Below are 56151 nucleotides of genomic sequence, written 5' to 3' on the forward strand. Positions count from 1 at the left end.
ACCGAAGAGGTCCCCGTGACCGACGTCACCCCTGAGGACGACCAGGTGGGCACCACCGTGGATGACCAGGTCGACGAGCAGGCGGCCACCGCTGCCGAGGGCACCGTCTACGGCGAGGGCTCCTACTCCGGCGCCGAGCCGCCGGAAGGCTTCACCATCAAGGGCAACGAACGCTCCAAGAAGTACCATGTGCCGGAGTCGGGTGGCTACGAACGCACGATCGCCGACGTGTGGTTCAACTCCGAGGAGGCGGCCCAGGCGGCCGGCTTCTCCAAGGCGCAACGCTGACCCTCAGCGCACTGAGCCGAATGTGATCCACCAGCGGGACCCGGACGAATCGTCCGGGTCCCGCTGTCGTGTCCGGAGCATCAGCAAGGTTTTCGACACCACCGTCACATGAAACGCTTCCCCGGATGGGCATTACCAGGTGAGAGGACATTCCCATCCAGCCAGGAGTCGACATGTGCACCCATCCCCCGCCACCCTCTGCGCACGACTGGCACCAGGCCGCCGGGCACCCCGTGCCGGTAGTGCCCGCCTGGCCCTTCCGCGCCTACCTGCTGCACGTGGCCGAGGCAGTCGACCTGCCCTGGCGGGCGGTGGCCCTGAGCGCCGGCCTTGATGCGCGGACGGCCGCGGCCATCCTGGGCAGCCGACCCGGGGGCGGGCTGCTCACCTCCAGCCAGGCGGCGGCCGTGGTGGCGCTCGACGCGAACAGGTTGCGCTGGCGTGCAGGTCTCGACGTCGATGCCCACCATGCCCGCACCATGGCGCAGGCCCTGCGCGGGGCCGGCTTCGGGCTGCCCACGATCGCCGCGTTCCTCCGTCTGTCCCGACCCGAGACCTCGGCCCTGCTCGACGGATCCGTGACCCGATGCAGCCAACGCACCGAACTGCTGGCCAGTGCGGCGCTGCAGGCCCGCCGGATTGCCTGCCCCGGCAGCGCGTCGGCGCCCGCGACGCGCCGGACCGGACTGCGCGCCGTGGCCTGAGGTGGGTCCCCCAGTCCCTAGGGTGGCAGGCGTGGAGACATCACCATGGGCACTGCTGCTGTGGCCGGGGCTGGGCACCGGTCTGGCGGCTGCCGTGCTGGCGCTCGCGGTCGCCCGCTTCGTGGTGCCCCGCCTGCCGGAGCCCGCACCCGACCCGGATGACGACTACGTCAAACCGCTCTACCGCGACCTGCTGCATCCGCGGGCCATCGTCCCCAGCGTGGTGCTCGGTTTCCTTGCCGGGCTGGTGGCGCCGCTGGCCGGGCCGATGGTCGGGGCCGCGGTGGCGCTGGCCGGGGCGGGGGCCGCCCTGGCCGTCGTGGATGCGTACACCACCTATCTGCCGCGACGGCTGCACCTGCTCACGTCGGCGCTGGTCGTCGCTGCAGCGGTGCTGGGGGTGGCCCTCAGTGAACCCGCCGTCGGCTGGCTCCCCCTCGGACTGGGGGCAGCCTTCGGGGTGGTCGCCAGCCGCACCCTGTTCTGGGTGGTCTGGCGCGTCGGTGACGGATTCGGCTACGGCGACGTCCGGCTGGCTGGTCTGGTCGGTGGTGTCGCCGGGGCGCTGGGCGTGCAGATGTGGTGGCAGTCGTTGCTCGCCTCGGCGGTCATCGGTGCGGTCGCCGGCCTCGGGGTGCACCTGTGGCGGCGTCGTCACCCCTCACCGCTGGGCTCGGCCTTCCCCTACGGCCCGGCCCTGTGGGCCGGTCCGTTCGTGGCGCTGCTGGTGGTCTAGTTCAGGCGACGGCGTTCTGGCTGAGCGGAACCCACGTGTCGAGCAGACGCTGGGCAGCCCCGGAGTCGATGCCGTCCTCGGCGCGGCGCAACGCCGCCCGCAGCTGCTCGTCGAAGCCACCTGCCAGGTCGGGGCCGTCGAAGGCGACCAGCGCCGCGGCGGCGTTCAGCACCACGATGTCACGCACCGGCCCGGTCTGGCCGGCAAAGACGTCACGCACGACCTGCGCATTGTGCGCGGGCGGGCCACCGACCAGGTCGGCCGCCTGGGCAGCCTGCAGACCGAGGGTGCTCGGGTCGAGGGTGGTGGTCACCACCTGCCCGTCGGCGAACAACCACACCGAGGAGGTGGTGGTGGTGGTCAACTCGTCCAGACCGTCGGCCCCGTGGAAGACCAGCCCACGGGAGTCGCGGCGGGCCAGCACCCCGGCCATCAACTCGGCCATCCGGGCGTTGGCCACCCCGATCGCCTGCGCCCGCGGACGCGCCGGGTTCGACAGGGGGCCCAGGAAGTTGAACGTGGTCTGCACACCCAGTTCCTTGCGGGCGGTGGCGGCGTAGCGCAGCGAGGAGTGGAATCGTGGCGCGAACAGGAAGGTCATGCCCACGGTCTGGAGGATCTCGGCGTGCTTGTCCAGCGGCACGTCCAGGGCGACGCCCAAGGCCTCCAGGCAGTCGGCGGTGCCGCACATTGACGAGGCCGCCCGGTTGCCGTGCTTGATGACCTTGGCACCGGCAGCAGCGGCCACCATCGAGGCCATGGTCGACACGTTGACCGTGTTGGCGCGGTCGCCCCCGGAGCCGACCACGTCGACTGCCTCACGGTCGAGTTCCAGCGGCACGGCACGAGCGAGCATGGCGTCGGCCATGCCGCCGATCTCGTCGATGGTCTCGCCCTTGGCGCGCAGCGCGACGGCCAGTCCGGCGATCTGCACCGGGGTGGCATCACCCGACAGCACCTGGTCCATCGCCCAGCGTGCCGTCTCCTGGTTGAGGTGGCGGCCCTGGATGAGTCCGGTCAGCAGGTCGGGCCAGGTGGAAGCAGAGACGAGGTCGACCACCTCAGGCATGGGTCACCGGGGCGTCAAAGGTCGCCACCTCGTCGACGTCGCGGCGACGGTGCTTGCGCACCATTTCGGCGAAGATGCCCGGCAGGGTCAGGGGGTCGACCGGCAGCCCGGTGACGGCCTCGGCCCGCGACCAGGCCGCCAGCCACGCGTCATCCTGGCGGGCCACCAGCAGCAGCACCGGCGGGCAGTCGGCAAGTTCGTCATGCAACTGGTAGCCCAGACCCATGCCGCCGGTCGGGGTGGCCTCACCGTCGAGGATCAGGGCGTCGAACTTCTCGTTGTCGAGGATGCGGATCACCGCGGGGCCGGTGGCCACGTCGACGGTCTCGATCGGGGGCAGGTCCGCGGCCACCGTTCGTCCCAGCGCCGTGCGGATCTGGAGACGGGTGTTGCGGTCATCGGAGTAAACCATGACCTTCAGCGGCTGCTCAGCGCTCATCAGTGATCGTCCTTCGCGTGGTTCTCGTGCCATTGCGTCGCGGCAGCGGCATCCTCCCGGCCCACTGTAGTGGTGGCGGCATCGGTATCGTAACGCCCGGCACCGGCCGGGCGTTGCGCCCTGGCCTCCAGTTCCTCCTGCCGGTCCAGCGCCCGGTCGATGCGTTTGGCCTCCTTCTGGGAGTCCTTGAACCAGTTGATGCCCAGGGCGGTGAGCACCGTCAACATGGTCAGGTCACCGGTGGCCCACAGGATTCCGCCGGCCCACGCCTGGTCACGCATGGGGCTCAGTCCCCAGTCCCGGTCAAAGGCCAGGTACCAGTCCTCGGCGATCAGCCGGGTGGCCCCCATGATGGTCACCCCGATGAAGGCGTGGCCCGGCATCGCCAGCAGCACCAGGAAGAAGCGCAGCGGGTAGGGCAGCTTGTTGGGCAGCGGGTCGACGCCCATGATCGGGACGAAGAAGGTCACTCCGGCGTAGACCATCCAGATGTGCAGCGCGTCGTGCATCCAGTCATTGCGCATCGTCATGGTGTACAGGTCGCTCATGTACAGCGCGAAGGGGTAGCCGATCATCACGGCGGTGGTCAGCGGCGGGAAGAGCAGCACCTTGGCAACCCACGAGTGGAGCACCGCCAGCAACCAGCCCCGGGGACGCTTCGGCAATGCCCGCAGGGCCAGGGTGACCGGTGCGGCCTGGGCAATGTGCACGCCGACCACCATGGTCAACACCATGTGCTGGACCATGTGCACCCAGAACAACACGTTGTCGTAGACGCCGAGGAAGCTGAAGGTGGCCACACCGATCCAGGTCATGCCCGCCACCCAGGACACCGTGCGGTAGACGGGCCAACTGTCGCCGCGTCGACGCAGCCGCAGCACCCCCCACAGGTACAGCGCCACCGAGACCAGGATCGGGACCAGCGCGCCGAGTTGCACGTCCCAGGTGGTCAGGTAGCCCCACCCGCCGAGCGCCGGGATGGCATCGTCGGGGGTGGCATGCAGCGGCAGAAGGTCCATGGGCCGAATTATGGCACCCCGTCCCCAGCGGCCCCCCGCCCTGCCCTAACGTCAGGTGGGGACAAGTGCGAGGCCACAAGCTGGACACAAACTGGGGTCTGACATGACCTAACGCAGATTTGTGGGCATAATCAGCGGCGTGGCTACTCAACAGACGACTCGCACCATCGCGGTGCCCAGCGGCGCGCTGCATCCCATCGCTTCAGCGCGCCTCAACAAGCCCGTCGGACGACCGGACATGGTCCCGGTGGGCACGTGGGTGTGGCTCGCGTCCGAACTCATGTTCTTCGCGGCGCTGTTCGCCGCGTTCTTCATGATCCGCGAGAACACTTACAGCATCGCTGCTGCTGACGGCAGCACCGCGCTGTGGGTCAGCGAGAAGGCCCACCTGGCCACCACCTTCGCCGCCATCAACACCCTGGTGCTGATCCTGAGCTCGGTCACCTGCCAGTTCGGTGTCCACGCCGCCGAGCATGGCCACGTCAAGCGTCGCGGCGGGCTGGCCAACCTGGCCAAGTGGGGCATGCGCGAGTGGTACATCCTCAGCTTCCTGCTGGGCTCGTTCTTCATCGCCGGCCAGGTCTACGAGTACGCCACCCTCGCCAGCGAGGGCTTCACCCCGCAGGCAAACGTGTACTGGTCGCTGTTCTTCCTGGCCACCGGCTTCCACGGCCTGCACGTGCTGGGCGGCCTGATCGCCTTCCTGTACGCGCTGGGGCGCACCTACCTGGCCAGGACCTACACCCACGAGCAGACCGTCACGGCGATGGTCGTCTCGTACTACTGGCACTTCGTCGACGTCGTGTGGATCATCCTGTTCGCGGCCATCTACCTCCTGCCCTGACCCGAAAGGAAGACCATGCGATTCCTCTCCAAGCGGCGCCGCCACCCCGCCGCCAAGCCCCTGGCGCTGGTGCTCGCCCTGTTCGTGATGGGCGCCCTGTACTCCGCCCTGCTGCCGGCCGCGCAGTCGAATGCCGACGACACCACCGCCAAGTCGCAGATCGCCCAGGGCAAGGACCTGTTCGAGCTGAACTGCTCGTCGTGCCACGGCCTCAACGGCGAGGGCACCCCTGAGGCGCCGACCCTGATCGGCGTCGGTGCCGCCAGCGTCGACTTCCAGATGGAGACCGGCCGGATGCCGATGGCGCGCCCCGAGGCGCAGGCACCGGCGAAGAAGACCCTGTACAGCGCCGAGGAGATCTCGGCGATCGCGGCCTACGTGGCCAGCCTGGCCCCCGGCCCGGCCATTCCCAGCGAGGACCAGTACAGCGACACCGGCCTGACCGCTGCCGAACTGGCCCGCGGCGGTGAACTGTTCCGCACGAACTGCTCGGCCTGCCACAACTTCGAGGGCCGCGGCGGTGCGCTGCCGAACGGCAAGTACGCACCGGCGCTGACCGAGACCACGGACAAGCACATCCACGAGGCGATCCGCACCGGACCCCAGCAGATGCCCGTCTTCTCCAGCAGCGTGCTGACCGACCAGGACGTCACCCAGATCGTGGGTTACCTCAACAGCCTGCACGCCTCACCCAACGGCGGCTTCGACATGGGCGGTCTTGGCCCGGTCGGTGAGGGCCTGTGGGGCTGGGTACTGGGACTGGGTTCGCTGGTCCTGATCGCTGTTTGGCTTGCCAAGAAGGGAGCTCGTGCACGATGAGCGACAATTCCACCTCACCGCAGGGCACCCACGTCCACCAGGGGCCGCTGGCCCCCGAGGACTACGTCGGCGCCGAACTGGCGACCCGGGCACCGGTCGCCAACCCGGGGCTCGAGGAGCACATCCCGCGTTACACCGACGTCAACAAGGCCGCCGGTGACCGCGCCTACCGCCAGGTGCTGACCATGCTCGGCCTGGTGCCGCTGCTGGCCATCGCCTTCGTGGTGATCTACTTCGCGGTCGACCGCGAGACGATCTTCACGTTCGGTCCGGTGCAGGCCTTCGCCCAGCACCTGGGTCTCGGCCTGACCGGTGGTCTGGCGGCTCTGCTGATTGGTCTGGCCTGCATCCACTGGGCCAAGCAGTTGATGGCTGACCACGAGGTCGCCGAGGACCGCCACCCGATCGCCTCGCCCGACGAGGACAAGAAGGCGCTCGCCGCACAGTTCCAGGCCGGCGCCGAGGAGTCGGGCCTTGGTCGACGCAAGCTGATCGGTGGTGCCCTGGCGGGTGCCATCGGCATGGCGGTGGTCCCGGTCGTCGTGGTCCTGGCCGACATGGGTCCCCATCCCGGTCCCGGTCTGCGTGCCGCCACCATCGAGGAGACCCTGTGGGCCGAGGGCGTGCGCCTGGTCAACGACGTCAACAAGCTGCCGCTGCGCCCCGAGGGCATCGAGATCGGCCAACTGGTCAACGGCCAGCCCGAGAACCTGTTCGACCTGCACGGGACGAAGTTCCAGCAGGAGAAGGCCAAGTCGAGCATCGTGGTCGTCCGAATGGAGCCCGACCGCATCAAGATCCCCGAGTCCCGCAAGGACTGGCACGTCGGTGGGATCCTCTGCTACTCGAAGATCTGCACGCACGTGGGGTGCCCCATCAGCCTGTGGGAGCGCACCACCCACCACCTGCTGTGCCCCTGCCACCAGTCGACCTTCGACCTCGGCAACTCCGGTGTCGTGGTCTTCGGGCCGGCGGCACGTTCACTGCCCCAGTTGCCCATCAAGGTCGACTCCGAAGGCTTCCTGGTCGCCCAGGCTGACTTCAACGTCCCCGTCGGCCCGAGCTACTTCGAGCGTGACTCGCGCAATGACTACAAGGACGGTGACAACTGATGGCCAAGCCAACGTCAGTCGCTGAGACTCCCTCCCCGGCGATCACGCCCGGGAAACCCACCAAGCCCAGCCCCGCCAAGGCTGCCGCCGGACCCCTCAATTGGGCCGACGAGCGCCTCGGCCTGGCATCGATCGGCAAGGCCGGCCTGCGCAAGGTCTTTCCTGACCACTGGTCGTTCCTGCTGGGCGAGGTCGCGCTGTACTCGTTCATCGTCCTGCTGCTGACCGGTGTCTTCCTGACCATCTGGTTCAAGCCGTCAATGGCCGAGATCGAGTACCAGGGCACCTACCAGTTGATGCAGGGACTGCAGATGTCGGAGGCCTTCGCCTCGACCCTGGACCTGTCCTTTGACATCCGCGGTGGCCTGCTGGTGCGCCAGATCCACCACTGGGGCGCCATCCTGTTCATGGCCTCCATCACTGCCCACATGCTGCGCGTATTCTTCACCGGCGCCTTCCGCAAGCCTCGCGAGATCAACTGGCTGATCGGTGTCGGCCTGTTCGCCCTGGGCACCATCGAGGGCTTCGCCGGCTACTCCCTGCCCGACGACCTGCTCTCCGGAACGGGTCTGCGCTTCGTCGACGGCCTGATCCGATCGATCCCGCTGATCGGCACCTGGGCCGAGTTCTTCGTCTTCGGCGGGGAGTTCCCCGGCGAACTGATCGTGGCCCGGCTGTACATGGTGCACATTCTGCTGGTGCCGGCGATCCTGCTCGGCCTGATCGCGGCGCACCTGGCCCTGATCGTGTTCCACAAGCACTCCCAGTACCCGGGCCCGGGTCGCACCGAGCAGAACGTGGTCGGCTACCCGCTGTTCCCGGTCTACATGGCCAAGGCCGGCGGCTTCTTCTTCGTCGTCTTCGGGGTGCTGGTGCTGATGGGTGGTCTGATGCAGATCAACCCGGTGTGGAAGTACGGCCCCTACAACCCGGCACAGGTGACGGCGGGCTCGCAGCCTGACTGGTACATGGGCTGGCTGGAGGGCGCGATCCGCATCGTCCCGCCCATGGAGTCCCACCTGTGGGGCACCACCTGGACGTGGTCGGTGTTCCTGCCGGGGGTGGGCCTGATGGGTCTGCTGTTCACCGGTCTGGGCGCGTGGCCGTTCATCGAGAAGTGGCTGACGGGCGACAACCGTGAGCACCACATTCTCGACCTGCCGCACCAGGCCCCGACCCGCACCGCCTTCGGGGTGTCGATGATGACCGTCTACGCCATGTTCTGGATCGGTGGTGGCAATGACATCATCGCGACCCAGTTCCACATGAGCCTCAACGGCATTACCTACTTCCTGCGGGTGGCGGTGTTCGTGGCCCCGGTGCTGGCGTTCATCATCACCAAGCGCATCTGCCTGAACATGCAGCGTCGTGACCGCGAACGGGTGCTGCATGGTGGCGAGACCGCGATCATCCGACGCGACGCCGAGGGCGGCTACACCGAGCCGCACGAGCCGCTCTCGCACGATGAGGTCTGGACCCTCACCCAGCACGAGGCCCCCGAGGTGCTGGTGGCCGATGACGGGGTCAACGCTGCCGGTGTGAAGACCGGCAAGAAGGTCTCCAAGCTGCGTGCCGCTGCCTCACGTTGGTACCACGGCTACCAGATTCCGCGGCTGACCCGCGCCGAGATCGAGGACGCCAAGCACCACCACGACGACCAGGACGACCACGCCGAGGTGCCGGGCGACGACCGCATCGAGACCAGGCAACTGGACTCGACCCACTGAGGTTCGGCAACAGCACAGTGACAACGGGCGGTTCCCTTCGGGGGGCCGCCCGTTGTCATGTCCCCCCTGACCGGTGGCCACCGGTCAGGCCCGGACCACTCCCCCGGCGGCCTCGAAGTCGCTGGCCAGTCGGGCCAGGTCGGCGCGGTGGTCGGTAATGCGGCAGCCGCGGCCATGGGCGGCCACCGTGATGCCCTCGACAGCCCACTGCTGCCGGGCCTGGTCCAGCACGGTGAGCTCACCGGCGTGGTTGGTCACCCGCCACCAGTTCGTCTGGTGGCCGTACCGGGCCAGGATCCGGCCGACCTGCCGGGGCCCGATGCCGACCAGGGCTGCCACGTCGCCGTAGCTGACCACCCGTCCCGGTGGCACCTGGTCGACGGCCAACAGCACCTGGGCGACCAGGCCCTGGTCAGTCGTGGACGGCGTCACGGCCGCGCTGGACGATCAGCGGGTCGGGCTCACGGACCACCGTGTCGTCCCGGCCCTCGTAGTCGAACTGGTTGAGGAAGAAGCGCATGGCGTTGAGCCGTCCACGTTTCTTGTCGTTGGAGCGGACCAGGGTCCAGGGTGCGTGGTCGGTGTCGGTGCCCAGGATCATGGCCTGCTTCGCCTCGGTGTAGGCATCCCAGCGGTCCAGGGACTCCAGGTCCATCGGGGACAGCTTCCAGCGCCGGACCGGGTCGATCTGGCGGATGGCGAAGCGGGTGCGCTGCTCGCGCTGGGTCACCGAGAACCAGAACTTGGTGAGGTAGATGCCCGACTCCACCAGCATCCGTTCGAACTCCGGCACCTGGCGCATGAACGTCGAGTACTCGTCCTGGCTGCAGAATCCCATCACCCGCTCGACCCCGGCCCGGTTGTACCAGGACCGGTCGAACAGCACCATCTCGCCGGCGGTGGGCAGATGGCGCACGTAGCGCTGGAAGTACCACTGGCCGGCTTCGTGTTCGGTGGGCCTGGTCAGGGCAACGGTGCGCGCGGCGCGCGGGTTCAGGTGCTCGGTGAAGCGCTTGATGGTGCCACCCTTGCCGGCGGCGTCGCGTCCCTCGAAGACGATCAGGTGCTTCTTGCCGTGGTCCTGGCCCCAGTACTGCAGCTTGAGGAGTTCGACCTGCAGCTTGTACTTCTGCTCCTCGTACTCGTCGCGGTCCATCAACTGCTCGTAGGGGTAGTCCTCACGCCAGGTCTCCACCGCGCGTCCCTGCGGGTCGACCAGGGCTGGGTCGGTGCCCTCGGGATCGCCGACGGTGTAGCCGGCGTTGACCAGGCGGTCGATGAACTCGCGCAGGTTCACCTTGTCCTCGTGGACGTCCTCCAACCGCTCGTTGATCTTGTCCAGGTCCATCAGTCGTCACCTCCTCTGCCCACCCCACCCTAGTCATCGAGTCGTCGGCAGGGACGCCAGCGGGGTGAACAGTTCTCAACATTTCCGCCGGGGTGAGACAATCATGCACGTGAAGTTCCTTGGTGCGATCCCTGACTATGACCTGACCTACAACGACGTCTTCATGGCACCCAACCGCTCGTCGGTCGGGTCCCGTGGCAACGTCGACCTGACCAGCACCGATGGGCTGGGCACGCCGCTGCCGCTGGTGGTGGCCAACATGACGGCCATCTCGGGGCGCCGGATGGCCGAGACCATCGCCCGCCGCGGCGGCGTCGCCATCCTGCCGCAGGACATCCCCACCGATTTCGTGGCCGAGTCCATCGCGCGGGTCAAGCGGGCACACACCGTCTTCGACACCGCGATCACGCTGGCCCCGACCACGACGATTGGCGAGGCGATGTCGCTGCTGCACAAGCGGGCCCACGGGGTCGCCATCGTGACCGACGACCGTGCCCCCATCGGCATGGTCTCGGCCGCCGAGTTCGACAATGCCGACCGCTTCGCCCAGGTGCAGGACGTCATGTCGACCGACCTGACCATCGTCGGCCCGGGGGCGACCCCCGAGGACGTCTTCGCCACCCTGGCGGCGCAGCACCAGAAGGTGGCGCTGGCGGTGGGCAGCGACGGCAAGCTGGTCGGCCTGATGACCTCCAAGGGGGCCCTGCGCGCTGCCCTGTACGCCCCAGCCCTTGATCCGCAGGGGCGGCTGATGGTCGGCACCGCGGTCGGCATCAACGGCGACGTGGCCGGGCGGGCGCGGACCCTGCTGGAGGCCGGTTCGGACGTCCTGGTGATGGACACCGCCCACGGCCACCAGCAGAAGATGATCGACGCGCTGCAGGCCGTGCGCACCGTCCGTGACGAGTTCGAGGCCGACACCGGACGCCGGGTGCTGCTGGTGGCCGGGAACGTGGTCACCGCCGCCGGCACCCGGGACCTGGTCGAGGCTGGTGCCGACATCGTCAAGGTCGGCGTCGGGCCCGGCGCCATGTGCACCACCCGGATGCAGACCGGCGTCGGACGTCCCCAGTTCAGCGCCGTGCTGGAGTGCGCCACGGCCGCCCGCGAGCTGGGCAGGTCCGTCTGGGCCGACGGTGGCGTCAAGCATCCCCGCGACGTGGCCCTGGCGCTGGCAGCCGGCGCCGGCAGCGTGATGATCGGTTCCTGGTTCGCCGGAACTCACGAGTCGACCGGTGACATGCAGGTCGACCACAACGGGCGCCGGTACAAGGAGTCCTTCGGCATGGCCAGCGCCCGCGCCGTGCGTGCCCGCACCGCCAACCAGACCGCCTTCGAGCGTGCCCGTGCCGCCTTGTTCGAGGAGGGCATCTCGAGTTCGCGGATGTACCTCGACCCGGCGCGTCCCGGCGTGGAGGACCTGGTCGACTTCATCACCTCGGGACTGCGCTCGTCGTGCACCTATGCCGGCGCCGCCAGCCTCGCCGAGTTCGCCGAGCTGGCCCTGGTGGGCGTCCAGAGCTCCGCCGGCTACGAGGAGGGGCGTCCGGTCGCAGTCAGCTGGTGAGGACGCGACAACGGCCCCGGTGGAAACCGGGGCCGTTGTCGTCAGTGGACCAGTGCGGGACGTGCTCAGTGGGCGTAGTCGCCGCGGTAGAACTCGAAGACCCACCCGGACAGGGACCACAGCCCCATGCCGATACCGGCCAGGGTCAGCCACCAGCCCAGCGCCGGGCCGAGCGCGATGACGGTCATGGTCAGCGCCACCCACAGCGGCCAGATGCTCTTGGGCGGGAAGAACCCGAGGTCGCCGGCGCCCTGGTAGATCTCACCGTCGGCGTCGTCCGAGACGATCGTCCCGGACTCCTTGGCGGCGATCAGCGTGTAGGTCATGATGATCAGCGACATCACGCCCGACAGCAGCAGGGCGGTGACGCCCACGGGCTCGCGGGTCATGACGAAGTAGACCGCGTCGACGACGAAGAAGTAGATCGCCAGTGCCAGGAAGATCTTGGCTGAAGTCCTCATCGGGTGAGCTCCTTCTCGTGCTCGTCGGCGTAGCGCTGCAGGACGTCGTCCTCGATCTCGTACTCGGCGTTGGCCAGTTCGGGATGCTTGGCGTCAAAGGCCGGGTAGGGCGAACGAATGCGCGGCAGCTTGGTGAAGTTGTGTCGCGGCGGCGGGGACGAGGTCGCCCACTCCAGCGAGCGTCCCCAACCCCAGGGATCGTCGACGCCCACCAGGGGGCTCTTGCGCGAGATCCACACGTTCCAGAAGAACGGCAGGAAACTGATGCCCAGCAGGAACGCGCCGAACGTCGAGATCTGGTTGAGCAGGGTGAAACCCTCCCAGGCGCCGTAGTCGGCGATGCGTCGCTGCATGCCCTCCACGCCCAGCCAGTGCTGGACGAGGAAGGTCAGGTGGAAGCCGAAGAACAGGGTGAAGAAGTGGATCTTGCCCCAGGTCTCGTTCAGCATCCGCCCGGTGATCTTCGGCCACCAGAAGTACAGGCCGGCGAACATGGCGAACACGACCGTGCCGAAGACCACGTAGTGGAAGTGGGCAACCACGAAGTAGGTGTCGGAGACGTTGAAGTCCAGCGGCGGCGAGGCCAGGATGACGCCGGTCAGGCCACCGAACAGGAAGGTGACCAGGAAGCCGATGGCCCACAGCATGGCGGCGGTGAAGCTGATGGACCCGCCCCACATCGTGCCGATCCAGTTGAAGAACTTCACCCCGGTGGGCACCGCGATCAGGAAGGTCATGAACGAGAAGAACGGCAGCGACACCGCACCGGTGACGAACATGTGGTGGGCCCAGACCGACACCGACAGGGCGCCGATGGCCAGGGTGGCCATCACCAGGCCGACGTAGCCGAAGACCGGCTTGCGGCTGAACACGGCCAGCACCTCGGTGATGATGCCGAAGAACGGCAGCGCGATGATGTACACCTCGGGGTGGCCGAAGAACCAGAACAGGTGCTGCCACAGGATCGGACCACCGTGGGCGGGGTCGAGGATGTGGGTCCCCAGCATCCGGTCAGCGCCCAGCACCATCAGACCGGCCGCCAGGACCGGGAAGACCAGCAGCACCAGGATCGAGGTGACCATGATGTTCCAGCTGAAGATCGGCATCCGGAACATGGTCATGCCCGGCGCGCGCATGGTGACGATGGTGGTCAGGAAGTTGACGGCGCCCAGGATGGACGACCAGCCCATGATGTAGAGACCCATGATCCACAGGTCTCCACCGACACCGGGCGAGTGGATCGCGTCCGACAGCGGGGCGTAGGCGAACCAGCCGAAGCTGGCGGCGCCACCGGGGCTCAGGAATCCGGCGCAGGCCGCCAGCGAACCGAACAGGTACAGCCAGTAGGCCAGCATGTTCAACCGCGGGAAGGCCATGTCGGGGGCACCCAGCTGCAGCGGCAGGATCGCATTGGCGAACCCGGCGAACAGGGGGGTGGCGAACATCAGCAGCATGATCGTGCCATGCATGGTGAACAGCTGGTTGAACACTTCCTGGTGCATGTACTGCATGCCGGGGGCAGCCAACTCCAGGCGGATGCCCAGCGCGAGCAGGCCGCCGAAGCAGAAGAAGGCGATCGTGGTGATGAAGTACAAGTGGCCGATGCGCTTGTGGTCGGTGGTGGTCAGGTACAGCATCACCAGCGACCCGATGCTGCGGGCCTTGGCATCGGTGCGCGTCTCTTCGCGCAGGTCGGTACGGGCAACGGTGGTCACTTGTGGGGCTCCTTCGCAGGCTGGGTGGCGAGGGAGGTGGCGGAGACCTGGGCCTTCTTCTCACCGGTCTGGCCGTTGGCGGCCAGTTCCTTGAGCTTGGCCAGGTACTCCTGCTCGGTCACCACGTGCACCTTGAAAATCATGTGTGCGTGGTAGGTGCCACACAGCTCCGCACACTTGCCGTCGTAGGTGCCGAGCTTGGTCGGCGTGAGGTCGAACGAGTTCGGGTGGCCGGGAATGACGTCCATCTTGAAGTAGAAGGCCGGAACCCAGAACGAGTGGATGACGTCGGCCGACGCCAGGTTGAAGCGCACCGTCTTGTCCACCGGCAGGTACAGGTCGGGGATGTAGGACATGGTGCCGACCTGGTGGACGACGTTGCCGACGGCGGCGTTGTCCTGCTCCATGTAGTTGAACGTCCACGACCACTTCTGGCCCACCACGTTGATGGTGTGGTCAATGGGCGCCTCACGGTCGAGCACCTCGTTCTGCGCCCTGACCGTGAAGAAGAACAGCACGGTGACGATCAGCAGCGGCACCAACGTGTACAGCAGCTCCATGGGCAGGTTGTACTTGGTCTGCCGCGGCACCGGGTTGCCCCGGCGGCGGCGGTAGCGAACAGCTGCGTACAGGATCAGGGCCAGGGTCAGGCCGCCGATCACGAAGCTGGCGATCCACGCACCCATCCACAGGTTGCCCATGGCAGGGGCCCGGTCGCTGGCCGGTTCCAACAGGCCAAGTCGTGCACCCTGACCGCTGCATCCACTGAGGATCAGCAGCGACCCGGCGGCAACCGTCGCCACCGTCCCGCGGCGGAATCGTGATCGATCCAAGCTCACGTCGTCGTCCCCTTCGTACTCATGCCATACCACTCCACCCTCGAGCGATGTCTACCCGGGTAGCGTAACGCAAAAGCGCCACCCCGTCGGCCACGGCCGAACTTGGGATGGCGCTGTTGACAAGCGGCTCCGCAGCTGGGAAACCGCCCGCGCGGGCGATCAGTGGAAGGAGTCGCCGCAGGCGCAGGAGTTCTGCGCATTGGGGTTGTCGATGGTGAAGCCCTGCTTCTCGATCGTGTCGACGAAGTCGATGGTTGCACCCGACAGGTAGGGGGCGCTCATCCGGTCGGTGACGACGTTGACGCCGTCAAAGGTGTTCACGAGGTCGCCGTCCAGCGAGCGGTCATCGAAGTAGAGCTGGTAGCGCAGGCCGGAGCAACCGCCGGGCTGCACGGCGATGCGCAGGGCCAGGTCGTCCAGGCTGCCCTCGGAGGTCAGCAGGGCCTTGACCTTGGACGCAGCTCCGTCGGTCAGAGCAATCCCGTCGAGAGTCGGTTCGGCAGTGGTGGTCATGGTGTCCCTTTCCCAAAATGCTCGTGGAGCAATGTGCAGCACCGAATCGCTTCAGCGCAGTGGCAATGATTCTACGCTGACCGACTGGAACAACGAAGTCCGTGCCGAGAATCGTGTCGGGTCGGGGCCCCTGTTCGCCGAGGGCAGACCGGTGCGCAGGCTCACCAGGTCCACGAGTTTGCGACCGGACGCACCGCCGCCAGCAGTTCCTCAGCCCCCACCGGGGTCGGGTCGGTGACGTCGCTGCGCACCGAGTAGGCAGCCTCGATGCCGATCGACCGCAGTTCCCGCGCCGAGATGAAGTTGTGTTCAGCGACCACCACCACCGGCCGCAGGGCGGCGCTCGCCGCGGCCAGCACGGTGAACAGCACGTCACCGCCCATGGTGCCGAAGTCCAACTGAGCGCCGCCGGTGACGACCAGGTCGGCCTGGTTGATGGTGTCGGTCAGCTTCGCCAGGTCGCGGCCGTAGGCAGCGCCGGTGGTGACCACCCCGCCCAACGCCCGGACCGCGAAACCGATGCCGCCGGCCGCGCCGGCCCCGGCGCTGATCGAGGTCCGCTTCTGGTCGAGGGCCGCGGCCAGGTCGACCAGCGCCTGGTCGGTCGACAGCAGGGTCGTCGGGTCCAGTCCGATGGCGTGTCCGCGCACCGAGGTCAGTCCGCGCAGCCCGACCAGGTGCCTGCCCTCCTCGCCGGCAGGCACGACCAGGTCAAGGGCGACGCCGTCCAGCCAGTCGACGACCGGTGCCAGGTCGGCGCTGGTGATGCCGGCCAGGGCGGCGACGCCGCAGGTGAGGTCACGGTCGGCGCGTGCGCCCAGGGCCGACAGGAAACCCGCTCCCCCGTCGTGGCAGGGCCGGTCGCCGAGTTCGAGGACGATCCGGCTGACCGGTCCACGGCGGCGGGCGGCGGTGACCACCTCGCGGACGAGGTGTCCCACCTCGACCGAACTGGCCACCGGATCAATGCCGTCGCCGGCGGGGACGTGCTCGGGACGGATGGCGAGCAGCGTGCCGTCCTCGGTGTCGGCCTCGACGACGCTGGCGATGCCGTGCTCGGTGGCGATCAGGTCGTCAGGGGCGGCCAACAGATCGGCCAGGGCTTGTTGGAATCCCGCCAGGGCATTGCCCAGCGGTACGACGGCGACCTGCGCACGGTGTTCCGCCCAGGCAGTGGCCATTGCGGCGCCTGCCTGGGCGGAGCTGAGTGCGGGGAAGCGGTCGGTGGCGACCACGACTCTCATCAGACCGGGATCAATCCTTCATCCGAACCGAGGTCGTCGAGGAACTTGGCGACATCTTCCAGGGTGGCCGTGGTGTCGGGGATGATCAGGTCGGAGTCGGTCAGCACGTCGTCGGGCACGGCCGAACCGAGTTCCTTGATGTGCGCCACCAGACCTTCGAGGGCTTCGGTGAGGGCGTCCTGGTCATTGTCCCGGAGCGCCTGTTCCACCTTCGCATCGGAGCTCTGCAGGTCGTCGAGCTGTTCGGGCTCGACGGTCCACTGGCCCTCCCCCAGGATGCGAATGATCATGCCCGCTCCTCTGGGTCGCCACCCTCGACGTGGTCGTGGCCGTGGCCGTGGGACGGGGTGGGGGCGGCGCCACGGTCCTGCACTGCGTGGGGCTGGTACTGCGGGGCGTCACCCTGCTCGTCGGGCTGGTAGTTCGGGTTGGCATGCTGGCCCTCACGAGGCTGGTAGCCCGGGTTGGCGTGATCCTCGCCCGTGCCGAATTCCTGGGGTGCGTCGTTGGGGCTGATTCCGGGGGTCTGGTCGTGCTGGCTCATGATGATGCTCCCTTAGTTGTTCTGAGGGCTCGCGCCCTCGCTCTGCGGCTGGAAATCGGTGGGTGCGGCAGGAGGTGCCTGCGGCGCCTGCATATCGGGTGCCTGGGACTGCTGAGGCGTCTGGGACTGCTCTGGCGCCTGGTACTGCTGGGGCGCCTGGTACTGCTGCTGACCGTTGCCGGCGGGCAGTGCCCCCTGCGTGGGGGCCGCACCCGAGCCGAGCGCCATCTGGTTCTTCAACGCGCTCAGTTCGTCCTCCACCTGCGAGGTGGACGCCAGCGCGTCGAGCTCCCGGGTGATGTCGTCCTTGTAGAGGCCGGTGGGATCCTCCAGGGCACCGGAGGCGAGCAGTTCGTCAACCGCTGATGCCCGGGCCTGCAACTGCATGGTCTTGTCCTCGGCGCGCTGGATGGCCATGCCGACGTCGCCCATCTCTTCGCTCATGCCCGAGAACGCCTCGTTGATGCGCGTCTGGGCCTCTGCTGCCGAGTAGGTCGCCTTGATCGTCTCCTTGCGGGTGCGGAAGGCGTCGACCTTGGCCTGCAGGCGGGTGCTGGCGCGGACCAGCTTCTCCTCCTCGCCCTGCAACTGGGCATGCTGGGCCTGCAGGTCGGACAGCTGCTGCTGCAGACCGGACTTGCGGGTCAGCGCCTCGCGGGCGAGATCCTCGCGGCCCTGCTGCAGGGCGCGCTGGGCAGACGTGTTGAGCTTCTCGACCTCGCCGTTGAGCTGGTTGGCCTGCAATTCGACGCGCTTGCGGCTGGTGGCCACGTCGGCCACTCCACGACGCACCTTCTGCAGCAGCTCGAGCTGGCGCTGGTAGGAGTAGTCAAGGGTCTCGCGAGGGTCTTCCATCTTGTCCAGGGCCTTGTCGGCCTTGGCACGGAAGACAGTCGAGATGCGGGAAAATATTCCGGCCATGAGAGTCTGCGTGTCCTTCCAGTGGTTGCCGAACGTGTTGGCACGGCGGCTGTACTGCACCACCCTATGCGCACGAGGGTGCTTGTGTAAGGGAAGTCAGGGACGAATCGGGTGCTGCCCTCGTCCGGGGGTGGCGGCGTTCAGTCCCCGGGGGGAGATCACCTAGACTGGGGGCCTACCCTGGGCACCGTCGGCCACCGCGGTGAGCAACTCCAGCATCGTTTCCAGCACCTGACACAGAGGACACCACCGTGGGACTCCTGCGCCCGTACGAACAGCGCAACGCGAAGACCGGCCAGGCAGGCGAGACCGAGCCCGTCGTGGTCGAGACCGACCCCACCGACGGGGCCGGCCCGAGGGGCCCGCGTCGCAAGGACCGGCCCACCCCCACCCGCGCGGAGGCCGAGAAGGCGCGAATGGAGCGGCTGCATCCGAACCTCACCAAGAAGGAACTCAAGGCCGCCGAGCGTCGAGCCCGGCAGACCGCCCGCCAGGACAGCTGGACCGCGCAGCAGAACACCCCCGAGAAGGTGCTGATGCGCGACTACGTCGACGCCCGCTGGACGGTCACCGAGTTCCTGCTGCCGACCATGCTGGTGCTGGTCGCGGTGAGCTTCGCCTTTGCCCGCAGCGCGACGGTGCAGACCGTCATCATGGGCGTGATGCTCTTCCTGCTGATCAGCTGGGTCGGCAACGTGTGGTGGGCGTGGCGCGGCTACAAGGCCGAGGCCGCCCGACGCATCAAGAACCCCTTCTTCCGTGGGGTGCTGATGGAGATGAACTCCCGGATGATGTCCATTCGTCGCTTCCGCAACCCCGGCCCGCGGATCAAGCGCGGCGAGTCCTACTGATGTCCTGGTACTGGGACGCCGAGTTGGTCGCCGGTGCCGAACTGCGCGCCGACGACCTGACCGGTGCCGGTATGGGCCGCCGCTTCGACGACCAGGGCTCGGCCGAGGCCTGGCTGACCGAGAGCTACCTGGAACTGACTGACCTCGGGATCGACCAGGTCAGCCTGTATGAGGAGGATCGGCTCGTCTACGGGCCGATGTCGCTGCAGCCGGAGTGATTCTTCCGACACCTTTTCCCTGAGAACGCCTGTGGACAGCTGTGGACAACCGGCGACATTCGCTGTCATTCCCGCGTGTCGCACTCCCCCGGGCCCGCCAATGGGCTGTGGACAGGGATTGGACAGACCACGGTCACACCTGCTAGCCGCAGGACCCGTCAGTGGGTGTTGAGCAGGCGCTCCTCGTCGACCGACGCCTGGCCGCGGGGGGTACCGCTGCGGCGGTAGAGGAACCCACCGAACCCGGCGATCACGAGCCCGCTGACCACCACGACCGGACGCTGCGCCAGCGCCGCCTGCTTGCGCTGCTCGTAGGTCTGGGTCTCGGCGGTGTGCAGCTGGGTGTAGGTGGACTTGTGGCAGACGTCACCGGGGCGCATCTCGACCCCGCGGCAGGTCTCGGCACCCCGGCCCTGGACGAATGCCCCGTAGAGCACCACCAGCACACCGAGCACGACCAGCGCCAGGTTGAGCCAGCGCTGCCAGGTGGCTCCGATAAGTCGCATGGCACCGAGATTACCCGGATTCGGCGTCTCTCTGCCGCCGCGACCAGCGGTCGTAGGCCTGCTCGGCGGTCGGCAGCGTCTCGAAGATGAAGCCGTCGCCGACCAGGTCGATGATGCCGGCGGCCTGCAACTGGTCGCGCAGGTCCTGCTTGACCCGGGCCAGGGCCAGCACCACCCCGCGTCCGGCCAGGTCCCGGTGCAGCCGCTCCAACGCCTCGACGGCGGTGAGGTCGACGTCAATGTTGGCCTCAGCGTTGATCAACAGCCACCGGGCCGGGGTGGGCGCGGTGTCGACGGCGTCCAGGGCGCCGGCGACGAAGTTGTCGGCATTGGCGAAGAACAGCGGGGCGTCGTAGCGGTAGACGACCAGCCCCGGCACCTGCACCGCCCCGGGGTAGTCATCGATGTCGTGCATGCCGGGCACCCCCGGGGCGCGCCCCAGGATGCCGTCGTGGGGCCGGGCCAGTCGCCGCAGCAGGTCGAGGATGGACAGTCCGACGGCGACGGCAATGCCCTGCAGCACGCCCAGGCCCATCACCGCCAACGCGGTCAGCACGGCGAGCGCCAGTTCGCTGCGCCGGAATCCGGCAATGCGGCGCCAGTCGGCCAGGTCGACCAGCCGGATGGCGGCGTAGATCACCACGGCCCCCAGCGCGGCGTCGGGGAACGTGGCCAGCACCGGGCCGCCAAGGAACATCACGACCACGATGAGTGCGGCCGCTACCAGAGAGTGCAGCTGGGTCCTGGCGCCGGCAGCGTCGGCGACCGCCACCCTGGAACCGCTGCAGCTGACCGGCATCCCCGCGCTCAGCCCCGAGGCCAGGTTGATGGCGCCCAGGGCCAGGAACTCCTGCTGGGGATCGGTGCGCTGTCTGCGTCTGGCGGCAAAGGATCGTCCGACCAGCACCATGTCGGAGTAGCCGACCAGGGTGATGCCGACCGCCGCGATCGCCAACTCCCCCAGGTCGAGCCCTGCCATGTTGGGCAGGCCCGGCGTCGGCAGCCCGCGGGGCACCTGACCGACCAGGGCGACACCCCGACCCCCCAGGTCGAACAGCCAGGACGCGAGCGCGGCGAGCCCCACGAAGACGAGCGGACCGGGCCATCGCGGGGCTACCCGCCTCAGCACGAGCAGCAACACCAGTCCGGCGCCCCCGACGATCAGCGTCGGCGGGTGCGCCGTGTTCAGACCGGTGAGGAACTGGGCCGTTTCGCCGAAGGGGGTGGCGGCATTGATGCTGATGCCGCTGACTGAATCCAGTTGGCTGGTGACCATCACCACCGCGATGCCGGTCATGAAGCCGACCAGCACCGGCTTGGACAACAGGTCGGCCAGGAATCCGAGCCGGGCCAGCCAGCCCAGGACGGCAACCAGCCCGACAGTGATCGCCAAGGCCGCGGCGACGTCGGCGACCCGGTCGGCGCCGAGCCCGCCGGCCAGGGCGGCGATGGCTGCCCCGGTCATCAGGGCGGTGGTCGACTCGGGCCCGACCGAGAGTTGCCGCGAGGAACCCAGCACCGTGTAGACCAGCAGCGGCGCCAGCGTGGCCCACAGCCCCACGACCGGGTCGAGCCCGGCCAGGGTGGCGTAGGCCATCACCTGTGGGACGAGGTAGGCCGCGACCGTGGCGCCACCGATCACGTCACCGCGCAGCCAGGCGCGGTCGTAGTGACGCAGCACCTGGACCCCCGGCAGCAGACGGTGCCAGCGCGCAGCGTCCGGCGCCGCTACAGCAGGCGGCAGGCTCACCATGCGGCCATGCTAGGCCCGACCCCACGGGGCGACGCCGCCACCACCGAAAACACGAAGTTATCCACAGATTTCCCAAACGGTGTTTCGATTGGCCCTCTGAGTCCATAGCCTTCGGGAGGTGACCGAAAACCATGACGGCGCACCTCATCCCATTCGGGTCCCCGGCGCAACGATGCGCGGACGACGCAGCCCGCGGCTGATGATCGTCGGGGTGCTGTGTGCCGTGCTGGGCGCGCTGGCCGTGACCGCCGCCTTCGACCAGGCCAATGACACCCACGCCGTCGTCGCCGTCGCGCGGTCGGTCCCCCGCGGGGTGGTGGTGGGACCCGACGACCTGACCACCGTCACGATCGGAGCGGTGCCGGGGGTCAGCACCATTCCTGCCGACCAACTCCAGGCGCTGGTCGGCCAGACCGCACTGGTCGACCTGCCGCAGGGCTCTCTGGTCGGCGCGGGCTGGATCGGCGCGCCGGTGATGCAGCCGGGGACCTCCCACCTGGGCCTCAAGTTGGCCTCCGGACGGCTGCCCTCGACGGCGATGCCACCGGGCACGAAGGTGAGGCTGGTGGCGGTGAGCAGTGCGGCCGAGGGGGCAGCCGGGACGACGGGCGCCACCACCGGTCAGACGTTTGAGGCCACCGTGATCAGCGTGCCGCGAGAACTGCCCGACGGGGCCAGCTGGGTGCTCGACGTCAGCGTGGCCACCGCGGAGTCGGCCGCCATCGCCGAACTGGCGGCTTCGGGACGTCTCGTGCTGACGAGGACGTCGTGATGGCCGTCGTGGTGATGTGCGCGGTCAGTGGCGCTCCGGGCACGACGACCACGGCACTGGGCCTGGCGCTGCAGTGGCCGCGCCCGGTGCTGCTGGCCGACTGCGACCGCGACGCTCCGCAGGCGATCACCGGGGGCTACCTCGGCGGCCAGGCCGACGGTCGCGGCCTGACCAGCCTGATGCAGGCCTCGCGCCACCCCTTGAGCAGCAGGGGTGTGTTGCTCGAGCACACCCAACGGTTGGACGTGGAGGGACGACGACTGCTGCTGCCCGGTTTCCGGCAGCCCTCGGCGTCCAGTCTGTTCTCGGGATGGGGCCAGTTGGCCGAGGACTTTCGCGAGGCGCACCACCGGGGCATGGACGTCCTGGTCGACGCTGGCCGGGTTGGACCGGCCGGGATTGAGCAGGAGTTGTTGCGCCGCGCTGACCAGGTGCTGGTGGCGACTCGCTCCTCGCTGCGGTCGCTGGTGGGCCTGTCGGCGCACCTGCCGGCTGTGCTCGACCAGGTCGAAACTGCCAGTGCGGCCTGCGAGGTCGCCCTGGCGGTGATCGGTCCGGGTCGGCCGTACTCGCCCGCCGAGATCAGCGCCCAGTTCGGTGTTCCGGTGGCGCTGGCCATCGAATGGTCGCCCGAGCACGCCGAGGTCCTCAGCGACGCTGCCGACCCACCTCGGCGGTTCGTGGGCGGCGCCTACGTCGCCTCCCTGGTCAAAGGTGCCCACGGCCTGCAGGGGCGACTGGCCGCACGGCTGGCCCAGCGCGACGCGTCGGTCCTGACGAGGAATGTCCCATGAAGCGAGCCGAGCAGGTCGCAGGTGGCCGGCCCAGCACCCACGAGGCGCTGGACCGGGTGCTGCAGCGACTCAACGCGAGCCAGCCGCTGCCGTCATCGCCCGTCACTCCCCCGTCGCGTCGGGGTGCCACGATCGCCGACGCCCGCCCGGCGCGGATGGTGGGGCCGGGCGTGGACTGGGCGGAGGTGGTCGTCCTGCGCCGCCGGGCCGCCGAGCAGATGACGGAGGCGTTCACGGCGTGGGAGGCCGAGCACAAGCGCACCCTCGGCCCCGAGGACCGGCGCATGCTGGGGCGCAGTGTGATCAGTCAGGTCGTCCGCGCCCGGGGTGAGGAACTCGCCGCCAGCGCAGCGGCGCTGTGGAGTCCCGACGACGAGGCCGACTACCGGGTGGCCGTCGACTCGGCCATCTTCGGCTACGGACGCATGCAGCCCGTCTTCGAGATCGCCGACGCCGAGAACATCGAGATCCACGGCTGGGACTCGGTGGTGGTCCAGCACACCGATGGTCGCCGCTCCGAACACCCCCCGGTGGCCGACAGCGACGAGGAGCTCGTCGAGGCCGTCCGCTTCCTGGGTGAGACCGCCCAGCCGGCGCGTCCCTTCGACGACGCCCACCCGATGATGACCATTGCGCTGGGCACCCGTTTCCGCCTGCACGCCATCGGGTTCGGGCTCAGCTTCCGCCCCTCGGTGATCATCCGCCAACACCTGCACACCGACGTCACCCTGGCGTCGCTGGCGGCCGGTGGACTGATGCCGCTGGAGTTGGCCCGGATTCTTCGGGCGGGAGTGCTGGCACAGAAGTCCACCGTCGTCAGCGGCGACCAGGGTGCCGGCAAGACGACCTTGCTCAGGGCGCTGATCGACGCCATTCCCAGGACCGAACGCTTCGGCACCCTGGAGACCGACTACGAATTGTTGACCCATCTGCAGCCGCACCGGCGCAACATGTTGGCGCTCCAGGCGCGGGTTGGTCTGGGTGAGCAGGCGGCCGGTCATTCGCTCGGGGCCTGGTCGGTGGCCGACCTGATTCCCGAGGCGCTGCGCCAGAACCTGACCCGTCTGGTGGTGGGTGAGGTGCGCGGCGAAGAGGCCGGTGCCCTGTTCCAGGCGATGCAGTCGGGCGCCGGGTCCTTGTCGACGACGCACTCGCACTCGGCGGTCTCCACCATCGACCGGTTGGCGTCGCGGGTGGCCCAGGGCGGGGTGATCAGCGTCGACGAGGCCTACCGGCAGATTGCCCACAACCTGCACTTCCTGGTTCACGTGAAGCTGGTCGACGACACGTGGCGCGGCGGCACCCGCAGCCGGTTCATCAGCGAGGTACGCACGCTCACCGGTGGCCTCGAGAACGGACGACCCACCACGCACCTGCTGTATCGGGCGGGCTCGGCAGGCCAGCCAGAAGTGCTGCATCCCGAACCCGCCCTGTTGGACGAACTCGCACCCTTCCTGCAGGAGCAGCGATGAGCAGCCCCGTGGTGGTGCTCGCCGGGAGCTTCCTCACCGTCCTGGGACTGTTCCTGCTGGTCAGGGGGGTGGTTCCCGACCCGGGGCGCGTCCAGCCCACGCAGGGTTCCCGTCCGCTGGCGAGCAGCCTGATACGGCGGCGTTGGCGTCTGCTGTCCCGACGCTGGCGGCTGCTGGTCGTCGGTGCTGCCGCAGCCGGTCTGCTCACCTTCGCGCTCACCGGGTGGGTGGTGATGCTGGTGGCGGTCCCGGCGGCGGTGCTCGGTCTGCCTTGGCTGTTGGCGGCGCCGAAGAACCGCGAACTGGTGCTGCTGCAGGCACTCGACCAGTGGGTGCGGCTGCTCAACTCCTCAATTCTCACCGGCAAGTCCGTGGCCGACGCGATTCGGGCCACCCGGCGGCAGAGTCCCGAGGTGCTGCACCCGTCGATCCAGTTGGCCGTCAGCCGCATGGACGGCCGCTGGACGACCGCGGACGCGCTGCGGGCGCTGGCCGACGAGCATGATGCCCCCGAGGTGGACGCAGTGGTGGCGGCGTTGATGCTGGCCTCCCAACGCGGCGGCACCGGCACCAGCGACACCCTGATGGGCATCGCCGAGGCGACCCAGGAACGTCTGCGTGCCCTGCGGGAGATCGAGTCCGAACGGGCCAAGCCGCGCATCGTGGTGCGGCAGATCACCCTGATCACCCTGGCGGTGATGGGCGCGGCCTTGGTATTGGGAGGGCAGTACTTCGACCCGTACGGCACCGCCACCGGGCAGCTCATCCTGGCGCTGCTGCTGGCCACCTATGTGGGAGCGCTGGTGGTGCTGCGACACCGGACCCTGCCCAAACGGCGGGACCGCATCCTCACCGGTGGCTGGTCATGAACGACCTGGTGGTGGGCCTGCTCGGCACGCTGCGCTGGTGGTCGCTGCTGCCCTTGCTCGGTGGTGCCCTGCTCGCCGCCGGTCTGTGGACCGTCGCCATCGGGGCCTCCCGCCGCCCCGTCCGGTTGGCCGACGTCCTTGGCAGCGTCACCCCCACGAATCCCCGCCTGCTGGTGGAGTCCGGCAGCGCCGACGACGGTCTGCTCGACCGGGTGGGGTTGCGGCTGTGGTCGGCAATTCCGGTGGCCGAACGGACGGCAGCGACCCTGCAGATGCAGCGACGCACCGGCGCCGACTTCATGGCCGAGAAGCTGGTGATGGCGCTGATCGGTGCCCTCGCACCCGGGCTGGTATCCCTGCTGGCCTGGTTGCTGGACCTGCCGATCGGGCCGGGGTCGGCGGCCTGGGTGGCGGTCGGCACCGTCGCCGGGTGGTTCCTGCCTGACCTGCTGTTGTGGCGCGCCAGCGGACGACTGCACGCTGCCGCCGGTGAGGCGGTGTTCACCTACATCGACCTGGTGACCTTGGAACGTCTCGCGAACCAGTCCTCAACCGTGGCCCTCACCCGCGCCGCATCCCTGTCGGACAACATCCTGTTCCGGGAGCTGCGTCAGGCACTCGAGCGGGCGCGTCTCGAGCAGCGCCCTGCCTGGCAGGGTCTTGAGGAGGTCGCCGACCGGTTGGACCTGCAGCCACTGCGTGACGTGGCCGACGTGATGAGGCTGGACGAACAGGGCGCCGCCCTCGGTGGGGCGCTGCGAGCCCGTGTCCGTGAACTGCGGGACAGCCACCTGATGAGCCAGAAGATCGAGGCGCAGCAGGTCAGCGAGTCGCTGACGATCTGGATGGTGATCCCAGCGCTGGTCTTCGGGTTGATCCTGCTCACACCGCCCCTGCTCCGGATGCTGTCCGGCTGAGACCCACCCACCGCAACCAAGGGAGACAACGATGCACGTGTTGAACATCATCTACGGCCTGCTAGCCAGCGCCGTGCTGGCCCCGGCGCCCCGCCGTGAACGGGGTCTGTCCCAGTCGACCGAGAACGCGATCCTGCTGGCCGGAGCTGTCGCCGTGGCCGGCATCGTCATCGCCGTCGTCACCGCCTACGTCCAGTCCAAGCTGCCACGCTGACCATGCTGGTCGGACGCCTGCCACTGCCCCCCTCAGCCCGGTCCGAGCGCGGGCTGAGCCAGTCGGTGCAGTGGGCCCTGCTGGCGCCGCTGATCGTGCTGATGATCAGCGGCATCGTGCAGGCGGCGGCCATCCTCCAGGCGCAGCAGGTGGCGAGGTCGGCGGCCATGGCCGGTGCCGAGGCCGAGGCCTGGTATCAGGCGCCGGCGGGCTCCGGGGGCGCCGTGGCGCAGCGGGCGGCCGTCGGTTCGGGGCTTCGTGACGTGACGGTCAGCGTGACTCGCTCGTCGGGCGTGGCCACTGTGACCGTCACCGGGTCAGCCGACCTGTTCCTCGACTTCGGTCAGGGACGGGTCAGCCGGACCGCGGTGATGCCCTTGGAGGTGCCATGACCGCCGGGCGGCGCGTCGTCCGTGGCCTCAGCCCCGCCCTCGAGGCGGTCCTGGTCATCCCCCTCATCGTGTTGCTGCTGGGGGTGATGACGGCCGGTTTCCGGCTCTGGCAGGGACGCACCGACATGGCACACATCGCCGGCGCTGCCGCCCGCGCCGCCAGCCAAGCCCGATCCACCGCTGAGGCGCGCCACCGCATCACCACCGTCGTGACGTCGAACCCGCTGCCCTGCGAGGACCCGGTCACCACCTCGAACCTGGCCGACTTCGCCAACCCCGTCGGCGTCCCGGGCCAGGTGAGCGTCACCATCACCTGCCGCGTCGGTCTCGCCGAGCTGCTGGTCCCCGGTCTGCCCGGCTCGCGACAGGTCAGCGGCAGCGGCAGTGCGCCACTGGACCCCTACCGGAAGAGAAACCCATGAGTCGCCTGCTGAAGGGACTGGTCGCGCTGCTCGCCCTGGCGGCTCTGTGTCTGGGCGCACCAGCGCTGCTGGTGGCGTTGGGCACACTCGACTTCTCCGGTCTGGCCACCCCGGGGTCCCCCGACGACGGTTCGCTGCTGGTGAGCATGGTCACCGCGGCCGGATGGGCCGCCTGGCTGTCCATCGTGGTGGAGGTGGCCACCGACCTGGCGTCAGGTCTCTCGCGGGGACGGTTCGGGTGGCGACCGACCACCGGCGCCTGGATTCGTCCGCTCACCTCGGCCCTGGTCGCCGCCGTCCTGGCGACGTCCTTGGCCAGGACCGGCTCCCCCGAGCCGGACGCCACCACGGTGCCGGTGTCGTCCGCCGCCGTGATGAACCCCCAGACGTCGCGAGCGGACACCCTGCCGGCCACGCCACCGACCCGGGTCCACGTCGTCCAGCCCGGCGAGGACTGGTGGGCGATCGCGGCGCAGGTACTCGGTGACGGCGCCCAGTGGCGCACCATCGCCGAGCAGAACCCCCGACTGGCCGGCGACATCCTGACTCCTGGCATGGACGTGCTCGTGCCCGCGGCACCCGCGGCGCACGAGGCACCGCCCCCGACGCCTGCTCGGGAGAGCACCGCCGGGTTCCGGCTCGTCACGGTCGTCGCCGGCGACTCCCTGTGGACGCTGGCACAGCGGTGGCTCGGCGACGGGCACCGCTGGCCCGAGATCGCCGCGGCGAACCCCGAGCTGATCGGTGATCCCGACCAGATCGAGATCGGCTGGGTGCTGAAGATTCCCTCGCCGGCGACCCGGACGGTGACCGCTGACCAAGCCCCCGGCCGGCCCGTCGGTGAACTTCCCGAGCCCGCTGCCGCGGACACCCGGCGCTCGGAACCCGCCTCGACCCCCGCCACACCGCCTGCGGTCAGCCAGCCGGACACGCCCGACGGCGCCACCACCACCGACCCGGTGCGGCTGGTCGCCGGTGGCATCACCGCGGCGCTGGCCGCCGGCATCGGGGCCGGGCTGGCCCTGCGGCGCCGTCAGCAGCTGGCATCCCGCGCACTGGGCCGACGAGTCGCCCATCCCGGGCCCGACGCGACCCGTTTTGCCACGGCCCTGGGACGTCTGTCGACGCAGGCGCAACCGCTGTGCCCGACGCCCACCAGCGTGCTGGTCGGTGAACATGAGGGGCGCAGCGTCCTGGTCGACCTGGGGGCCCAGCAGCTCACCGCAGTGGTGGCCGAGCCCGGGCTGGCGGTCGACCTGATCGGCGGCATGACCACCTCACTGGTGTGCGCTGACTGGTCGGCCGACGTGCTGGTCACCGTGGTGAGTGAACCGCTGGCCTGGGCGGCGGCCTTCGACCATCCGGCACTCACGGTGGTGGCGTCGGCGGACGAGGCGATCAGCAGCTGGGCAGCCACCGCCCGACGACGCCACGAGCACAGCTCCGCCGACGACGACAGCCCGTCCGAGGTTTACCTGTTCTGCGAGGAATTGCCGTCGAGCCAGCTGCGCCAGTTGGCGTCGACCGGTCACCCCAAGATGCACGCCGTGGTGGCCCAGCAGACGGCGGCCGCCGCGGAGACGTTGACCGTCACCGCGCAGGACGGCACCGTCTGGTCCAGCGGTCAACACTTCGTCCCCCAACTGTTGGGCGAGCCGGCCCGCCGGGCGCTGGTCGAGTTGCACGAGACCACCGACCCCTCGGCCACAGCCCCGGCACCGTGGTGGTTCGAGCCACCCGATCGGGTGGACCCGCCGACCCCGCTGATCAGCCTCGAAAGACCCGTCCTGCCCCCATCGACCCCGCACCACGACAACGAAGGAGTGAGGGTGACCGAGGCGCCGCACCTGTTGCTGCTGGGCCCCATCCATCTGGTCGGTGCGCGGGGGCCGGCACCCGCCCGGGCAGCCAAGCAGCTGATCGAGTACTGCGCCTGGATCCACGAGAACCCGGGCCGCTCCTCACCCCAGATGACCGCCTCGCTGCTGATCGCTGAGTCCACCCGCCGCTCAAACATGAGCCGCCTCCGGGCCTGGCTGGGGACCTCCCCCGACGGTGAGCCCTACCTGCCGGAGGCCTACACGGGGCGCATTGCGTTGCACCCGGCGGTCAGCAGCGACTGGGAGATGTTGCGCTTGAAGCTGGCCGGCGGGGTGAACCGGGCACCGAGCCAGGCGCTGGTCGACGGGTTGACCCTGGTCCGGGGCGCCCCCCTGGCCGATGCGGCACCCGGGCAGTGGCACTGGGCCGAGGAACTGCGCAGCGACATGATCTCGACGATCCGCGACATGGCCGTCGTGCTGGGACGCCGCGCCCTGCAGATCAGCGACCTGGACACGGCCCGGTGGGCGGTGCACCGGGGACTGCAGGCCGCCCCCGACGACGAACTGCTGATGGGGGTCAAGATCCGCTGCGAGCACCTGGCCGGCAACCGCCGCGAGGTCGAACGGATGGTGCTGCAGGTGACCCGGCAGGCCCGGCTGGTCGGCTCAGACCTGCACGAAGAGACGGTGGCGCTGCTGCAGGAGGTGATGGAGGGCCGCACCCGCAGCCAGCGGGCGTGACCCGCGGGGGGTCACTCCACCGATTGTTCGCAGTGGTCGCACCACCGGGTCGAGTACGGCACCTGCACGAAGCAGTTGGGGCACACCGGGGGACGCACTTCCTCGATTTCTGGCACCACGGCGACCGGGGCGGCGGCCGTCCATTGCGTGCTGGGCAGGTGCGCATTGCAGTAGTTCATCCACTGCCGACGGCCGGTCTTCTGGTGCCAGATGGCCGTCAGTTCCTCGGCAGGAACGAGCGCGGACTTCTTGCCGCACCGCGAGCAGTAGTGCATGGCATGTCGGCTGACCTGGCTGAAGGGGTACGGGGTCTCAACGTCGAGTTCGGCGGCAGTAGGCAATGTTCGAGAGTCACGCGGGCCAGGTTCCATAGTCCCCACGGTAGACCTGTGCGGCGGGCTGCCGAACCACTCTGCCCGCCTCGCCACGTGGACGTGCGCCCCGCTGCCCCATCCGGGCTGGCGCGACGCACGTCCTGTCCGTCCCCCCGGCTCACCGGGGAGGAGGTCATTTCTTCTTCGGCGTGGGCACCGCCTCGGCGCTTGGAGCGAGGTCGAAGCGTTGCCAAACCCGGTGGCTGGCCAGCAGGGTGGCCAGCTCCGCCACCGCCGTGGCCGCATCGGCGACCACCACCCCGGCAGCGTCGGCCGGCACCACAGCCGCGCTGAGCGCCGCAGCCGCCTCGTCGACGACGGCGATCGCCTTGCAGTGGCGGAACATCTCGGCGAGCATCTTCGCCACCCGCGGGTCCACCGGCTGCCCGTCGGTGGCCTGCCCGGCCTTCGCGTCAAAGGTGGGCACCGCATCCGGGGCCGGCACCGGGGCATCCAGCACCAGCACCGCATCGAACTCGATCGAGGCGGCCGTCAGGAAGGTCCGGTCGACCACGACACCGTCGACCTTGCCGCCCGCGGGTGCCGTCACGAACGGCAGCATCCCGGCAGCCATGACGGCGTCCCTGGCGGCGGTGATCTGCGCACCAGGGGTGTCGGCGTCGACCACCAGCGCCACCTTGCGCCCGGTGACCGGCCACGTCTGGCCCAGTTGCGAGAGCGCCGGGCTGGGCTGGAGGTCGCCGGCCGGCGGAGTCGTCGGCGCTGGCGCCGGCAGGCCCAGCCCGCGGGCGACGTCGGCGCACAGCTGGGCGTCGATGTTGGCCAAGCACTGCAGCTGGCGCAGCTTCACCGATTCCTCGTAGCACTTGCCCAGCTCAAAGGTGTAGGCACGGGTCAGGTGCTGGCGCTCCACCTCGGTCAGTGACGTCACGAACAGCGTCGCCTGGCTGTAGTGGTCCTCGAAGCTGGCCGGCCGGTCCCGGGTCTTGGTCGAGGCCGGCAGCGGCTGGGGCACGTCGATGAAGGCCGCATCCCCCTCGCCCGCCTCGGCCGGGTTGCCGCCGTCCAACGAGTTGGGCCGATACGGCGCCACCCCGCCATGGACGGCATGCTGGTGGAAACCGTCGCGGAACATGTCATTGACCGGGCACTGCGGCCGGTTGATCGGGATCTGGCTGAAGTTCGGGCCACCCAGGCGGGTGATCTGGGTGTCGATGTAGCTGAACAGCCGCGCCTGCAGCAGCGGGTCGTTGGTGACGTCGATGCCGGGCACCAGGTGCGCCGGGTTGAACATCACCTGCTCGGTCTCGGCGAAGAAGTTGATGGGCCGCCGGTTCAGCGTCATGGTGCCGACCACCTGCACCGGGCACAACTCCTCGGGCACGATCTTGGTGGGGTCGAGCAGGTCGATGCCCTGGTAGGTCTCCTCCTCGGTGTCGGGCATCACCTGCACCGCCAGGTCCCACATCGGGTAGGCGCCGGCGTCGATCGCGTCGTACAGGTCGCGGCGGTGGTAGTCCGGGTCGTTGCCGGCACTCAACTGGGTCTCCTCCCACACCTGGGAGTGGACGCCCTGGTGCGGCTTCCAGTGGAACTTCACCAGGCTGGTCTCACCGGCGTCATTGATCATCCGGAAGGTGTGGACCCCGAAGCCCTCCATCATCCGGTACGACAGCGGCACCCCGCGGTCCGACATCACCCAGGCGACGTGGTGCTGCGCCTCGGTGTGCAGCGAGACGAAGTCCCAGAAGGTGTCGTGGGCGCTCTGCGCCTGCGGAATCTCCCGGTCGGGTTCGGGCTTGACGGCGTGCACGATGTCGGGGAACTTGATGCCCTCCTGGATGAAGAAGACGGGCATGTTGTTGGCGACCAGGTCGTAGTTGCCCTCGGAGGTGTAGAACTTCGTGGCGAACCCGCGGGTGTCGCGCACCGTGTCCGAGGAGCCGCGGAAGCCCTGCACCGTGGAGAAGCGGACGAAGACCGGGGTCTCGACGCCCTTCTTGAGGAACGCCGCCTGGCAGATCTTCGAGGCCTTGCCGTTGGCGACGAACACGCCGTGGGCGCCGGTGCCGCGGGCATGCACCACCCGCTCGGGGATGCGTTCGTGGTCGAAGTGGGTGATCTTCTCGCGCAGGTGGTGGTCCTGCAGCAGGATGGGGCCCCGCGGCCCGGCCTTCAACGCCCGGTCGGTGGTCCGCAGCCTGGCACCTGTCGAGGTGGTCAGGAACTCCCCCTGCTGGGCCTTGGCCTCGGGTGGCAAGCCGGTCTCGGCGCCGGTGGGGGTGACCGTGGCCGGTCCCTGCTGGGACGGCTTCGGCGGCGGCGGCCCCACCGGGGCGGTGGGTTCGTCCACGCTGGGTGAGTCGACCCCGGGGCCGGGTGGAGGGGTCAACAGGTCGGGTTCAGTCGTCTTCTCAGGGGGCATGGCGGGGCTCCTCGTCGTCGGGCGATCCCCGAGGACCGTGCCCCGAGGTCGACTGGTGTGACGAAAATAGGGCAGAACGGCGCCGCCCCACCCGCTTCGGCGGACCAGCACACCCACAGGGGGGAGCCACGCCGCCGCCAGCGACTGTGACCGAGGTCACTAATAATCAACCCGAAACCCGAAAACACAGGAGCGTGCTTGCTAGCGTGCCCGCAAGGTGCCGACAAGCCCTGGTCGGACACCCTGGACCGGGCCGATCTGCTTCCGCGCGGGCTCCTCCCCTCCCCCTCTGACGGCAGGGCCGAGTGACAGGTGACCTCATGTCCCAGTACACCGAATCCGCGACCCCCACCGGCACCCCTGAGCGACCGTCCAAGATCATCATTTCGAAGGGATGGGTCCAGGGCGTCGCCCTGGTCCTGATCTTCGGCTTCCTGGTGATGGGCATCCTGGCCTACCGCACCTACACCGACTCGATGCCGCAACCCATCCGGGTGGTCGGCGAGGACGGCACCGTCGTCTACACCACCGACGACATCACCAACGGACAGGAGATCTTCCTGCGCCGGGGCCTGCAGCAGTACGGCTCGATCATGGGCCACGGCGGCTACCTCGGCCCCGACTACACCGCCGAGTACCTGCGGCTGTCCACCGAGTTCGTCACCGAGCAGCTGCGTAGCTCCGGTGCCGCCGACCCGCAGGCCGCGACCGTCGAGATGATGCGCACCAACCGGTACAACGAGACCTCGGGGGTGCTGACCCTGACCCCCGAGCAGGTGGCCGCCTTCGAGCACCTGCGGCAGCACTACGCCACCGTCTTCGGTGAGCCGACCACCAAGCACGGGCTGGTCCCGAACATGATCACCGACCCCGAAGAAATCCACGACGTCACCGCGTTCTTCGCGTGGACCGCGTGGGCCGCGGCGGCCGAACGTCCCGGCCACGACTACTCCTACACCAACAACTGGCCGCCGGAGAGCCGGGTCGCCAACACCCCCACCGCCGACATCCTGGTCTGGTCGGGCATGTCTTTGGTGGCGCTGCTGGCCGGTCTTGGTGCCCTGTTCGCGCTGTACGGACGCTGGAGCCGCAAGATCGGCTGGCACGGCAGCGAGGCACCGTCGTTGAGGTTCCTGCAGCCCGGGGACGTGAAGATCACCCCGTCGCAGAAGGTCACGGCCTGGTTCTTCCTGGTGGTGGCCGTGCTGTTCCTGCTGCAGGCCACCCTGGGGGCGGCCATCGAGCACTACCGGGCCGACCTGAGCAGCTTCTTCGGACTCGACCTGGCCCGGATCCTGCCGTTCAACCTGGCCCGCACCTGGCACGTCCAGTTGTCGCTGCTGTGGACAGCGGCCTCGTTCCTGGCCGCCGGCATCTTCCTGGCCCCGATCATCTCGGGACGAGAACCCCGCCGGCAGTCGTGGCTGGCCATCGGTCTGCTGGCGGCGCTGGCACTGGTGGTGGCCGGCACCCTGACCGGCACCGCGTTGAGCACCTTCGGCGTGGAATGGGCCGCCGGCTCCCCCTTCTTCGACCAGCAGTGGGAATACCTCGACCTGCCGCGGGTGTGGCAGGCGCTGCTGGTGATCGGACTGTTCCTGTGGATCGCCATCGTCTTCCGCGCAATCCGCTCCCGGTTGAAGACCGAGAGCAAGTTCAACATGCCGTGGCTGTTCTTCTACTCCGGTCTGGCCATCCCCGGCTTCTACGCCGTCGGCCTGCTGGCCGGCACCTCCTCACACCTGACCGTCGCCGAGTTCTGGCGGTTCTGGGTGGTGCACCTGTGGGTCGAGGACTTCCTGGAACTGTTCACCACCGTGATGGTCGCCTACATCTTCGTGATGCTGGGCGTGGTCCGCCGCAAGATCGCCATCCAGCTCATCTTCCTCGACGTCATCCTGTACTCCGCCGGCGGCGTGCTGGGCACCATGCACCACCTGTACTTCTCCGGCACCCCGGTCGAGCACATGGCGCTGGGTGCCTTCTTCTCCGCCCTCGAAGTGATCCCGCTGACCTTTCTGACGGTCGAGGCGTGGACCTTCCTGCAGCTGGGGGCCCGTCAGGAGTCGCGCAGCAGCGCCCCGTTCCCGCACCGGTGGGCGGTGATGTTCCTGGTCTCGGTCGGGTTCTGGAACTTCGTCGGCGCCGGCGTCTTCGGGTTCCTGATCAACCTGCCGGTCGTCTCCTACTTCCAGATCGGCACCGCGCTGACCGCCAACCACGCCCACGGCGCCATGATGGGCGTCTACGGGATGCTGGCGGTGGGGCTGGCCCTGTTCGCGCTGCGCTACATCATTGCCCGTGACCGCTGGCCCGACCGGCTCGCGAAGATCTCGTTCTGGTCGCTCAACATCGGTCTGGCCTGGATGGTGTTTGCCACCCTGCTGCCGCTCGGCGTCCTGCAGTTGTGGACCTCGGTCAACGACGGCTACTACGAGGCCCGCACGCTGGGCTACATCTCCCAGCCCGGCAACGCCATCCTGGAATGGCTGCGGATGCCCGGCGACGTGGTCTTCCTGATCGGCGGCATCCTGCCGTTCCTGTGGATCACCTGGTTGGGGGTGCGCCACGGCATCAAGGCCACCACCCACACGATGGAACCCGAGACCCTGTTCGTCGAGGAACACCCCCAGGCACGCCACGACCGCACCGGCGTCGGCGCGTCCCTGGAGGACTGAGCCATGGGCGACATGGACTCGGTCTCGATGACCACCTGGTTCGCGCTCGGCTACGCCCTGGTGCTGCTGGTCGTCGCCTACGGCATCGACACCATGTCGAGGCGGGCCGCGACCAACGTCGAGGAGCAGCGCCGCGGCGGTTTCGTCTACCACGCCGACCACGACGCCTGGGTGTGCCCGCAGGACCAGTGGCTGTGGCCGCAGTCCTTCGACCCGGACAACAGGGTGATGCGCTACCGGGGCAAGCCGTCGGTCTGCAACGCGTGTCCGGTCCACGACACCTGCACCACCTCCGACAGCGGACGGGAGGTGCAGCGCCAGGTCGACCCGTGGCCGGCCTCCGAGTCGGCCCGGTTCCACCGGGGCATCGCCTGCACCGTGGTGGTGCTGGCCGTGATGTGGCCGCTGGCCGCCGCCTTCGCGGCCAGCTCGGCGCTCGAGGTGGTGCTGGTGCTGGGCGGGGCGGTGCTGGTCCTGCTCGGCTCGGTGCCATTGTGGACGCACCTGGTCCGCAGCCCCGTCGACCCGGACGGCGTCCTGTTCCGGCAGGCCGACGACAACGAGGCCGACCGACTGGCGGCGGCGACCCAGTTGCGGTCGCGTCGCACCTCCTACCGGTCCGACCGGCTCGCCGTCGACCTCGTCCTGCAGCAGGCTCCGCACCGGACGACGGCCGAACAACCCACTGCGGAGCCGGTCAGGGGGTCCCGATGGAGGTCGTAGTCGTCGTCGCGGTCGTGGTGGTGGTGCTGGTGGCACTGCTGGTCTCGTCCCTGCGCATCATCCGCGAGTACGAACGTGCCGTCATCTTCCGGCTGGGGCGCCTCCGGGGGCCGCTGGGGCCGGGGGTGATCCTGCGGATACCAGGCCTGGACTCCCTGGTGCGTACCGACCTGCGGGTGATCACGTTGACGATCCCCCCGCAGGAGGTGATCACCCGCGACAACGTCACCGCCCGGGTGAACGCAGTGGTGCTGTTCAAGGTGGTCGACCCGGTGCGTTCGGTGATGGCGGTGGAGAACCATGCCGTGGCAACCTCGCAGATCTCGCAGACCACCCTGCGGTCGGTGGTCGGACGTGCCGACCTGGACACCCTGCTGGCGCACCGCTCCGACCTCAACGAAGACCTGCGCACCTCCATCGCCGCCCAGACCGCCCCGTGGGGCGTCGAGGTCGAGGTCGTCGAGATCAAGGACGTCGAGATCCCCGAGCTGATGCAGCGGGCAATGGCCCGCGAGGCCGAGGCCGAACGGGAACGGCGCGCCAAGGTGATCAGCGCCCACGGCGAACTGCAGGCAGCCGGGGAACTGCGCGACGCCGCCGCGATCCTGGCCCAGGCTCCCGGCTCGTTGCAGTTGCGCTACCTGCAGACCCTGCTGGAACTGGGCGCCGACCAGAATTCGACGGTGGTCTTCCCGCTGCCCATGGACATCGTGGCGCCCCTGCTGGCTGCCGCCGACAGCTTCATCCCATCGAAAGGTCTGAACAATGACGTCGCACGACACTGACACCGTGGCGACGGGTCCGTCACCACGGCCCGGACGCGGGATCGAACTGGAACCCCTCGCCCCCGGGGCGTGGACCCTGATCGTGGGCGTCTGCATCGCGGTGCTGGCACCCCTGTTCGGCTTCCTGATCGGGACCACCTTCGGACCAGGGGACGGCGAGGCGGTGCTGACCCCGATCTACCTCGGCCTGTTCCTGGGCGTGGTGGTCGGGGGGCTCGGGGTGCTGGTGGCCCTGTGGGGCGGGTGGCGCATCTTCCATCGCCGCCGCGACGACCGGATCGAGCAGTGGGAGGCGGCCGGGGACCTCGACAGCCCCGGGACCTAGACAGCTCAGTCCGCCGGGTGAGGCCCGGGCGTCCGCGTCGACCCCCGTTGCCCCACGGGCATAAGGTGATCTGCGGCAACCTCCTCACCTAAGGACTCACATGGGCTGGACTGAAGCGATCATCCTCGGCATCCTGCAGGGACTCACCGAGTTCCTGCCGATCTCCTCGAGCGCACACCTGCTGATCGCCGGCCAACTCTTCTTCGACGGCGACGCCGGTTCGGCGTTCACCGCCGTCACCCAGCTGGGGACCGAGACAGCCGTGGTGCTCTACTTCGCCAAGGACATCGCCCGCATCATCCGCCAGTGGTGCCTGTCGCTGGTCGGCAAGGTCGACCGGTCCGACCCCGACGCCAGGATGGGCTGGCTGATCATTCTGGGTTCCATCCCGATCGGTGTGCTGGGCCTGCTGCTGCAGGACTACATCGACCACACCTTCCGCAACCTGTGGATCACCGTCGCCATGCTGGCCGGGGTGGGGCTGCTGATCGGACTGGCCGACAGGCTGGCCCGGAACGAGAAGTCCCTCGACCAGCTCACCGTCAAGGACGGCATCCTGTTCGGCCTGGCCCAGGCGGCTGCCCTGATTCCCGGCGTCTCCCGCAGCGGCGGCACCATCGCTGCCGGTCTGGCCATGGGCTACAAGCGTGAGGCTGCCGCCCGGTACGCCTTCCTGCTGGCCATTCCCGCGGTGTTCATGTCGGGCCTGTACAAGCTCAAGGATGTGCCCGGCGACCCGCGCCTGTCCTGGGGGCCGCTGATCGTGGCCACCCTGATCGCCTTCGGCATTGGCCTGGCCGTCATTCATTGGCTGCTGAAGTACGTCAGCACCCATACGTTCAAGCCGTTCGTGGTCTACCGGCTGGTGCTGGCGGCCGTGCTGGCCGTCCTGCTGTTGACCGGCGCCCTGGACGCCGTGCCGCCGCTGAACTGAGGCGCCCCCGCCCCTTGACGTGACGGTCTGGATTGGCCGACCATACTGTGATGGCCGACCATACGAAATCACCGGACTATGACATGCCGGAGTCGCTGGAGCTCAGCACCCCCGAGCAGTACCGGGCGCTGTTCGAGCAGACCCGCACCGACATCGTGACCCTGCTGCTGGAGCGCGCCGCCACCACCTCGGAGCTCGCCCAGGCGCTGGGCAAGCCGAAGGGCACGATCGGGCACCACCTCAAGGTGCTCGCCGAGGCAGGCCTGGTGCACGTGGTGCGCACCGAACGCGTCCGGGCGCTGGAGGCGAAGTACTACGGACGCACCGCCCGCACCTTCTACTACCACCGCGTCGAGGATGCCCGTGGCGCCGAGCAGCGGATGCTCAGCCGCGCCTTGAACGAGGTCGCGTCCGTCCCCCCCGACGGCGACCATGTGCTGGGCGCCGGGCACCGGTATGCCCGCATCCCGGCCGAACGCGCCGAGCAGTGGCACCGGCGGATGGCCGACCTGCTGATCGAGTTCGGTGTCGAACCACGGGCCGGTGAAACCACCTACGGCCTGGTCTTCGCCATCTACCCCACCGACCGTCCCGCCATGGGCGGCGATCCGGACGAACCGGGGCCGCAATGACCCGGGCCGCCACGCACCGGACCCGTCCGGGGATGGGTGCCAACTACTGGCGGCTGTTCTCCTCCTCGACCCTGGCCAACCTCGGCGACGGGCTGATGGTGGTCGCCGTGATCTGGCTCGCGTCCTCGCTGACCCGTGACCCGACCACGATCGCGCTGATCGGTCTGGCCTCCCGGCTGCCGTGGCTGGTCTTCTCGCTGCCGGCCGGGGTGCTGGCCGACCGCTACGACCGTCGACTGCTGGTCGGGGCCATGGACGTGCTGCGCTGCCTGCTGATCGCCGGCTTCACGGTGTTGCTGTGGGCCAACCAGGACGTCCTTCCCACCCCGGAGCAACTCGCGGCCGGTGCGCCACCGCCCGCCGCGGCCACACCCTTGTTGTGGGCCCTGGCCGGTCTGGTACTGCTGCTGGGCTTCGCTGAGGTGGTCCGCGACAACACCGCCCAGACCCTGATGCCCGCCGTCGTCGACAAGGCGCTGCTGGAACGCGCCAACAGCCGCATGTGGGGGGCCGAGATGACGATGAACCAGTTCATCGGTCCGCCTCTGTCGGGGGTGCTGGTCGCTGTCGCCGTGGCCATTCCGTTCGGCATCAATGCCGCACTGCTGGGGTTCTGCGCGGTGATGGTGTTCTCGCTGCGGGGCAGTTTCAGCTCCCACAATGGTGCCGACAAGCGCATCAACTGGCGCCACGAGATCGGCGAGGGCCTGGCCTGGTTGTGGCGGCATCCGCTGCTGCGCGCCCTGGCGATCTCGCTGGGCATGATGAACATGGCCAGTTCGCTGTCGGGGGTCGTCTTCATCCTCTTCGCCCAGGAGGTGCTGGGGCTGTTCGAGGGCTGGAAGTACGGCCTGCTGATCAGCGGTGCCGCCGTCGGCTCGGTGCTGGCCACGCTGTTCGCCGACCGCATCGCCGCCCGTGTCGGTGGCGCTCGCGCCCTGGTCGCCACGATCATCGTCATGGGGGTCACCCTGGCGGTGACTGGACTGGTCTCCCACGCGGCACTGGTGTGGCTGGCGCAGGTGCTGTCGGGGATGGCGGTGCTGGTGTGGAATGTGATCACCGTGTCGCTGCGGCAGCGGATCATCCCCAACCACCTGCTGGGCCGGGTGAACTCGGCCTTCCGCTTCTTCGGCTGGGGCACCATCTCGATCGGACTGCTGCTGGGCGGCCTGCTGGTCAGCGCACTGGAACCGGGCCTGGGCCGTGAATGGGCACTGCGCTCCTCGTTCCTGGTGGCCGGTGCCCTCTACGGGCTGGTGCTGTTCTATGCCAGGCCGCGGCTGACCCAGTCACGCCTCACCGCGGCGGCCGCCGACGCCGAGTGACCAAGCAACTGAGTGACCAGGCGTCTCGGCACCCCCTAGGCTGGTGGCCCCAACCCCTTCCGTGGAGGTCACCGATGCCCACCCGCGCCCCCGGCACTCCCCTGCCGACCAACTCCCAGGCCCTGGTGTCCGCGGCCAACGAGCGCGTCCAGACCATGGACCAGGACAGCGCCCGGGCGCTGCTGGACGACCCCGGCTGGCTCTTCGTCGACATCCGCGACCCGCGCGAACTGGCCAAGCTGGGCACCATCCCGGGAGCGTTCCGGGCGCCGCGGGGCATGCTCGAGTTCTGGGTCGACCCCGAGAGCCCCTACTACAAGCCGGCACTGGACGACGGCCGGCGACTGCTGCTGTTCTGCGGCTCCGGCTGGCGTTCGGCGCTGTCGGCGGCCGCCCTGCAGCAGATGGGACGCGACGACGTCGCCCACCTCGAGGGGGGTTTCAGCGCCTGGAGCGCCGGCGGCGCCCCGGTGGAGCAGGTCGACACCCGCTGAGGATCAGCACCGTGGTCGAATTCGTCCACCCGGCCGCAGCGTACGGTGGTAGCACCAACCCCCAGCGTGCCAGGAGTGCGAAGAGCGTTGAACGCCACCGGAAATGAACCCGACGCCGTCGACAGCCGCCACGACACCTCCCCGGACGCCCCGGGCACGGACGCCCCGGGCACGGGCGCCCCGGGCACGGACTGGACCCAACACGATGCCTCGCAGGTCCTCCACCGCTTCCGGACCGACCCCGAGGTGGGTCTGACCAGCGCGGAGGTGACCACCCGACGCCAGCGCCATGGCAGCAACGAACTCGTCAGCGCCGGCCCGGAGCCGGGCTGGAAGAAGTTGCTGCGACAGTTCGCCGACCCGCTGATCTACCTGCTGCTCGCCGCCATCGTCATCTCGGTGGTGGCGTGGCTGGCCGAGGGCAGCCATGGTGTCCCGGTCGACGCCATCGTCATCCTGGCCATCGTGGTGGCCAACGCGATCCTCGGCTACGTGCAGGAGTCCAGGGCCGCCGACGCGGTCGCCGCACTGCAGAAGATGGCCTCGGTCACCGCGACCGTCGTCCGTGACGGGCAGACGCAGCGGGTGCCGGCCGCCGACCTGGTGCCCGGTGACGTCCTGCTGCTCAGCGAGGGCGACTCCGTCGGCGCCGACGGGCGGCTGTTGACCTCTTCGTCCCTGCAGATCGCCGAGGCGGCGCTGACCGGGGAGTCGTCCGCGGTCACCAAGTCGCCGACCACCCTCGCCGAGAGGGTGCCGCTGGGCGACCGCAGGAACATGGTGTTCAAGGGCACCGCCGTCACCCAGGGGGTCGGCCGGGTGGTCGTCACCGGCACCGGCATGGACACCGAGATGGGCCACATCGCCACACTGCTGGCCGACACCGAGCAGGAGCCCACCCCGCTCAGCAAGGAAATCGACGCCATCGGCAAGACCCTGGGCATCGCCGTGGTCGTGATCGCGCTGGTCGTCATGGTCGCCATCGCGCTGACCAGCGGCATCAGCTCGGTGCAGGGCGCCGTCGACGTGTTGCTGGTTGGCGTCTCACTGGCCGTGGCGGCTGTCCCCGAAGGGCTGCCAGCCATCCTGTCGGTGGTCCTGTCGATCGGGGTGCAGGCCATGAGCAAGCGCAATGCGATCGTCAAGAACCTCAGTTCGGTCGAGACCCTGGGCTCGGCGTCGGTGATCGCCTCGGACAAGACCGGCACCCTGACCCGCAATGAGATGACCATGGTCAAGGTGCGTTCCCGCTCGGGCGAGTCGCGGGTCACCGGTGTCGGCTACGCCCCGGACGGTGCCGTCATCCTGGACGACACCCCGCTGCTGGACACCGACCCCGAACTTGACCTGCGCGAAGAGGACATCGTGGTGCTCTCGGGCGGCACGCTCGCCTCTGATGCCGAGATCCGCCAGGACGAGGAGGGAAACTGGCAGGTCATCGGTGACCCCACCGAGGCCGCATTCGTGGTCGCCGAACAGAAGGCCGGCCTCGCCGAACGACGCCGCGAGCGCTTCCACCGCATTGGCGAGGTGCCGTTCACCAGCGAACGCAAGATGATGTCGGTGGTCGTCGCCGACCACGAGCATCCCACCGCCTCACGGCCCGACGGACACCCGGTGCTGGTCGCCAAGGGCGCCCCCGACGTGCTGCTCGGCAAGTGCACCCGCTACCGCGAGGGTCTCGAGGTGCACCCGCTGACCGCCGAGAATGTCCAGGCCGTGCACGACGACGTCTCGTCCATGTCGTCCCAGGCCCTGCGCACTTTGGCGGTGGCCTACCGTGACCTCAGCGCCGGTGAGTTCGAGCAGTACCTGCGCCCCGACGGCACCTTTGACTCCGAGGCGGGCCTCGAACTCGAGCGCGACCTGATCTTCGTCGGCACCGTCGGCATCATCGACCCGCCCCGCACCGAGGCCGCCGACGCCATCGCCGAGGCGCATCGGGCCGGCATCCGGGTGATCATGATCACCGGTGACCACCCCGACACCGCCCTGCGCATCGCCCAGGACCTTGGCCTGGCCGCCGACGGGGACCGCAGCCTCTCCGGTGCCCAACTCGACGAACTCAGCGCCGAGCAGTTGCGTGAGGACGTCAAAGAGGTCTCCGTCTACGCCCGGGTGGCCCCCGAGCACAAGCTGCGGATCATCCAGGCCTTCCAGGACAACGGCCAGATCATCTCGATGACCGGTGACGGCGTCAACGACGCCCCGGCCCTGAAGAAGGCCGACATCGGTGTGGCGATGGGCATCACCGGCACCGAGGTCTCCAAGGAGGCCGCGTCGATGATCCTGACCGACGACAATTTCGGCACCATCGTGGCGGCCGTACGCCAGGGCCGGGTGATCTTCGGCAACATCCGCAAGTTCCTGCGCTACCTGCTCTCGTCGAACATGGGCGAGGTCTTCACGATGTTCTTCGGGGTCGTCTTCGCCGGGGCCCTGGGCCTGACCGGGCACGGCGAGGCGATGGTGGTGCCGTTGCTGGCCACCCAGATCCTGTGGATCAACCTGATCACCGACTCCGCCCCCGCGCTGGCCATGGGCGTCGACCCCGAGACCGACGACGTGATGGCCGACAAGCCGCGCAAGGCCACCGAACGAGTGGTCAACGCCCAGATGTGGTCGGGCATCGTCCAGATCGGTCTGGTGATGGCCATCGTCACGCTGGCGGCCCTCGAGCTGTACCTGCCGCGCGGGTTGCTCGCCGGCTCAGAGTCGGTGGAAACGGCCCGCACCGCAGCCTTCACCACCCTGGTCTTCGCCCAAATGTTCAACGCGTTGAATTCGCGTTCGGAACACACCTCGGCCTTCCACAAGATGTTCACCAACACGTGGCTGTGGTTGGCGATCGCCTTCGGCGCCCTCACCCAGGTGCTGGTCGTCCACGTGCCCTTCCTGCAGGATGCCTTCGACACCACCGCCCTCACCGTCGGGCAGTGGCTGACCTGCCTGGGGCTCGCCTCGGTGGTGCTGTGGTACGACGAGGTGCGCAAGCTGGCCATTCGCGCCCGGACGAAGCGCTCCCGGGAAAGGGCCTGACGGGGGCGGGGCTGGCCCGGTGGTCATCCGTTCGAATTATGTGGAGTTGGTCTCAGGAGGCCACGAACATTTGGCATGATAGGGCGCGTGCAATATTACCTAGCCCGCAAGTCGCCCTGGAAGGCGATCGCGTGGGTGGCCGTGGGCGTGGCCTGCTGCATTTTCTTTGGCGGCGAGCTCTATTCCCTGCTGGCCGCCAACGGGATCGCCCGGTGGCTGGCTGCGGCGGCGTCCATCGTCGTGGGGCTTGGCGTGCTGGTACTGACCGCCTGGCTGGGCAGCGACATGGTGACCAAGCTGGAACTCGACAGTGAGCGCCTGCGGGTCAGCAAGCCATTTTCTCGTTCCCGCGTGCATTCGCTGCGCGACCACCGTTTCACGATCATTCATTCCGACGTCGAGAACCCCAATGAGGTGCTGTTGCACGCTGAGGGTCCCGGCGGACAGTCGCGCTACGTCCTGAAGTTCGGCCAGCCGACCAACGCAGAATTCGTCGATCGTCTCGTCGCCAGCCGCAGCGTCGTCGACGACCATTCGGGCCTGCGCCGCTCCTGACCCTGGATTGAGGACGCACCGCTCCTAGGTGGCGCAATCGCCCGGCGCGGGGCGTCAAGAGTCGCCGTACTCGGGGGCGGCTATCGAGGGGGTCAACGTCTTCCCGGCCGAGGGGCGCTGGGACAGTGGGGTGGCATGCATGAGCCCCTCACCGTCGCGCTCGCCGATGGCTACCCGCTGGTGTCGCACGGACTGCGCCGGATGCTGTCGCCCTACCGGTTCAGGGTACGCGTGGTGGAGTTGGCCACCGACTCGTCCGCAGCGCAGCCGGTTGACCTCGTTCTGTATGACCCCGTCGGTCCCGGGAGGGGCGCGGAGAGGGTCCGGGCCCTGGTGCGGCACCCGTCAGTGAAGTCCCTGGTGTTGTACACCTGGACCCCCGAGTCGCCGGTGGTGGCCGAGGGACTGCAGGCCGGCGCGGTGTGGATGCTGTCCAAGGCGCTGGGGGCAGCGGCGCTGGTGGAAACCCTGGAGAAAATCCATGCCGGTGAACGACCGGCCGCGCGATCCAGCGCGGGGCTCATCGAGGGCGCGGATCCAGCAGCTGCGAATGTCGCCGGCTTCGGGCACCTGACCGGCCGCGAGGTGGACGTCCTGACGCTGATCACCCGAGGACTGACCAATACGGAGATCGCTGCCGAGCTGTACCTCACCCCCAACTCGGTGAAGTCCTACATCCGCAACGCCTACCGCAAGATCGGGGTGGCTCGTCGGTCCCAAGCCGTCGCCTGGGGCATCACCCACCGTTTGGGTGAGGACATCCGACCCTGATCCTGGTCGCCACCATGATCATTACCTCGACGACGGCGAGGTCGCCAGGGTCGCGGCGACGACCCTGACGGGCTCAGAGCGTCGCCAGATTGCGGTTGGTCAGTCCGCCGCCGTAATGCCTGCGCACGCCGACCTTGCGCTCCAGATCGTGGATGACGGCCTCGGCAAAATTCTCCCCGTACAGTTTCTGTGAGATCCCCAGGCCGCCCGGTGAAAAGACATTCACCTCCATCAACTTGTCGCCCACGATGTCCAGTCCCACCAGGAACATGCCGTCGGCCACCAGTTTCGGTCGCACGATTTCGGCGATCTCCAGCATCTTGTCGGTGACCTGCTCGGGCACGACCTGACCACCGGCCGACACGTTGGAGCGCATGTCCTGGGAGTCATTGCGACGACGGAACGCGGCATATTTTCCGTTGACCTGGAGCGGCACACCGTTCATCAGCCACAGCCGCACGTCACCGTGGGCAGCCTCGGGCAGGTACTCCTGGGCCACGACGTAGCCATCGCGGGCGATGGCCTCGATGATCTGGTTCAAGTTGGGTGATTCCTCGGAATTGACCAGGAACACGCCTGACCCGCCCGAGCCCTGCAGCGGCTTGAGCACCGCCTTGCCACCCAGTTCGCCGACAAAGGCCTGGAGGCGGTCGAGGTCGCGAGAGATCAGGGTCTGCGGCCGCACTGCCTCGGGGAAGTGCTGGAAGTAGGCCTTGGAAAGGGCGTGGGCCAGGCTGCTCGGGTCATTGACGACCAGCACGCCCGCCTTGGCCATCAGGTGTCCGAAGGCGACGCCGGCATTGTTGGCCCACGGCTGGTCGGCGGCGTCCACCGCCGGGTCGCTGCGCAGCATGACGACGTCGAACTCGCCAATGTCGATGACCTTGTCGCGTTCGGGCACCTGGACGTCCTTGAGGAAGCGTTCCAACGAGCGGTAGCTCTTCTCACCGGCGGTGCGCCCGTGGGCCGCCAGGCGTCCGTCGGCCTCGTAGATGAAGTCACCGATGCCAATCAGGTAGGCTTGGTGGCCCATGGTGTGCGCCTGCATCGCGAGGCGGGTAGTGCTGTAGCCGGCCTGCTCGGTGGCCACGTCGTTGACGACGAATCCGATCTTCATCAATTGCCTTCCTGGAAAATGTGGATGAGTGAGTCTGCGGCTGCTGCGCGCTCGATGCGCGTCCGGGCCTGGGGGTCGGACAGGTAGTGGGGACACACCCTCGGCTCGTTCAGCACCCCTCGGTGCCACAAGTCCTCGACCAGTGGCAGGTCGCTGAGGCTGAACTTGCCCAGCCACAGCAGGTCGAGGGTGCCGCCGTTGCCCACGTGGTTGAGCAGGTCGATGAGGCCACGCAGGTAGACCGCGTCCTTGGTGAGTCCCCCCGAACGGAAGGCCCGCATGGTGGTCGTGAACGCGGTGCCCCGAGGAAGGCCGGACTCGATCAGGTGCTGGTAGCAGTCCTGGAAGTCGGCGCCGTCAACCATCCGGTGCACCGTGACCACCCGCGCGGCCAGGGTGCGCAGCCGTCCGGCCGTCAGCCCGCCACACGCGATCTCGGCCAGCACGGCCAAACCCTCCTGGGTTTCGTCATAGCCGGCCAGACCTGCACCCAGCACCTTCAGCGGCTGGGCAATGCCGTTGGCCCGGGTGACCAGGTGGGTGCCGACCTCATGCTGGATCAAGGCGTTCGCGCGCCGCGTCTCGACCCTCGTCGTCGGTGGGATGACCAGGGTGTCGCCTTGCACCATCACCACGGCGGCGTGTTCGGCGATCTCGGCGTGCATGGTGAGCTGGTCGTCAATGGTGCGGTAGTGGTCGACCTCTGTCTGGGCGCGTTCAAGGAATGCCTCGGCGTCGAGGTAGGAAGGCTCCGGCGGCGCGTCGGGCACCCACTCCAGCATGGCCTCGGCGCGCTGGCGCACGATGGGCGAGATGCTGCCGTACAACTCGATGGACAGGGGCAGGAAGTCCGCTGTGTCGCGGGCACGCAGCATCTCGACCTGCAGTTCCAGCTCGCGGTGCTTGCGCGCCAGCAGTTGGTGCACCATCGGGTCCTGTACCCGGCTGACGTCGATCTGCCCCAGTTCTGCCTCCACGACGTCGGGATCGACCTCCAGTTCGGAGTACGTGAACCGGGGGGTCGCGAAGGCATCGAAGAAGGCTCGTCGGGCATCGAGGACGTTGTTGGGCGTCAATGCGCTCAGGAACTCGAAACTCGTCGAGACCTGCGCGATCTGGTGGTCAACGGCCCGGTCATCGGCCGACAGGGGGTTGCTGCCCCGCCTGACCGACTCTCCCTGGTGGGTACCACGAGCAGCCAGGACATCGGCCAGCGTGTCGGCGGTCCTGCCCAGTGCCTGGGCCAGGTCGGCGATGACCTGTCTGTCGGGCTGGCCGGTCCACTCATCCATGTAGATCTTCTTGAACTCGATGGCCAGCGCGCACCCGGTCTGCGGGTAGCGCTCGTGAACCCAGCGGCACAGCTCGGCACCCCGGAACTTGACGTTCTCACGGACATCGAGTGGTTCGCCGGCGATGGTCGCCTGGGACATCGTGGCGGTGAACGCCTCGACCACATCGGCCCACCTGGAGCGGTCCATCGACCCGGTGCCGAGGTTGACCATGGGGTTGTCCACCGCGGGTTCGGGGTCGGTGTCCGGGCCTGGGCGCCGGTGGTTGTAGGAGTGCACGTCCAGCACCACGAACGGGCCGCGTGCGGCCACCCGGTCCAGACGTTCTGCCAGCGCCGCGTAGAACTGCTCGTGCTGGGCCCGCGACCTCTGCGCCACCTCTGGGGGCAGCTCCTGGTCTCGCCAGACCTGCATGCCCCAGGACTGTTCTGGAGTGGCGTAGACCGCGTCGGCGGGATCCCGGTTGAGGTCCACCTCGAACCGGGATCGGTGCACCACGACCTGGTCGGGTATGGCAGCGCCCAGCCGGTCGGTGAACGGATCCTCCTCACGCAGCCGATCATCCTCGTCCAGCACCATGAGTTCAGCGACCTCTGGACGCAGGTCATGTCCGGCGTGAATGGCGGTGGCGACGACGTGGGAGGTCCAGTCGCCGCGGAACGTGAAGGGCGTCTGGTCGGTGGATTCCATAGCCATTCACCCTATGGGCCGTGGGATGCGCCTGAGCCGATGGTGGGAAACCCGCCTGGCCCCGTCAAGCCGCGTGCCACAGGCGGATCAGGCGCGCGACCGGCGCCCTCGTCCGACCACCGTGTTGGCCACCCCGGCCACGGTGACCACCACGGCAGCCACCAGCGGCGCCCACATGGCCGGCATGGCCCCGTAGCGTTCGCCCAGGGCACCGGTGGCCGCCGAGGACAGTGACTGGCCCACGATCACCGCCGAGCCGAGCATCGTCATGGCGGTCGCCGATCGTCCTCGCGGGCTCAGCCGCACCCCGAGGCCGAACAGGGTGACCAGGGTCGGGCCCACCCCGCAACCGGCCACCAGCAGGGCGATCACGATGCCGGTCAGGTTCAGCCCGGCCAGGGCGTATCCGACGGCGGACAGCAGCATCACCACGGCGAAGCTCGTCCAGCGGGCGGCCAGGGTGAACCCCGGCGGCAACCACATCACCCCGAGCGCGAACACTGCCGAGCCGAGACCCATGGCGCCGTAGACGATGCCGGCGGACTCCGGCGAGCCGAGCTCGCCCATGGTGGCGGTCAACGACGTCAACGAGGCACCGAAGAACATGCCCACCCCGAACGTGCCGAGCACCGCCAGCAGCAGCCCGGGGGCGAACAGTTCCCGCACGGGTGCCACCGCGGCAGGGTCCGCGTCCGGGTCGGTGCCGACGGGGGCACTGGGGTGCAGCGCGAAGGCGGTGACGAAGATGGCCGACAGGGCCGCGGCCAGCACCAGCGGTGCCGCCGGGTGCACCAGGGCCGCCACCAGGCCGACCAGCACCGGGCCGATGACGAAGTTGATCTCGTCGGCCATCGACTCGTAGGCCATCGCACCATTGAGCGCACGTTCGCGTCGCTCGATCGGGGCACGGGTCAGGATGATCTGGCCGAGCCGGGTGCGCGACATGGGTCCCACTTGCGGCGCGAAGGCGCCGATCGCCGCCGCGGTGCCCAGGATGGCAAGGTCGGGCAGGGGACTGTAGGCCACCCAGGCCAGGACCACCAGCAGGGCTCCGCTGATCAGCGCCGAGATCACCAGCACGGGTCGCTGGCCGAAGCGGTCGGCGGCCGCGCCGAGCAGGGGCCCGCACAGCGCGGTGCCGATGCCCACGGCCGCCGCCGCGGCCCCGCCCAGGGCCAGCGAGTCCCGGGCGGACACGACCAGGGTCAGGTTGCCGACGACCATCATGGCGTAGGGCAGTCGGGCCATGAACGCGATGGGGAAGAACCAGAAGCCGATGGCCGCCACCACGCCGGAGCGGGAGCGATGCGTAGGGCTGCTGGGCTGGGTCACCTCGACAGGGTAGTGCACCTGCCGGTGGCATGCCGGGCGCGCACCAGGGCTACCGGCGCACCAGCTCCACCACCCGGTCGCAGCGCGAGATGAGAGCCTGGTCGTGGGTCAGCACCAGCACCGCCTGGTCCTGGGTGGCGGCGAAGACGTCGCGGATCAATCGCTCGGCGGTCTGGTGGTCGAGGTGCTCGGTGGGTTCGTCCAGGATCAGCAGGTCGCGTTCGGCGGCCAGCACCCGGGCAAAGGCCAGCCGTCGACGTTCACCGCCGGACAGTCCCAGCCCACCCTCCCCCAGGATGCGGTCCGGGTCGAGGTCGACCCCGGCCCGGTGCAGGGCGTCGCGCACCTGGTCGTCGGTGGCGTCCCGGTTGCCGATGCGGACGTTCTCGGCGACCGAGGTGGCGAAGATGTGGGCGTCCTGGGCGAGGTAGCCGACTCGTCCGCCACGGTGCACCCGGCCCGCCAGCGGTGGGATCAACCCCATCACCGTGGCGGCCACCGTGGTCTTGCCGACCCCCGACGGGCCCACCAGAGCCACCCGTTCCCCGGGCGAGACGCTCAGTTGAAGCCCGGACAGCAGCGGTTCGGCCCCCGGCCACCCGACCGACACTTCGTCCAGTGTCAGGCCCTGGCCGGCGGGTCCGGGCACGGCGTCACCGGCGCCGACGTCGGGCTCGTCGAGGGTCTCGACGACCCGACGCAGCGCGGCCCGGCACCGCGTCCACGTCTGGGCGGCCTGGGTGAAGGTGCTGAGCACCTCGTGCAATGCCAGCGGGGTCAGCACCAGCACCGCCAGGTGGCGGGGGTCCAGACGGCCGTCGAGCAGTGCCCCGGAGCCGATCAGCAGGGCGGCGATCACCGCCACACCGGCCGCCAGCACCTGCGCGCCACCGGCGACGCCCCGCACCCAGGCGCCGCGCGCCTCCTGGCGACGCAACTGGTCGTCGACCTCCAGCACGCGACCGATGGCCCGGTCGGCGGCGCCGTAGGCGACCAGGTCCTGGGCGGTGCGGCTGAACTCGCGCACCTGGTCGGCCAACCGTCCGCGGGTGGGGACCGCGTCCAGGTCGATGCGCTGGGTGGCGCGCTGGGCCAGCAGCGGCACCACCACCCCACCGAGCACGGCGGTCACCAGCAGCACCAGGGCCGAGGCCAGGTTGAAGGTGGCCAGGATGATCGTGGTCGCGGCCACCACCAGGGACGCCGACAGCACCGGGATGACCACCCGCACCACCACGTCCTGGATGGCGGCCACATCGGCCACCACCCGGGTGAGCAGGTCGCCGCGCCGCCGACCGACCAGCGTGGTACCGGCCAACTTGTCGTAGACCCGGATGCGCAGCGCCGACTGCATCCTCAGCACCAGGTCGTGGCCGACCAGCCGCTCGACGTAGCGGAACCCGCCGCGGGCAATGCCGAAGGCGCGCACCAGCACCGCGGCGGCCTGCAGGTACAGCACCGGTGGGGTCAGGGCGGCGAAGCTGATCAGCCAGGCGGCGGTGCCCATCAGCGCCACCGAGGACATCGACGCCAGGGCCGCCAGCACGGTGGCCAGCGCGAAGCGGCGGCGCCCGTGGGGCACCGCAGCCAGGAGTTCGGTGACCAGCCTCATGGGCTCGGCTCCGTTGCGGCGCTCGCGAGTTCCACCACGCGGTCGGCGGCCTGCAGCATCGCTGGGCGGTGGCTGACCACCAGCGCCCCGACCCCGCTGGCACGGACGGCGTCGATGACGGCGGCCTCGGTGTCGGCATCCAGCCCGGCCGTCGGTTCGTCCAGGACCAGCAGCCGGGTCTGGCCCGACGCGATCCGCAGCAGCGCCCGGGCGACGGCGACGCGGCGACGCTCCCCACCGGAAAGACCCTCACCGTCGTCCCCCACCGGTTTGTCCGGGCCGAAGTCGGCACCGGCCGCGGTCAGGACGGCCCGCACCGCCTCGGCGTCCGCGTCCGGGTCACCCAGCAGCACGTTGTCGGCGACGGTGCCGTGCACCAGGCCCGGTTCCTGGGCGACCCAGGCCACCTGGCGCCGCCACTGTGCCGGGTCGACCGTGGCCAGGTCGTCGTCGCCGAGCAGCACCCGTCCGGACTCGGGGGTGAGGAATCCCATCAGCACGCCGAGCAGGGTCGACTTGCCCCCGCCCGACGGGCCGGCCAGCCCCACCACCTCACCGGGCTCCAGGCGCAGGCTGACCCGGTCGAGGGTCGGGGTCGCAGCGCCGGGGTAAGTGAAGCTGACCTCGTCCAGCACGATCGCCCGGTCACCCAGGGGACCCAGCGGTTGGCTGCCGTTCGGAGTTGCGGCGCTGTCGATGATGTCGAAGGCGGCGTCGGCGGCGGCGATGCCGTCGACCGAGTCGTGGAAGTGCACGCCGACCTGGCGCACCGGCAGGAACGCCTCGGGGGCCAGGATCAGCACGAACAGGGCGGCCTCGAAGCTGACGTTGCCGTAGACCAGCCGGAAGCCGACGGTGACGGCCACCACGGCCACCGAGAGGCTGGCCAGCAGTTCCAGCGCGAAGGAGGACAGGAACGAGACGTAGAGCACCCGCATCGTGGTCTTGCGGTAGCGGCGTTCGGTGATCTCGACGCCCGTGCGCTGGGCCCGGGCACGGGCGAAGGCCTGCAGCGTGGGCAGTCCCTCGATGAGGTCGGCGAAGTGATTCGACAGCCGGTCGGCGGCCCGGAAACTGCGGGAGGTCGCCTTCTGGGTGGTCCAGCCGATCAGCGCCATGAAGATCGGGATCAGCGGCAGGGTGAAGGCGACGATCAACGCCGAGGGCCAGTCAGTGACCAGCAGCACCACACCAATGATCAGCGGCACCGTGGCAGCCAGGCCAAGCTGCGGCAGGTACTTGGAGTAGTAGCCTTCCAGCGCGTCCAACCCGGTGGTGGTGACGTGCACCAGGGTGGAGGACGACACCTCACCCGAGGTCGGACGCGTGGCCCGCGCGGCGACCACGTCGCGCCGCAACTGTGACTTCACGGCCGCCGCGCTGCGGTGCGCCAGCCACGAGTCGAGCCAGCCGAGCAGTGCCCGCACCGTGAAGACGGCCGCCAGGGCGCCGACCAGCCACGCCCAGTTCGTCGGGCGTCCGCTGCTGAACACCGTGGTCACCGCGGTCGCGATCAGCCACGCCTGGGCGACCAGCAGGACAGCGGTGCCGATGCCGAGCAGCACTGAGGCCACCAGGTACTTCCTGGTGGCCCCGGCGCGCTGGAACAGCCGCGGATGAATGGGTCCGGCCATGGATCAGGCGGCGACCTCGACGTCGTCGGGAATGTTCTTGGTGCTGATCCGCTTGCTGAACACCCAGTAGCTCCAGGCCTGGTAGCCGATGACGATCGGCACGAAGACGCCGGCCGCCACCGTCATGATGGTCAGGGTGGTCGGCGAGGACGCGGCGGTGACCATGTTGAGGCGGTCGGCGACGGCCACGGTGGTGTCCTGGATGAAACCGATGTTGCCGTACATCCTGGTGAAGATGCCGGCGAACAGCGCCACGATCGACAGCCCGCCCAGGGCGAAGGCCCAGCCCTCACGCTGGGCACGGGTCAGCAGCACCGAGGCGGCGGCAGCGATGACCGAGACTCCCCCGACCAGCCACGCGATGACGGTGAAGTCGCCGAACTCCGAGTCGGCGGGCCAGAAGATGTTCTGGCAGGCGACGAAGGTGGCCAGCAGCGCGACGGTGACCCAGCCGGCCCGGGCGACGTAGGCCCGGGACTTCTCCCGGACGCTGCCGCGGGTCTTCAGGGTCAAGAAGGTGGCGCCGTGCATCAGGCACACGGCCACCAGCAACACCCCGCCGAGCAGACCGAACGGCAGGAACAGGCTCCAGAAGTTGCCGGTCCACAGCAGGCCGTCATTGGGCATGCCGATGACGAAGTTCGCGAAGCCGATGCCCAGCACCAGCGGCGGCAGCAGTGAGCCGAGGATGGCGAACCAGTCGAACATCTGCTTCCAGCGCGGGTCGTCGTTCTTCGCGCGGTACTCGAAGGCCACCCCGCGCAGGATCAGTCCGACCAGCACCAGCAGCAGCGGCAGGTACAGGCCCGAGAACATCGAGGCGTACCAGCCGGGGAAGGCGGCGAACATGGCCCCACCGGCGGTCAGCAGCCACACCTCATTGCCGTCCCACAGCGGTCCGATGGTGTTGATCATCACCCGGCGTTCCTTGTCGGACCGGGCGGTGACCTTGAGGTGCAGCGCGACTCCGAAGTCGAAGCACTCCAGGAAGAAGAAGCCGATCCAGAGCACGGCGATCAGCAGGTACCAGACCGATACCAGCACGGGGACTGTTTCCAGCAGCATGATGTCTTGCTCCCGCTCAGTAGGCGAAGGACAACGGGGCGTCCGGGTCGTCGACCAGGTCGGGGTCGACCGGCGGGTCGACCGCCGGCAGGCCCTTCTTGACGTACTTGAGGAACAGGCCGACCTCGATCACCGCCAGGAAGCCGTAGATCAGGGTGTAGACCACCATGGAGGTCACCACCTCGGCCACGCTCGCTGTCGGTGAGACCCCGGCCTGGGTGGGCAGCACCCCGGCGACCAGCCAAGGCTGGCGGCCCATCTCGGTGAAGATCCAGCCGAAGGAGTTCGCGAACAGGGGCAGCAGCGGCAGCGCGAACATCAGCCCGGTCCACAGCTTGCCGGGCTTCGGCAGCCGGTCACGGCGGATGAGCCACAGCAGCAGCACGCCGACGGCGACGCCGGCCATGCCCAGGGTGATCATCATCCGGAAGGTCCAGTAGCTGAGGAAGATGTTGGGGCTGGGGTCGATGCCGGGATAGTTGGCCTGCAGTTCGGCGGCGTACTCCTGCTGCAGCTTGGTCTGGGTCAGGTCGAACTGTCGGTAGCCCTGGCTGGCGTAGAGCTCGCGCAGGTCGTTGACGCCGCGCACGGTGTCGTGGCCGGACATGAACGACAGCAGCCCGGGGATCTTCAGCGACCAGACCTCTTCGGAGCCGTCGAGGGTGCCGATGGTCAGCAGCGAGAAGCTGGCGTTCGTCTCGGTGTTGTAGAGACCTTCGGCGGCGGCCATCTTCATCGGCTGCGCCTGGATCATCACCTTGGACTGCAGGTCGCCCGTGATGATGGTGAACACCGAGGCGGCGATCAGCAGCCACGCGCCCAGCTTGGCGCTGAATCGGAAGGCGGAGACGTCCTCGGCGGGGGCGTCGCTGCCCTGTGCGCGCAACCGGGACAGGTGCCAGCCGCTGACACCGGCGACGACGGCACCGCCCACCATCCACGCCGCGAACATGACGTGGGGGAAGGTGACCAGGAAGACCGGGTTGGTCATGACGTCCAGGAAGCCCTGGAGTCCGTCAATCTCGGCGCGTCCGTTGCGGAAGGTGGTGCCAACGGGGTTCTGCATCCACGAGTTGGCGGCCAGGATGAACACCGCCGACAGCATGGTGCCAAAGGCGACGATGTAGATGCAGGCCAGGTGCAACTTCTGGGGCAGCTTGTCCCACCCGAAGATCCACAGGCCCAGGAAGGTCGATTCCAGGAAGAAGGCCAGCAGGGCCTCCAGCGCCAGCGGTGCACCGAACACGTCGCCGACGAAGCGGGAGTACTCCGACCAGTTCATGCCGAACTGGAACTCCTGGACGATGCCGGTCACGATGCCGAGCGCGAAGTTGATCAGGAACAACTTGCCGAAGAACTTCGTCAGCCGCAGGTACTTCTCGTTGCCCGTCTTCAACCAGAACGTCTGGATGATGGCGGTGATCATCGAGAGCGCGATCGTGATGGGGACGAACAGGTAGTGGTAGACGGTGGTGATGCCGAACTGCCACCGCGCCAAGGTCACTGTGTCCATGGGGCCGACCGTAACAGGTATCTCCAAGAGGCCCGAATCGGGGTGGGCGAACCTGTAATAATCCGCTGACTAGGGGTGATGCCGCTCAATCGAGGCAGAACGAGGCCCCAAACTCAGTCCTGGACCAGCGGCACGAAGGCGTATCCACCGTGGCTTGTGATAAGAATCACATCCTCCTCGGAGCGTCTGACCCGCAACATCTGGCCGGCGACCGGGATGACCATCACCCCTCCGATCTCGAGTTGCTCCACCAGGGCCACTGGAAGCACCTGCGGCTGCGCCGAGACCACGATCCGGTCGTAGGGGGCGAACTCGGGCAGCCCCAGCACCCCGGCGGCGGCCAGGTGCACCGAGGCCCACGGGATGTCGGCCACTGCGGCCGCTGCGCCGTCGCGCAGGTCGGCGATGCGCTCGACGGCGAGCACCCGGCCGTGCTCCCCGACCAGGTGGGCCAGCAGCGCCGTGGTCCATCCGGAACCGGCGCCGACGTCCAGCACCCGCTGGCCGGGGGCAACGTCGAGCAGTTCCAGCATGTTGGCCACGGTGGTGGGCTGGGAGTTGGTCTGGCCGTGGCCCAGCCGCAGTGGCATGTCCAGCCAGGCCTGGTCGCGTAGCCGCGGCGGCAGGAACCGGTGGCGAGGTGCCGCGGCGAAGGCCGCCGCGAGGCGGGGGTCCAGGTCGCCGCGCATGGGTCAGGCCTCGTAGGCGAGGTAGGGCCCGGGCTTGTCGGGTTCGACGAAGCTGAACCGGAGCTGCAGTCCGGCGCGGTCGAGCAGGTCCACCTGCTGGGTGAAGTGTTCGTTGGTGACGATCAGGTGACGGCCGTCCAGGACCCAGTCGGTGGCCAACCAGCCGCGCAGCGCCTCCAGCAGGGTGCGGTCGAGGTGAGCGGCCAGGCGTGACTTGCGTACCCAGAAGTAGGTCACGGCGGCGTAGTCGTCCCAGCTCGCGTCACCGATGGGGGTGACCTGCGACATGGCGAGGAACCTGGCCGTGGTCGAGAACAGGTAGACGCACCCCAGGCAGTCGTCGGTGGCGGGGTCGACCACGGTGTAGGTGAAGGCGATGCCATCGCGGTGGCGCTGTTCGAGCCCCTCCAGGTCGGCGCGGTTCTCCTCGACGGTGAAGTCATCGGCGGGCCAGGTCGACTGTTCCCAGGCGCGCAGGTAGTCGCGGCTCTCCATCACCGCGGCGTGGTCGGCAAGGGCGTCATCAGCAG

At 68.9% G+C, this 56151-nt stretch carries 55 protein-coding genes and 1 pseudogene (1 of these 56 only partly in view); 30 read left to right on the forward strand and 26 right to left on the reverse strand.

What is annotated here, in order from left to right:
• From IPV09_RS07465 to IPV09_RS07475, 3 genes and pseudogenes are all read left to right on the forward strand, one after another.
• Positions 1-288 (forward strand): annotated as a pseudogene (locus tag IPV09_RS07465) (hypothetical protein); the annotation flags it as partial.
• Between the two features lie 173 nt (positions 289-461).
• On the forward strand, positions 462-992 hold the full coding sequence (locus IPV09_RS07470; protein WP_207474620.1) for a hypothetical protein: 531 nt from the start codon (positions 462-464) through the stop codon (positions 990-992).
• Between the two features lie 31 nt (positions 993-1023).
• A complete protein-coding gene (locus IPV09_RS07475) occupies positions 1024-1728 on the forward strand; it encodes a prepilin peptidase (protein ID WP_207474621.1) in 705 nt (234 codons plus the stop codon).
• A 1-nt stretch (position 1729) separates the two neighbouring features.
• Here the strand turns inward: IPV09_RS07475 and trpD are convergent, their stop codons facing one another.
• The 3 genes from trpD to IPV09_RS07490 are packed head-to-tail and all read right to left on the reverse strand — an operon-like array spanning position 1730 to position 4255.
• Entirely contained in the window at positions 1730-2797 is a 1068-nt protein-coding gene (gene trpD / locus IPV09_RS07480) for an anthranilate phosphoribosyltransferase (protein WP_207474622.1), read from the reverse strand.
• Positions 2790-3236: a response regulator gene (locus tag IPV09_RS07485; protein ID WP_207474623.1), complete on the reverse strand. Its 447-nt coding sequence runs from the start codon at positions 3234-3236 to the stop codon at positions 2790-2792. The genes trpD and IPV09_RS07485 overlap by 8 nt, the downstream gene beginning before the upstream one ends.
• Positions 3236-4255: a cytochrome c oxidase assembly protein gene (locus IPV09_RS07490; protein WP_207474624.1), complete on the reverse strand. Its 1020-nt coding sequence runs from the start codon at positions 4253-4255 to the stop codon at positions 3236-3238. Before IPV09_RS07490 ends, IPV09_RS07485 begins: the two co-directional genes overlap by 1 nt.
• A gap of 247 nt (positions 4256-4502) precedes the next feature.
• Between IPV09_RS07490 and IPV09_RS07495 the strand changes: the two genes are divergently transcribed.
• The 4 genes from IPV09_RS07495 to IPV09_RS07510 are packed head-to-tail and all read left to right on the forward strand — an operon-like array spanning position 4503 to position 8757.
• Complete coding sequence (locus IPV09_RS07495; protein WP_207474686.1) at positions 4503-5099, forward strand: heme-copper oxidase subunit III; 597 nt, start codon at positions 4503-4505, stop codon at positions 5097-5099.
• Between the two features lie 15 nt (positions 5100-5114).
• Positions 5115-5918, forward strand: a complete 804-nt coding sequence (locus IPV09_RS07500) for a c-type cytochrome (RefSeq protein ID WP_207474625.1) — start codon at positions 5115-5117, stop codon at positions 5916-5918.
• The gene (locus IPV09_RS07505; protein ID WP_207474626.1) at positions 5915-7030 is read left to right on the forward strand and encodes a ubiquinol-cytochrome c reductase iron-sulfur subunit; all 1116 of its coding nucleotides are present in this window, start codon (positions 5915-5917) and stop codon (positions 7028-7030) included. Before IPV09_RS07500 ends, IPV09_RS07505 begins: the two co-directional genes overlap by 4 nt.
• Positions 7030-8757: a ubiquinol-cytochrome c reductase cytochrome b subunit gene (locus IPV09_RS07510; RefSeq protein WP_207474627.1), complete on the forward strand. Its 1728-nt coding sequence runs from the start codon at positions 7030-7032 to the stop codon at positions 8755-8757. Before IPV09_RS07505 ends, IPV09_RS07510 begins: the two co-directional genes overlap by 1 nt.
• A gap of 84 nt (positions 8758-8841) precedes the next feature.
• Here the strand turns inward: IPV09_RS07510 and IPV09_RS07515 are convergent, their stop codons facing one another.
• Both IPV09_RS07515 and ppk2 read right to left on the reverse strand, forming a co-directional pair.
• Positions 8842-9189 (reverse strand): MGMT family protein, encoded by a 348-nt coding sequence (locus IPV09_RS07515; protein ID WP_207474628.1) that lies wholly within the window; start codon positions 9187-9189, stop codon positions 8842-8844.
• Positions 9170-10105: a polyphosphate kinase 2 gene (gene ppk2 / locus IPV09_RS07520; protein WP_207474629.1), complete on the reverse strand. Its 936-nt coding sequence runs from the start codon at positions 10103-10105 to the stop codon at positions 9170-9172. Before ppk2 ends, IPV09_RS07515 begins: the two co-directional genes overlap by 20 nt.
• A 103-nt stretch (positions 10106-10208) precedes the next feature.
• On the opposite strand from ppk2, the gene IPV09_RS07525 reads away from it, so the two are divergent.
• The gene (locus IPV09_RS07525) at positions 10209-11672 is read left to right on the forward strand and encodes a GuaB1 family IMP dehydrogenase-related protein (protein ID WP_207474630.1); all 1464 of its coding nucleotides are present in this window, start codon (positions 10209-10211) and stop codon (positions 11670-11672) included.
• A gap of 65 nt (positions 11673-11737) precedes the next feature.
• Here IPV09_RS07525 and IPV09_RS07530 read toward each other — a convergent pair whose 3' ends face one another.
• The 8 genes from IPV09_RS07530 to IPV09_RS07565 form a co-directional block, all read right to left on the reverse strand.
• Entirely contained in the window at positions 11738-12133 is a 396-nt protein-coding gene (locus tag IPV09_RS07530) for a cytochrome c oxidase subunit 4 (RefSeq protein ID WP_207474631.1), read from the reverse strand.
• The gene (gene ctaD, locus IPV09_RS07535) at positions 12130-13770 is read right to left on the reverse strand and encodes a cytochrome c oxidase subunit I (protein ID WP_207474687.1); all 1641 of its coding nucleotides are present in this window, start codon (positions 13768-13770) and stop codon (positions 12130-12132) included. Before ctaD ends, IPV09_RS07530 begins: the two co-directional genes overlap by 4 nt.
• 74 nt (positions 13771-13844) lie before the next feature.
• Complete coding sequence (gene coxB, locus IPV09_RS07540) at positions 13845-14549, reverse strand: cytochrome c oxidase subunit II (RefSeq protein ID WP_207474688.1); 705 nt, start codon at positions 14547-14549, stop codon at positions 13845-13847.
• A 297-nt stretch (positions 14550-14846) separates the two neighbouring features.
• Complete coding sequence (locus tag IPV09_RS07545; RefSeq protein WP_207474632.1) at positions 14847-15200, reverse strand: iron-sulfur cluster assembly accessory protein; 354 nt, start codon at positions 15198-15200, stop codon at positions 14847-14849.
• A gap of 161 nt (positions 15201-15361) precedes the next feature.
• Positions 15362-16444, reverse strand: coding sequence for a glycerate kinase (locus tag IPV09_RS07550; protein ID WP_207474633.1), 1083 nt, complete (start codon positions 16442-16444; stop codon positions 15362-15364).
• Positions 16444-16734, reverse strand: a complete 291-nt coding sequence (locus IPV09_RS07555; protein WP_207474634.1) for a hypothetical protein — start codon at positions 16732-16734, stop codon at positions 16444-16446. The genes IPV09_RS07550 and IPV09_RS07555 overlap by 1 nt, the downstream gene beginning before the upstream one ends.
• Positions 16731-16988, reverse strand: coding sequence for a hypothetical protein (locus IPV09_RS07560; RefSeq protein WP_207474635.1), 258 nt, complete (start codon positions 16986-16988; stop codon positions 16731-16733). The genes IPV09_RS07555 and IPV09_RS07560 overlap by 4 nt, the downstream gene beginning before the upstream one ends.
• Before the next feature lie 12 nt (positions 16989-17000).
• A complete protein-coding gene (locus IPV09_RS07565; protein ID WP_207474689.1) occupies positions 17001-17909 on the reverse strand; it encodes a PspA/IM30 family protein in 909 nt (302 codons plus the stop codon).
• A gap of 251 nt (positions 17910-18160) precedes the next feature.
• Between IPV09_RS07565 and IPV09_RS07570 the strand changes: the two genes are divergently transcribed.
• Entirely contained in the window at positions 18161-18760 is a 600-nt protein-coding gene (locus IPV09_RS07570; RefSeq protein ID WP_207474636.1) for a DUF3043 domain-containing protein, read from the forward strand.
• A complete protein-coding gene (locus tag IPV09_RS07575) occupies positions 18760-18978 on the forward strand; it encodes a hypothetical protein (RefSeq protein WP_207474637.1) in 219 nt (72 codons plus the stop codon). The genes IPV09_RS07570 and IPV09_RS07575 overlap by 1 nt, the downstream gene beginning before the upstream one ends.
• Positions 18979-19136: 158 nt before the next feature.
• On the opposite strand, the gene IPV09_RS07580 is transcribed toward IPV09_RS07575, so the two are convergent.
• Together IPV09_RS07580 and IPV09_RS07585 are read right to left on the reverse strand one after the other, a co-directional pair.
• Positions 19137-19484, reverse strand: coding sequence for a hypothetical protein (locus IPV09_RS07580; protein WP_207474638.1), 348 nt, complete (start codon positions 19482-19484; stop codon positions 19137-19139).
• 10 nt (positions 19485-19494) lie between these two features.
• Positions 19495-21237, reverse strand: coding sequence for a SulP family inorganic anion transporter (locus tag IPV09_RS07585; protein ID WP_207474639.1), 1743 nt, complete (start codon positions 21235-21237; stop codon positions 19495-19497).
• Between the two features lie 118 nt (positions 21238-21355).
• On the opposite strand from IPV09_RS07585, the gene IPV09_RS07590 reads away from it, so the two are divergent.
• From IPV09_RS07590 to IPV09_RS07630, 9 genes are read left to right on the forward strand one after another with little or no spacing between them, the layout of a single operon-like run.
• Positions 21356-22009 carry an SAF domain-containing protein gene (locus IPV09_RS07590; protein ID WP_207474640.1) on the forward strand — a complete coding sequence of 218 codons (654 nt, stop codon included), beginning with the start codon at positions 21356-21358 and terminating at the stop codon, positions 22007-22009.
• Positions 22009-22803 (forward strand): hypothetical protein, encoded by a 795-nt coding sequence (locus IPV09_RS07595; protein ID WP_207474641.1) that lies wholly within the window; start codon positions 22009-22011, stop codon positions 22801-22803. The genes IPV09_RS07590 and IPV09_RS07595 overlap by 1 nt, the downstream gene beginning before the upstream one ends.
• Positions 22800-24275: a CpaF family protein gene (locus tag IPV09_RS07600; protein ID WP_207474642.1), complete on the forward strand. Its 1476-nt coding sequence runs from the start codon at positions 22800-22802 to the stop codon at positions 24273-24275. The genes IPV09_RS07595 and IPV09_RS07600 overlap by 4 nt, the downstream gene beginning before the upstream one ends.
• The gene (locus IPV09_RS07605; protein ID WP_207474643.1) at positions 24272-25144 is read left to right on the forward strand and encodes a type II secretion system F family protein; all 873 of its coding nucleotides are present in this window, start codon (positions 24272-24274) and stop codon (positions 25142-25144) included. The genes IPV09_RS07600 and IPV09_RS07605 overlap by 4 nt, the downstream gene beginning before the upstream one ends.
• Positions 25141-26061, forward strand: a complete 921-nt coding sequence (locus IPV09_RS07610; RefSeq protein ID WP_207474644.1) for a hypothetical protein — start codon at positions 25141-25143, stop codon at positions 26059-26061. The genes IPV09_RS07605 and IPV09_RS07610 overlap by 4 nt, the downstream gene beginning before the upstream one ends.
• 31 nt (positions 26062-26092) lie before the next feature.
• Positions 26093-26275 (forward strand): hypothetical protein, encoded by a 183-nt coding sequence (locus IPV09_RS07615; RefSeq protein WP_207474645.1) that lies wholly within the window; start codon positions 26093-26095, stop codon positions 26273-26275.
• A gap of 2 nt (positions 26276-26277) precedes the next feature.
• Positions 26278-26667: a TadE/TadG family type IV pilus assembly protein gene (locus IPV09_RS07620; protein ID WP_207474646.1), complete on the forward strand. Its 390-nt coding sequence runs from the start codon at positions 26278-26280 to the stop codon at positions 26665-26667.
• Complete coding sequence (locus tag IPV09_RS07625) at positions 26664-27089, forward strand: hypothetical protein (protein ID WP_207474647.1); 426 nt, start codon at positions 26664-26666, stop codon at positions 27087-27089. The genes IPV09_RS07620 and IPV09_RS07625 overlap by 4 nt, the downstream gene beginning before the upstream one ends.
• Positions 27086-29653: a LysM peptidoglycan-binding domain-containing protein gene (locus IPV09_RS07630; RefSeq protein WP_207474648.1), complete on the forward strand. Its 2568-nt coding sequence runs from the start codon at positions 27086-27088 to the stop codon at positions 29651-29653. The genes IPV09_RS07625 and IPV09_RS07630 overlap by 4 nt, the downstream gene beginning before the upstream one ends.
• 11 nt (positions 29654-29664) lie before the next feature.
• Here the strand turns inward: IPV09_RS07630 and IPV09_RS07635 are convergent, their stop codons facing one another.
• Both IPV09_RS07635 and IPV09_RS07640 read right to left on the reverse strand, forming a co-directional pair.
• On the reverse strand, positions 29665-29994 hold the full coding sequence (locus tag IPV09_RS07635; protein ID WP_207474649.1) for a hypothetical protein: 330 nt from the start codon (positions 29992-29994) through the stop codon (positions 29665-29667).
• Positions 29995-30160: 166 nt separating this feature from the next.
• On the reverse strand, positions 30161-32413 hold the full coding sequence (locus IPV09_RS07640) for a catalase (RefSeq protein WP_207474650.1): 2253 nt from the start codon (positions 32411-32413) through the stop codon (positions 30161-30163).
• Between the two features lie 320 nt (positions 32414-32733).
• Here IPV09_RS07640 and IPV09_RS07645 point away from each other — a divergent pair, with 320 nt between their 5' ends.
• The 11 genes from IPV09_RS07645 to IPV09_RS07695 all read left to right on the forward strand — a co-directional run bounded on the left by IPV09_RS07645 (position 32734) and on the right by IPV09_RS07695 (position 44677).
• Positions 32734-35091, forward strand: a complete 2358-nt coding sequence (locus IPV09_RS07645; protein ID WP_207474651.1) for a nitric-oxide reductase large subunit — start codon at positions 32734-32736, stop codon at positions 35089-35091.
• A gap of 3 nt (positions 35092-35094) precedes the next feature.
• Positions 35095-35814: a hypothetical protein gene (locus IPV09_RS07650; RefSeq protein ID WP_207474652.1), complete on the forward strand. Its 720-nt coding sequence runs from the start codon at positions 35095-35097 to the stop codon at positions 35812-35814.
• The gene (locus tag IPV09_RS07655; protein WP_207474653.1) at positions 35802-36599 is read left to right on the forward strand and encodes an SPFH domain-containing protein; all 798 of its coding nucleotides are present in this window, start codon (positions 35802-35804) and stop codon (positions 36597-36599) included. Before IPV09_RS07650 ends, IPV09_RS07655 begins: the two co-directional genes overlap by 13 nt.
• 4 nt (positions 36600-36603) lie before the next feature.
• Entirely contained in the window at positions 36604-36924 is a 321-nt protein-coding gene (locus IPV09_RS07660) for a hypothetical protein (RefSeq protein ID WP_370590255.1), read from the forward strand.
• A 100-nt stretch (positions 36925-37024) separates the two neighbouring features.
• The gene (locus IPV09_RS07665) at positions 37025-37858 is read left to right on the forward strand and encodes an undecaprenyl-diphosphate phosphatase (protein WP_207474655.1); all 834 of its coding nucleotides are present in this window, start codon (positions 37025-37027) and stop codon (positions 37856-37858) included.
• Positions 37859-37908: 50 nt separating this feature from the next.
• A complete protein-coding gene (locus IPV09_RS07670; protein WP_207474656.1) occupies positions 37909-38490 on the forward strand; it encodes a winged helix-turn-helix domain-containing protein in 582 nt (193 codons plus the stop codon).
• Between the two features lie 32 nt (positions 38491-38522).
• Entirely contained in the window at positions 38523-39818 is a 1296-nt protein-coding gene (locus IPV09_RS07675) for an MFS transporter (RefSeq protein ID WP_207474657.1), read from the forward strand.
• Positions 39819-39892: 74 nt separating this feature from the next.
• Complete coding sequence (locus tag IPV09_RS07680; RefSeq protein WP_207474658.1) at positions 39893-40312, forward strand: rhodanese-like domain-containing protein; 420 nt, start codon at positions 39893-39895, stop codon at positions 40310-40312.
• Positions 40313-40399: 87 nt separating this feature from the next.
• Positions 40400-43351: a cation-translocating P-type ATPase gene (locus IPV09_RS07685; protein WP_207474659.1), complete on the forward strand. Its 2952-nt coding sequence runs from the start codon at positions 40400-40402 to the stop codon at positions 43349-43351.
• A gap of 87 nt (positions 43352-43438) precedes the next feature.
• Positions 43439-43906, forward strand: coding sequence for a hypothetical protein (locus IPV09_RS07690; RefSeq protein ID WP_207474660.1), 468 nt, complete (start codon positions 43439-43441; stop codon positions 43904-43906).
• Between the two features lie 135 nt (positions 43907-44041).
• Positions 44042-44677 (forward strand): response regulator transcription factor, encoded by a 636-nt coding sequence (locus IPV09_RS07695; protein ID WP_207474661.1) that lies wholly within the window; start codon positions 44042-44044, stop codon positions 44675-44677.
• Positions 44678-44750: 73 nt separating this feature from the next.
• Here IPV09_RS07695 and IPV09_RS07700 read toward each other — a convergent pair whose 3' ends face one another.
• From IPV09_RS07700 to IPV09_RS07740, 9 genes are all read right to left on the reverse strand, one after another.
• Complete coding sequence (locus tag IPV09_RS07700; RefSeq protein WP_207474662.1) at positions 44751-45794, reverse strand: glutathione synthetase; 1044 nt, start codon at positions 45792-45794, stop codon at positions 44751-44753.
• Positions 45794-47776, reverse strand: coding sequence for a tyrosine/phenylalanine carboxypeptidase domain-containing protein (locus IPV09_RS07705; protein WP_207474663.1), 1983 nt, complete (start codon positions 47774-47776; stop codon positions 45794-45796). Before IPV09_RS07705 ends, IPV09_RS07700 begins: the two co-directional genes overlap by 1 nt.
• A gap of 87 nt (positions 47777-47863) precedes the next feature.
• Positions 47864-49108, reverse strand: coding sequence for an MFS transporter (locus IPV09_RS07710; protein ID WP_207474664.1), 1245 nt, complete (start codon positions 49106-49108; stop codon positions 47864-47866).
• A gap of 49 nt (positions 49109-49157) precedes the next feature.
• The gene (cydC, locus tag IPV09_RS07715) at positions 49158-50720 is read right to left on the reverse strand and encodes a thiol reductant ABC exporter subunit CydC (RefSeq protein WP_207474665.1); all 1563 of its coding nucleotides are present in this window, start codon (positions 50718-50720) and stop codon (positions 49158-49160) included.
• Entirely contained in the window at positions 50717-52282 is a 1566-nt protein-coding gene (cydD, locus tag IPV09_RS07720) for a thiol reductant ABC exporter subunit CydD (protein ID WP_242681377.1), read from the reverse strand. Before cydD ends, cydC begins: the two co-directional genes overlap by 4 nt.
• Before the next feature lie 75 nt (positions 52283-52357).
• A complete protein-coding gene (cydB, locus tag IPV09_RS07725; protein ID WP_207474667.1) occupies positions 52358-53419 on the reverse strand; it encodes a cytochrome d ubiquinol oxidase subunit II in 1062 nt (353 codons plus the stop codon).
• A gap of 16 nt (positions 53420-53435) precedes the next feature.
• Entirely contained in the window at positions 53436-54932 is a 1497-nt protein-coding gene (locus IPV09_RS07730) for a cytochrome ubiquinol oxidase subunit I (protein ID WP_207474668.1), read from the reverse strand.
• A 113-nt stretch (positions 54933-55045) separates the two neighbouring features.
• On the reverse strand, positions 55046-55621 hold the full coding sequence (locus IPV09_RS07735; RefSeq protein WP_242681368.1) for a protein-L-isoaspartate O-methyltransferase: 576 nt from the start codon (positions 55619-55621) through the stop codon (positions 55046-55048).
• A gap of 3 nt (positions 55622-55624) precedes the next feature.
• Positions 55625-56151, reverse strand: partial view of a hypothetical protein gene (locus tag IPV09_RS07740; protein WP_207474669.1) — the 3' portion only. 70 nt of this gene lie beyond the right edge of the window; the window shows 527 of its 597 coding nt (coding positions 71-597); its start codon lies beyond the right edge, outside the window; it ends in the stop codon at positions 55625-55627.

Source organism: Tessaracoccus sp. SD287 (assembly GCF_017355265.1).
GTDB lineage: Bacteria > Actinomycetota > Actinomycetes > Propionibacteriales > Propionibacteriaceae > Aestuariimicrobium.

Coding starts and splice junctions, on each gene's coding strand:
- IPV09_RS07735 (WP_242681368.1), bottom strand. CDS start 55,621: ATGCGCGGCGACCTGGACCCCCGCCTCGCGGCGGCCTTCGCCGCGGCA.
- IPV09_RS07510 (WP_207474627.1), top strand. CDS start 7,030: ATGGCCAAGCCAACGTCAGTCGCTGAGACTCCCTCCCCGGCGATCACG.
- IPV09_RS07600 (WP_207474642.1), top strand. CDS start 22,800: ATGAAGCGAGCCGAGCAGGTCGCAGGTGGCCGGCCCAGCACCCACGAG.
- IPV09_RS07470 (WP_207474620.1), top strand. CDS start 462: ATGTGCACCCATCCCCCGCCACCCTCTGCGCACGACTGGCACCAGGCC.
- IPV09_RS07595 (WP_207474641.1), top strand. CDS start 22,009: ATGGCCGTCGTGGTGATGTGCGCGGTCAGTGGCGCTCCGGGCACGACG.
- IPV09_RS07560 (WP_207474635.1), bottom strand. CDS start 16,988: ATGAGCCAGCACGACCAGACCCCCGGAATCAGCCCCAACGACGCACCC.
- IPV09_RS07620 (WP_207474646.1), top strand. CDS start 26,278: ATGCTGGTCGGACGCCTGCCACTGCCCCCCTCAGCCCGGTCCGAGCGC.
- IPV09_RS07680 (WP_207474658.1), top strand. CDS start 39,893: ATGCCCACCCGCGCCCCCGGCACTCCCCTGCCGACCAACTCCCAGGCC.
- coxB (WP_207474688.1), bottom strand. CDS start 14,549: ATGGGCAACCTGTGGATGGGTGCGTGGATCGCCAGCTTCGTGATCGGC.
- IPV09_RS07575 (WP_207474637.1), top strand. CDS start 18,760: ATGTCCTGGTACTGGGACGCCGAGTTGGTCGCCGGTGCCGAACTGCGC.
- cydC (WP_207474665.1), bottom strand. CDS start 50,720: ATGAGGCTGGTCACCGAACTCCTGGCTGCGGTGCCCCACGGGCGCCGC.
- IPV09_RS07585 (WP_207474639.1), bottom strand. CDS start 21,237: ATGGTGAGCCTGCCGCCTGCTGTAGCGGCGCCGGACGCTGCGCGCTGG.
- IPV09_RS07615 (WP_207474645.1), top strand. CDS start 26,093: ATGCACGTGTTGAACATCATCTACGGCCTGCTAGCCAGCGCCGTGCTG.
- IPV09_RS07705 (WP_207474663.1), bottom strand. CDS start 47,776: ATGGAATCCACCGACCAGACGCCCTTCACGTTCCGCGGCGACTGGACC.
- IPV09_RS07525 (WP_207474630.1), top strand. CDS start 10,209: ATGCACGTGAAGTTCCTTGGTGCGATCCCTGACTATGACCTGACCTAC.
- IPV09_RS07580 (WP_207474638.1), bottom strand. CDS start 19,484: ATGCGACTTATCGGAGCCACCTGGCAGCGCTGGCTCAACCTGGCGCTG.
- trpD (WP_207474622.1), bottom strand. CDS start 2,797: ATGCCTGAGGTGGTCGACCTCGTCTCTGCTTCCACCTGGCCCGACCTG.
- IPV09_RS07665 (WP_207474655.1), top strand. CDS start 37,025: ATGGGCTGGACTGAAGCGATCATCCTCGGCATCCTGCAGGGACTCACC.
- IPV09_RS07485 (WP_207474623.1), bottom strand. CDS start 3,236: ATGAGCGCTGAGCAGCCGCTGAAGGTCATGGTTTACTCCGATGACCGC.
- IPV09_RS07640 (WP_207474650.1), bottom strand. CDS start 32,413: ATGCCCCCTGAGAAGACGACTGAACCCGACCTGTTGACCCCTCCACCC.
- ppk2 (WP_207474629.1), bottom strand. CDS start 10,105: ATGGACCTGGACAAGATCAACGAGCGGTTGGAGGACGTCCACGAGGAC.
- IPV09_RS07505 (WP_207474626.1), top strand. CDS start 5,915: ATGAGCGACAATTCCACCTCACCGCAGGGCACCCACGTCCACCAGGGG.
- IPV09_RS07630 (WP_207474648.1), top strand. CDS start 27,086: ATGAGTCGCCTGCTGAAGGGACTGGTCGCGCTGCTCGCCCTGGCGGCT.
- IPV09_RS07645 (WP_207474651.1), top strand. CDS start 32,734: ATGTCCCAGTACACCGAATCCGCGACCCCCACCGGCACCCCTGAGCGA.
- cydB (WP_207474667.1), bottom strand. CDS start 53,419: ATGCTGCTGGAAACAGTCCCCGTGCTGGTATCGGTCTGGTACCTGCTG.
- IPV09_RS07605 (WP_207474643.1), top strand. CDS start 24,272: ATGAGCAGCCCCGTGGTGGTGCTCGCCGGGAGCTTCCTCACCGTCCTG.
- IPV09_RS07550 (WP_207474633.1), bottom strand. CDS start 16,444: ATGAGAGTCGTGGTCGCCACCGACCGCTTCCCCGCACTCAGCTCCGCC.
- IPV09_RS07730 (WP_207474668.1), bottom strand. CDS start 54,932: ATGGACACAGTGACCTTGGCGCGGTGGCAGTTCGGCATCACCACCGTC.
- IPV09_RS07695 (WP_207474661.1), top strand. CDS start 44,042: ATGCATGAGCCCCTCACCGTCGCGCTCGCCGATGGCTACCCGCTGGTG.
- IPV09_RS07625 (WP_207474647.1), top strand. CDS start 26,664: ATGACCGCCGGGCGGCGCGTCGTCCGTGGCCTCAGCCCCGCCCTCGAG.
- IPV09_RS07500 (WP_207474625.1), top strand. CDS start 5,115: ATGCGATTCCTCTCCAAGCGGCGCCGCCACCCCGCCGCCAAGCCCCTG.
- IPV09_RS07610 (WP_207474644.1), top strand. CDS start 25,141: ATGAACGACCTGGTGGTGGGCCTGCTCGGCACGCTGCGCTGGTGGTCG.
- IPV09_RS07490 (WP_207474624.1), bottom strand. CDS start 4,255: ATGGACCTTCTGCCGCTGCATGCCACCCCCGACGATGCCATCCCGGCG.
- IPV09_RS07670 (WP_207474656.1), top strand. CDS start 37,909: ATGGCCGACCATACGAAATCACCGGACTATGACATGCCGGAGTCGCTG.
- IPV09_RS07675 (WP_207474657.1), top strand. CDS start 38,523: ATGGGTGCCAACTACTGGCGGCTGTTCTCCTCCTCGACCCTGGCCAAC.
- IPV09_RS07545 (WP_207474632.1), bottom strand. CDS start 15,200: ATGACCACCACTGCCGAACCGACTCTCGACGGGATTGCTCTGACCGAC.
- IPV09_RS07565 (WP_207474689.1), bottom strand. CDS start 17,909: ATGGCCGGAATATTTTCCCGCATCTCGACTGTCTTCCGTGCCAAGGCC.
- IPV09_RS07650 (WP_207474652.1), top strand. CDS start 35,095: ATGGGCGACATGGACTCGGTCTCGATGACCACCTGGTTCGCGCTCGGC.
- IPV09_RS07655 (WP_207474653.1), top strand. CDS start 35,802: ATGGAGGTCGTAGTCGTCGTCGCGGTCGTGGTGGTGGTGCTGGTGGCA.
- IPV09_RS07530 (WP_207474631.1), bottom strand. CDS start 12,133: ATGAGGACTTCAGCCAAGATCTTCCTGGCACTGGCGATCTACTTCTTC.
- IPV09_RS07555 (WP_207474634.1), bottom strand. CDS start 16,734: ATGATCATTCGCATCCTGGGGGAGGGCCAGTGGACCGTCGAGCCCGAA.
- ctaD (WP_207474687.1), bottom strand. CDS start 13,770: ATGCTGTACCTGACCACCACCGACCACAAGCGCATCGGCCACTTGTAC.
- IPV09_RS07700 (WP_207474662.1), bottom strand. CDS start 45,794: ATGAAGATCGGATTCGTCGTCAACGACGTGGCCACCGAGCAGGCCGGC.